Genomic DNA, 56727 nt, shown 5'->3' with positions numbered 1-56727 from the left:
CTCGCCCGCGGGCGGTCTGGACGCCATGCACAACGAGGACCTCGCGGACGTGGTCGGCCAGGAGGCGCTCGCGCTCCACAAGGCCGAGTCCGAGGCCGAGTTCAAGCCCGCCGACCCGCAGGCGCGGGGCGTCGGCCAGGTCATCGACCTGACCGCGCACGACGAGACGGAGCAGATCAACCTCGGCGGCCTGCGCAGCGCCGCGTCCTGAACACGCGGCGATCCTGAGCCGGGGGACGGTCGGTGGTCGGGTGCAGCGCCGTAGTGGCTGGTCGCGCCCACGCGGCGGCAGCCGCATATCAAATACGGCCTCGCGCCCCTAAAAACAGGGCGCTGCGGTGAGCGCCCCTTCAGGGGCGCGGGGAACTGCGCGACCAGCCCCCACCCACCCGCACCCGACCACCGACCGGGCCAGCCGTCACGCCATCCAGCGGTCCGGTCGCGCGGTCCGGCGCCCCGTCCGTGACCGCTCGGCCTGCTCCCGCAGCAGCGACGCGGCCTCCCCGGCGCCCCGCAGACGGGCCGTCACGGTCTTGTCGGCTCCCGTGTCCACATGAACGTCCGCGAGCCGCCACAGCCGCCCCCAGGGCCCCTGCGACAGCCGTACGCTCTGGACCTTGGCGTGCGGGACGAGCGCGAGGCGCCGGCGCAGCAGCCCGTGCCGCGCCGCGAACACCGAGTCCGTGACCGCGAGCCCGTACCCGCGCCACCACAGCGGCACGCACCACCGGGCCCGCCCCGGCGGCCGCAGCAGCTCACCGGGGACGGTCACGCCGGACAGCACCTGCGCGACGACCGACTCGGCGACCGCGCGCGGGGCGACCGGCACCAGCACGGAGTTCGCCGACCCGGCCACGTCCAGCTCCACCCGCACCCAGCGCAGCGGCCGCCACATCAGCGGCTCCACGATCCGCACGGTCTGCACCCGGCCCGGCGGCACCGTCTCGTGCGTGCGGTCGAGCAGCCCGTGGTCGATGCGCAGCCCGTCCGGGGACTCCCCGACCGTCCAGTCGTACTCCCCGACGAACCGCCCCACGCTGGTCGTGGCCGCCGCTCCGAGCAGCGGCACGGCGGTGGCGAGGACCGTCCACACGCTGTGGGTGGTCAGCCAGAGGAACGGCGGGGCGACGAGGGCGGCGGCCAGCGAGCCCCAGGTGGCGCCCGTCAGCAGGATCGAGATCGCGAGCTTGCCCGGGGGCACGCGCATCAGCTCGTGCGCCGGTGCCTCGCCGACCTCGCGCGCCGTCTCGGGCGCGAACCCGGCGGCGCGCGCGAGCAGCTCCGCGCGGAGCCGACGCGCCTCGCCCTGGCCCAGGAAGGCCAGTTCGTCCTTCTTGTCGGTGCCGACGACGTCTATGCGCAGCTTGGCGACGCCCGCCACGCGCGCGAGGAGCGGCTGGGTGACGTCGACGGCCTGGATCCGCTCCAGCCGGATGTGCGCGGTGCGCCGGAACAACAGGCCGGTACGTATCCGAAGCTCGCTGTCGGTCACCGCGAAGTAGGTGAACCACCAGGTCAGGAAGCCGTAGAGGGCCCCCGCCGTGACCAGGACGGCGAGCCCGGCCAGGACCATGGTCGTGGTCAGCTTCGTCAGCTGCTCCTGCGCCTGGTTCGGGTCGTGCACCGCCCAGCCGGTGAGCACCGCGACCGGCGCCCACGCCCGCCGGAACGGCGTCACCGGGTGCAGCCGCCGCTCACCCACGGCCTTGCCCGCGCGTATGGCGCCCTCGACGCCCGGCGCGGTCACAGCCCCGCCGATCGGGCCTCGCCGAGCTCGGTGAGGCGGTCGCGCAGCCGTTCCGCCTCGGCCGGGTCGAGCCCGGGGATCGTCGCGTCGGTGGCCGCGGCCGCGGTGTGCAGCTGCACGCTGGCGAGCCTGAAATACCGCTCGACGGGCCCCGAGGTCACCTCCACCAGCTGCATCCGCCCGTACGGCACCACGGTCTCCTCACGCCACAGCACCCCGCGGCTGATCAGCAGGTCGTCGGCGCGCTCGGCGTACCGCCAGGAGCGCCAGTTGCGGCCCAGCAGCACCCAGCCCCAGGCCAGCAAGGCCAGCGGCAGCAGCGCGAAGGCCGCCCAGACCGGGCCCGCGAGCAGGCCCAGCAACAGTCCCAAGGCCAGGGCGAGCAGCCCCAGCCACACCACCAGCAGCAGCCGGCGCATCCGCAACAGCCCCGGCGGCAGCCCCGTCCACTCCGGCTCGGTCCCCGTCGTCTCGGCGCCGGCCGCGCTCCCCGTCTCCATAGGGCCAGCGTACGTAGGGGAGACTGGGTCCATGACGCCTACGACGGAGACCACGGTCGGGATCGGCGGCGCCGCGGAGAGCACCGACATGGTGCTCAACATCGGCCCCCAGCACCCCTCCACGCACGGCGTGCTGCGGTTGAAGCTCGTGCTGGACGGTGAGCGGATCGTCTCCGCGGAGCCGGTGATCGGCTATATGCACCGCGGCGCGGAGAAGCTCTTCGAAGCGCGCGACTACCGGCAGATCATCATGCTCGCCAACCGCCACGACTGGCTGTCGGCCTTCTCGAACGAGCTGGGCGTGGTCCTCGCCGTCGAGCGCATGCTGGGCATGGAGGTACCCGTCCGCGCGGTGTGGACGCGCACCCTGCTCGCCGAGCTGAACCGGGTCCTCAACCACCTGATGTTCCTCGGCTCCTACCCGCTGGAGCTGGGCGGGATCACCCCGGTCTTCTACGCGTTCCGCGAGCGCGAGGTGCTGCAGAACGTCATGGAGGAGGTCTCCGGCGGACGCATGCACTACATGTTCAACCGCGTCGGCGGCCTCAAGGAGGACCTGCCGGCCGGCTGGACCGCGCGCGCGCGTGGAGCCGTGTCCGCCGTGCGCTCCCGCATGGACGTCTTCGACGACCTGGTCCTCGGCAACGAGATCTTCCGCGGCCGCACCCGGGGCGTGGGCGCCCTCGCGCCGGAGGCCGTGCACGCGTACGGCGTGAGCGGGCCCATCGCACGCGCCTCGGGAGTCGACTTCGACCTGCGCCGCGACGAGCCCTACCTGGCCTACTCCGAGCTCCAGGACACCCTCAGGGTGGTCACCCGGACCGAGGGCGACTGCCTGGCCCGCTTCGAGTGCCTCCTGGAGCAGACACACATCGCCCTGGACCTGGCCGACGCCTGCCTGGACCGGCTCGCCGACCTGCCGCCGGGACCGATCAACCAGCGGCTCCCCAAGGTCCTCAAGGCGCCCGAGGGCCACACCTACGCCTGGACCGAGAACCCCCTCGGCATCAACGGCTACTACCTCGTCAGCAAGGGCGAGAAGACCCCGTACCGGCTGAAGCTGCGCTCGGCGTCCTACAACAACATCCAGGCCCTGACCGAACTGCTGCCGGGGACGCTGGTGGCGGACATGGTCGCGATCCTCGGGTCGATGTTCTTCGTGGTGGGGGACATCGACAAGTAGGACCGAGGACCGGCCGGCCGCGCCCAGCGGGTCCGCCCGGCGGGGCTGGAGCAGCGGGGCTAGAGCAGCGGGTTCTCGATGCCCACCGGCTGGAGCAGCCAGCCGAAGTCGCCGAGGCCGCCGGGGGCGATGAGTTCGGCGGACTCGCCGGCGATCGACAGGGCTCGCACATAGGCGGTGGGGTGCGTGGAGGCGAGCGTGAGCGGGGGGCGTGCGCCGATCAGGCCCAGGGCGCGCAGGGCGTCGCGTTGCGTGCAGAGGAGCGCCTCGGGAAGCCTCAGCGCCGGGTCGAGCGCCGCGCAGGCGTCCAGTGCGACGTGCGCCGTGATGTCGCACGACCCGTCCGGCACGGGCGCCGTCCCGCGCCCCTCCCGGAAGCCGGTGAGCGTCCCGAACGGGGGGCGCGCGGCCACGGTGTGCGCGTAGTCCACGGCCACCGCGAGCCCTCTCTGGAGGCTGGTGACGGCGGTCGCCCACGCCTGGTCACGGGGCAGCCCGATCTCCGCGCGCAGCCCCGGCTCGGCACCCAGCGGCCACCACCGGGCGAGCCACTCCGCCTCCGCACCCGACACCGTCCGCCCCAGCACTTCAGTGCCGTCGCGCCGGACCAGCACCAGCCGGGACACCCCGGCCGCGTCCACCTCGGCGACCTCCACCGGCACGTTGTCCAGCCATTCGTTGGCGAAGACCAGGCCGCTGACCGTGCGCGGGAGTTCGGTCAGCCAGGTGATCCGGTCGGGCAGGCCCGGCGGGCGGTCGGCGAGATCGACGGCGTACGCACGCACGCGTGGAGCCACGTCGGCGGGCAGGGCCGTGAGCACGCCGGTGACCAGCTCGCCCCGGCCGGCGCCCATGTCGACGAAGTCCAGCGTCCCGGGACGGCCCAGGGCCTCGTCGACCCGGCACAGCAGCTCGGCCACGGCCTCTGCGAACAGCGGCGAGGCGTGCACCGACGTACGGAAGTGCCCGGCCGGGCCCTCCGGGCGGCGGTAGAAGCCGCCGGGGCCGTACAGGGCCGCCTCGGTGGCCGCCCGCCAGCCACGGGCGTCCTCGGCCGTCTCTCGCGTCGCCTCATCCGTCACCGGGCCAGACTAGGCGCACAGGTGATCACCTTCTCCACCTTGCGGAGTACGCGTGCGGAACAGGGATCGGCCCTCCGGTTGACCCCTGCACCTATCACGCTTCCCTACTCTGGGTTACGTGCAGCGCCTCTATGACTTCCTCCGCAGGCACCCGACATGGGTCGACAGCTTCTGGGCCGTCGTCCTGCTCGGGATCTCCGGCGCGAGCATCTGGAAGCTCGGCGGCGACCAGGGGCACCACGGACCCAGGGCCGCCATGCTCGCCGTGTCCGTCGTGATGAGCGTCGTCGTCGCGCTGCGCCGCCGATTCCCGGAGCCGATGCTGCTGCTGGCCGCGGCCACCGGCCTGGCCCAGCTGGTGCTGGACGTGGAGACGACCGTCGCCAACTTCGCCATGCTGGTGATCGTCTGCGCGAACGCCGCCGTCGGCACGCGCTGGGCGTCCCGGTTCGGCCTCTACGCCGGGCTGTGCGCGGCGCCCCTGGCGCAGATCAGGTGGCCGCAGCAGGAGGCGAGTTTCCCGGGGCAGGTCGCGATCGTGCTGTTCCAGACGGTGCCGTTCGTGCTCGCCTGGGTGCTCGGCGACTCCATGCGCACCCGCCGCGCCTACTTCGCGCAGCTGGAGGAGCGTGCCGCCCGGCTGGAGAAGGAGCGCGAGGCGCAGGCCAAGGTCGCGGTCGCCGCCGAGCGCGCCCGGATCGCACGCGAGCTGCACGACGTGGTCGCGCACAACGTGTCCGTGATGGTGGTCCAGGCCGACGGCGCCGCCTATGTCCTCGACGCCGCCCCCGACCAGGCGAAGAAGGCACTGGAGACGATCTCCTCCACCGGCCGCCAGGCCCTCGCCGAGATGCGCCGCCTGCTGGGCGTGCTGCGCACCGGTGAGCACAAGGAGGTCGGCGAGTACGTCCCGCAGCCCGACGTCGAGCAGATCGACGACCTCGTCGAGCAGTGCCGAAGCTCCGGCCTGCCCGTCGACTTCAAGGTCGAGGGCACCCCGCGCCCGCTGCCCAGCGGCGTCGAGCTCACGGCGTACCGGATCGTGCAGGAGGCGCTGACCAACACCCGCAAGCACGGCGGCCCCAACACGGGCGCCAGCGTGCGGCTGGTCTACTTCGACGACGGACTCGGCCTGCTGGTCGAGGACGACGGCAAGGGCGCCCCGCACGAGATGTACGAGGACGGCGGCGCCGACGGCCAGGGCCACGGCCTGATCGGCATGCGTGAACGGGTCGGCATGGTGGGCGGCACCCTCGACGCGGGCCCCCGCCCTGGCGGAGGATTCCGCATCAGTGCCCTGCTGCCGCTCAAACCGGCGCACTGACACGGACGCGCGCCCCCGGTTGACACCTGTCACGCCCCCCCGGAAAGACCCCAGAAGACCCGGAAATTCCGGAAATCCAGAAAACCTGGAACATCCGGAAAAGACGGACGAACGGAAACGGAAGAGGACCCGATGACGATCCGCGTGATGCTCGTCGACGACCAGGTGCTGCTGCGCACCGGGTTCCGGATGGTGCTCGCGGCCCAGCCGGACATGGAGGTCGTCGCGGAGGCGGGCGACGGCGTCGAGGCCATCCAGGTGCTGAAGGCCACCGCCGTGGACGTCGTCCTGATGGACGTGCGCATGCCCAAGCTGGACGGAGTGGAGGCCACCCGCCGCATCTGCGCGGAGCCCGACGCGCCCAAGGTGCTCATCCTGACCACCTTCGACCTCGACGAGTACGCCTTCTCGGGGCTGAAGGCGGGCGCCTCCGGCTTCATGCTCAAGGACGTGCCCCCGGGTGAGCTGCTGGCCGCCATCCGGTCCGTGCACAGCGGCGACGCCGTCGTCGCGCCCTCCACCACCCGGCGCCTCCTCGACCGCTTCGCGCCGATGCTGCCCTCCGCCGGCAAGGAGCCCCGGCAACAGGAACTGGACCGGCTCACCGAACGGGAACGCGAGGTGATGGTGCTGGTCGCGCAGGGCCTGTCGAACGGCGAGATCGCGAGCCGGCTGGTGCTGTCCGAGGCGACCGTGAAGACCCACGTGGGCCGCATCCTGACCAAGCTCGGGCTCCGCGACCGCGTGCAGGTGGTCGTGCTGGCCTACGAGACCGGGCTGGTGCGGGCGGGCGGCGGACTCGGCTGACGTGGGCCTGGCAGCGCTCCGAAGGGGCGCGGGGCTGTGTCGATATGCGGCTCCGCCGCGATGGGGGTCCCCCGGGTTCGAGCGAAGCCGAGAACTCGGGGGAGCGACCAGCCACGACGGCGCCGCGGACGACCGACGACCCGGCGCGCCCCTTCCCGCGTGCGCTCAGCGGAGTATCCCCTCCAGGAAGTCGCTGCCGAGCCGCGCGACGACCGTGACGTCCAGCTGGTGCAGCACGTAACGCCCGCGGCGGCGCGTCGTGACCAGGCCGGCCTTCTTGAGCACGCCCAGGTGCCGGGAGACCTCCGGCGCCGACAGGCCGTGCACCTGCGCCAGCTCGCTGGTGGTGTACGCGCTGCGCGCCAGGTGCCGGCACAGCCGCATCCGGACGGGGTGGGACAGCGCCGCCATCCGCAGCGTCAGCTCCTCCACGGACGCGGGCGAGGAGAGCTCCGGCGAGCCGACCGGGTAGTGCAGCACCGGCTGCCAGCCGTAGCGGTGCAGCACCATCAGATGCGGCCGGCCCAGGCTGGTGGGCACCAGCAGCAGGCCGTCGGCCGCCACGCGCGCGTGGCCGTCGGTGAGCTTGTCCACGGTGATCCGCGCGCCCGTCCCGTCGAGCGTCACGGCGGGGGAGACCGCCGCCAGTGCCTCGGCCAGCCCCTTGCGGCGCAGCAGCTCCGTCTTGTGCCGGGCGTCCGCCGCCAGTTGGTGGCGCAGCCGTGACCAGGCCTCGTCGAAGAACGCCTCGGCGCAGTCCGTCAGGAACCGGCGCAGCCAGGCACGCACGCTCGGCGGATCGTCGAGCAGCCGCCGGGCGAACCGGACCTGCCGCGGACCCCGCGAGGCGGCCACCTCCAGCGCCCGCCGACCCGCGGCGGGGTCCGACAGCAGAGCCGGTGCCTCGATGCCGTACGACAGCGCGCACGTGAACTCCAGCGCCGCGTCCACGAACTGTTCGTCCGACAGCTGGTCCAGCTGGTCCAGCTCCTCGGCGAGCGTGCCGCCCGGGACGGCGCCCGGCACGGCCGCGTACGGCAGGAACAGGTCCGAGAACGTCGACCGCCACAGGAAGTCCGCCTCGCACATCCGGTCGGCCAGATGCGGCTCCATACGGGCGGTCACGCCGGTCGCCCAGCCTTGGAGGCCGGGGTGGTGCCCCGGCTCGGACAGCGCGTGCAGCGCCATGCCGAGCTCGGCCAGTGGCGAGGGCACGACGGCGACGCGCTCCGGCCGCAGCCCGGCTATGTCGATACGTACGCTCATATGCCCATCGTGCACGTTGCCACGGCATGGGTGGGCCGGGCGCCTATCGGGGTGCCAGGTGAGGTTCGGCGGCGGGTGCGGGCAGGGGGTGGTTGCTCGCGCCCACGCGGCGGCAGCCGCATGTCAAACACAGCCCCGCGCCCCTATCGGGGCGCTCCAGGCAACCGTGTCACGAAGTCCGCCACCGCTGTCCGCACGTCCTCCGCCTTCCAGTCCAGGCCCTCGGCCGTCACCGTCACCTCGGTCATGGACAGGCCCGGGCCCTTCGTCTCCCAGAAGCCCACGAAGAGGTAGGTGCCGGTCTCCTCGGCCTGGCGTACCGCCGCCTCCAGCAGCACGTCGGCGTCGTACGGCAGCCAGAGCTGGAACTGGTGGGTGTGCGGTTCCTCGGGGTGGACGCGGGTCCACGCAAGCCCTGCCTCGGCGAAGCCCTCGCGCAGGGCCGCGGCCACCACGCGCGCGTGCCGTACGTAGTCCGGGAGGCGGGGGAGTTCGCGCTCCAGGCCGATCAGGGCCGCGAGCGCCGTCGGGAACTGCTGGAAGATCATGCCGCCGTAGCGGTGACGCCAGGTCTTCGCCTCCTCGACCAGGGACTTCGGGCCGGCCAGCGCGGCGCCGCCGAAGCCGTCGAGGGACTTGTAGAACGACACGTAGACGCTGTCCGCCAGGTCCGCGACCTCGGACAGGGAGTGCCCGAGGTGGACGGTGGACTCCCACAGGCGCGCACCGTCGAAGTGCACCACCGCGTCGCGCTCCCGCGCCGCCTCGACCAGTTCCGTGAGCTCCTCCCAGGAGGGCAGGACGAAACCGGCGTCCCTGAGGGGCAGCTCCAGCATCAGCGCCCCGAAGGGCTCCGCGAAGTCGCGTATCTCCTGGGCGGTGGGGAGCCGCGGCTCGCCGGTGACCCGCACGGTGCGCAGGCCGGCCACCTCGCGGAAGGCGTCGCGTTCGTGCACCTCGGGGTGGGCGAGGGCGTGCAGGGCGACCGTGGGGTTGCCGGTGCGGGCCGCCCAGCAGCGCAGGGCGACCTGCTGGGCCATCGTGCCGGTCGGGAAGAACGCGGCCGCCTCCGTGCCCAGCAGGGCCGCGACCCGCCGCTCCAGGGCTTCGACGACGCCGTTGCCGTAGAGGTCCGACGGTTCGTCCAGGTCGTACACCTCGGGGGCCGCCTCCTGGAGCCGCGCGAGCCGTTCGCCGAGCGGGGCCCGCAGACCCGTGCGCGCGAGGACGCGGGTGGCCCGCCGGTAGGCGGCGGCGCGCCGCTCCCGCATCTGTTCTTCCGCCGACAGGGGTTCCTTCGGCTCTTCGTCCGGGGCCGCGTCCTGGGTCGTCACCGTATCGCTCATGCCGTGGATGATGCCGTGGCGCGTCGACCGGGTGCCTCGCATTTTCCGTGCCACCGGTGTGACGGGTCACCCACAGCCTGTGGACAACCGATCGGCGCCGGACCGGATAGCGTTAACATGACGAGAAATCGTCCGGTACCCAGAGCGGACTGGAACGGGAAGGCCACCCTCGCGTGAGTACAGTCCAACAGCCAGACCTAGGTGACCGCCCCGCGCGGCTCACCGTCGGTGTCGTCGGCGCCGGCCGGGTGGGCCCCGCGCTGGCCGCGTCGCTGCAGCTCGCCGGGCACCGCCCGGTGGCCGTCTCCGGAGTCTCCGACGCCTCCCGGCGGCGCGCCGAGGCGATGCTGCCCGGCGTCCCGCTGGTAACCCCCGCCGAGGTTCTCCGGCGCGCCGACCTGGTCCTGCTGACCGTCCCCGACGACGCCCTGCCCGGCCTGGTCACCGGCCTCGCCGAGACCGGCGCCGTACGGCCCGGCCAGCTCCTCGTGCACACCTCCGGCCGGTACGGCGCGCAGGTCCTGGACCCGGCCCTGCGCGCGGGCGGGCTGCCGCTGGCCCTGCACCCGGCGATGACCTTCACCGGGACGCCGGTGGACGTGCAGCGGCTGGCGGGCTGCTCGTTCGGGGTGACCGCGCCCGAGGAGCTGCGGCTGGCCGCCGAGGCCCTGGTCATCGAGATGGGCGGCGAGCCGGAGTGGATCTCCGAGGAGAACCGCCCGCTCTACCACGCGGCCCTCGCCCTCGGCGCCAACCACCTGGTCACCCTGGTCGCCCAGTCCATGGAGCTGCTGCGCACCGCCGGCGTCGAGGCCCCCGACCGGATGCTCGGCCCGCTGCTCGGCGCCGCCCTGGACAACGCCCTGCGCTCCGGTGACGCCGCGCTGACCGGCCCGGTCGCGCGCGGGGACGCCGGCACCGTCGCCGCGCACGTCACGGAGCTGCGCAGGCACGCCCCGCAGGCCGTCGACGGCTACCTGGCGATGGCCCGCGCGACGGCCGACCGGGCGCTCGCGCACGGCCTGCTGAAGCCGGAGCTCGCCGAGGACCTGCTCGGCGTCCTCGCCACCGGGACGCACACGCCGCAGAACGGGGAAGACCGATGAGCCGCCGTCCCTTCGAACTCGCCCCCACCGTCGACGACCTCAGGTACGTGCAGGACCACTTCGCGGACTCGGGCCGCACCGCGGTCGTCATGACCATGGGCGCCCTGCACGAAGGGCACGCCACGCTGATCAGGGCGGCCCGCGAGCACGTCGGCGGCAAGGGCTTCGTGATCGTCACCGTCTTCGTGAACCCCCTGCAGTTCGGGCAGGGCGAGGACCTCGACCGCTACCCGCGCACCCTGGACGCCGACCTGAAGATCGCGGAACAGGCGGGCGCGGACGCCGTGTTCGCCCCTTCGGCCGACGAGGTCTACCCGGGCGGGCAGCCCCAGGTGCGGGTCACCGCGGGGCCGATGGGCACGCTCCTGGAGGGCGCCTCCCGCCCCGGGCACTTCGACGGCGTCCTCACCGTCGTCGCCAAGCTGCTGCACCTCACCCGCCCCGACGTGGCCCTGTTCGGGCAGAAGGACGCCCAGCAGCTGGCCGTGATCCGGCGCATGGTGCGCGACCTGAACTTCGGCATCGAGATCGTCGGCGTACCGACCGTGCGCGAGTCCGACGGGCTCGCGCTGTCCAGCCGCAACCGCTACCTGTCGGCCGACGAACGGCGCACGGCGCTCACACTGTCCCGCGCCCTGTTCGCCGGCCGCGACCGGCACGCGGCGCAGGAGGCGCTGCGTGCGCGGGCGCTCGAGGTGCCGTCCACGCGGGCGCGCGCCGAGGCGCTCAGCGCCATAGGCGAATCCCGCGCGGCCGCCGACGCGCACGCCGTCGCCAAGGCCGTGCCGAACGCCGCCGCGGCGGTCCGCGCGGCCGCCCGCCAGGTCCTGGACGAGGCGGTCCACTACGACCCGCCGCTCGAACTGGACTACCTCGCCCTGGTCGACCCGTCCGACTTCACCGAGATCGACGACGACTTCACCGGAGAGGCCGTCCTCGCCGTCGCCGCCCGGGTCGGGACGACCCGGCTGATCGACAACCTTCCTCTCACCTTCGGAAACCTCGGAGCCGCCTCGTGACCAGCACAGGCACCAGCACAGGCACCAGCACCGGCATACGACTGCACGCGCCCGCCCCGGGGTGGAGCATCTCGGCGGACGTGGTCGTCGTCGGGTCGGGGGTGGCCGGCCTCACCGCGGCCCTGCGCTGCCAGGCCGCCGGGCTGACCACGGTCGTCGTCACCAAGGCCCGCCTGGACGACGGCTCCACGCGCTGGGCGCAGGGGGGCATCGCCGCGGCCCTCGGCGACGGCGACACCCCGGAACAGCACCTCGCGGACACCCTGGTGGCCGGCGCCGGTCTCTGCGACGAGGACGCCGTACGGATCCTGGTCACCGAGGGCCCCGGCGCGGTACGGCGGCTCATCGACACCGGCGCGATCTTCGACGAGTCCTCCGAGGGCGGCCTCGACCTCACCCGGGAGGGCGGCCACCACCGGCGCCGGATCGCGCACGCGGGCGGCGACGCCACCGGCGCCGAGGTCTCCCGGGCCCTGGTGGAAGCGGTACGCGCGCGTGGGCTGCGCGCCATCGAGAACGCGCTCGTCCTGGACCTGCTGACCGACGCCGAGGGCCGTACGGCCGGTGTCACCCTGCACGTCATGGGCGAGGGCCAGCACGACGGCGTGGGCGCCGTGCACGCCCCCGCGGTCGTCCTCGCGACCGGCGGCATGGGCCAGGTGTTCTCCGCGACCACCAACCCGTCGGTGTCGACCGGCGACGGCGTGGCGCTGGCCCTGCGCGCCGGCGCGGAGGTCAGCGACCTCGAATTCGTGCAGTTCCACCCGACCGTGCTCTTCCTCGGCCCGGACGCCGAGGGCCAGCAGCCGCTGGTCTCCGAGGCGGTGCGCGGCGAGGGCGCCCACCTGGTCGACGCCGACGGCGTGCGCTTCATGGTGGGACAGCACGAGCTCGCCGAACTGGCACCCCGGGACATCGTCGCCAAGGGCATCATGCGGCGCATGCAGGAGCAGGACGCCGAGCACATGTACCTCGACGCCCGGCACTTCGGCGCCGACATGTGGGAGCACCGCTTCCCGACCATCCTGGCCGCCTGCCGCGCCAACGGCATCGACCCGGTCACCGAGCCCATCCCGATAGCACCCGCCGCCCACTACGCCTCCGGGGGCGTACGCACCGACGCGCGGGGGCGCACGACCGTCCCCGGGCTCTACGCGTGCGGCGAGGTCGCGTGCACCGGCGTGCACGGCGCGAACCGGCTCGCCTCCAACTCCCTGCTCGAAGGCCTCGTCTACGCCGAGAGCATCGCCGCCGACATCACGGCGGCCCGCGCGGAACACGGCCTCCACGCGCGCGTGCCCGCCCCGGTCCCGCACCCCGAGAAGCCCGCGCACCCGCTGCTCGCCCCCGAGGACCGCTTCGCCATCCAGCGGATCATGACCGAGGGCGCCGGCGTACTGCGTTCCGAGGAGTCCCTCGCCAGGGCCGCCGGACAGCTCCAGCGGCTGCACGCGGACGCCCGCGACGCCCTGGACGAGAACGGCAAGACCGCCGAGCCCGGCGTCGACACCTGGGAGGCCACCAACCTCCTGTGCGTCGCGCGCGTGCTCGTCGAGGCGGCCCGCCGCCGCGAGGAGACCCGCGGCTGCCACTGGCGCGAGGACCACGCCGACCGGGACGACGCCCGGTGGGGGCGCCACATCGTCGTACGGCTGAATCCGGACCGCACGCTGGCGGTAGGCACCACCGACACCGCAGACTTCCCCCCTACCCGGCCCCACCAGCCACACCAGGAGCAGTGACAGACGTGAGCACCAACGACCTTCCCCTCGCCGACGGCGGCGGCTGCGGCGACGGCTGTGCCTGTGGCGCCGAGGGCGACGAGGAGTACCTGGAGTGCGGGCTCGACCCCGCGCTCGCCGAGCTGCTGGCCGCCGCCGGACTCGACCCCATCGAGGTCGAGGACATCGCCAACGTGGCCATCCAGGAGGACCTGGACAACGGCGTGGACGTGACGACCGTCGCGACGATCCCCGAGGAGGCCGTGGCGACCGGTGACTTCGTCGCGCGCGAGGCCGGTGTCGTCGCGGGCCTCAGGGTCGCCGAGGCCGTGGTCTCCGTGGTCTGCACCGACGAGTTCGAGGTCGAGCGGCACGTCGAGGACGGCGACCGGGTCGAGGCCGGGCAGCGGCTGCTGTCGATCACCACCCGCACCCGCGACCTGCTCACCGCCGAGCGCAGCGCGCTCAACATCCTGAACCGCCTCTCCGGCATCGCGACCGCCACGCGCGCGTGGGCGGACGAACTGGAGGGCACGGCCACGCGCGTGCGGGACACCCGGAAGACCACCCCGGGACTGCGCTCCCTGGAGAAGTTCGCGGTGCGCAGCGGCGGGGGCGTCAACCACCGCATGTCGCTCTCCGACGCGGCCCTGGTCAAGGACAACCACGTGGTCGCCGCCGGCGGCGTCGCCCAGGCCTTCAAGGCCGTCCGCGAGGCCTTCCCGGAGCTGGCGATCGAGGTCGAGGTCGACACCCTGCACCAGCTGCGCGAGGTCGTCGACGCGGGCGCCGACCTGATCCTGCTGGACAACTTCACGCCGATGGAGTGCGAGGAGGCCGTCGCGATCGTCGGCGGGCGCGCGCTTCTGGAGGCGTCCGGACGGCTTACGCTGGAGAACGCGCGGGCGTACGCCGACACGGGCGTGGACTTCCTGGCCGTCGGTGCCCTCACCCACTCCTCGCCGATCCTGGACATCGGCCTGGACCTGCGCGAGGCGGAGTGACCCCATGCTCCTCACGATCGACGTCGGCAACACCCACACCGTCCTCGGGCTCTTCGACGGCGAGGACATCGTCGAACACTGGCGCATCTCCACGGACGCGCGCCGTACCGCCGACGAGCTGGCGGTGCTCCTCCAAGGCCTGATGGGCATGCACCCGCTGCTCGGCGACGAGCTCGGCGACGGCATCGACGGGATCGCGATCTGCGCGACCGTGCCGTCCGTGCTGCACGAGCTGCGCGAGGTGACGCGGCGGTACTACGGCGATGTGCCGGCGGTGCTGGTGGAGCCCGGAGTGAAGACCGGGGTGCCGATCCTCACCGACAACCCCAAGGAGGTCGGCGCCGACCGGATCATCAACGCGGTCGCCGCCGTCGAGCTGTACGGCGGTCCCGCGATCGTCGTCGACTTCGGTACGGCCACGACCTTCGACGCGGTGTCCGCGCGCGGGGAGTACGTCGGGGGTGTGATCGCGCCCGGTATCGAGATCTCCGTGGAGGCGCTCGGCGTCAAGGGCGCGCAGCTGCGGAAGATCGAGGTGGCGCGGCCGCGGAGTGTGATCGGGAAGAACACGGTGGAGGCCATGCAGGCGGGCATCGTGTACGGGTTCGCCGGGCAGGTCGACGGGGTGGTCGGGCGGATGGCGCGGGAGCTGGCGGATGATCCGGACGATGTGACGGTGATCGCGACGGGTGGGCTGGCGCCGATGGTGCTCGGGGAGTCGTCGGTGATCGACGAGCACGAGCCGTGGCTGACGCTGGTGGGGCTGCGGCTGGTGTACGAGCGGAACGTGTCGCGGATGTGAGCGGCCGGTGGGGGCGGGCGTGGGGTTCTCGCCCCCGCCGCCCCTATCCGTCCCGTCCTCCAGGGGGTGGGCCCCCTTCGACCGCCCGTTTCGGGGGCTGCCGCCCCCGGCCCCCCGCTTCGGCCTGAACGGCCTCGTCCTCAAACGCCGGACGGGCTGAAGGGGGGTGCGGACCGGTTCTCGTCTTCGGACGCCAGGAGGGCTGGAGGGTGGGGGTGCGGACCGGTTCTCGTCCTTGGACGCCGGGTGGGCTGGTGGGGGTGCGGACCGGCTGTCGTCTTCGGACGCCGGACGGGCTGGAGGGGGGTGCGGACCGGCTCTCGTCCTTGGACGCCGGGTGGGCTGGGTTGTGGTGTCGGCGGCGGCCAGGTGGGTGGCCCTGTCGCGCCACACCCGTGCGCTATGTCGAGTTTGTCTGATTTACGCGTATCTTCGGACCATGCCCACGCCATACGGATCCCGCGGCGGCATGGCGTTCGGTGCGGAGGAGCTGTGTGTGCTCCGCCGTGCTCTCGCCCTCGCCCTTCACCCCGGTCCCGTCTCCGCCGAGGACGTCAAGGACTGTCATCGGCTCGCCGAGTCGCTCGACGAGGCGATCGGCGAGGGGGCCCGGCTTCGTGCCTTCCTGGTGGCCGATCTGGCCCGGTACCGCGCCGCCCTGCCGGGGACCGTCGCCGGTTACCTCGCCCTCCTGGAGGAGGCGCTGGGTGCCGGGTACCGGCCCACCCGGGACGACCTCGCCGCGCTGCGGGCGCTGCGCGGGAACGCGGGCGCCGCCGCGCTGCTCGACCGCTGCCAGGACCTCGCCGAGCGCGATGTGCGGGCCCGGCTCGCCCAGGGGGCCCGCAAGGTACCGGCACCCGCCGTTCCGGCCTCCAGGGTCCGCCTGACGGCCCTGCCGGGCGGCGTGGCCAAGGAGCCGGAGAAGAAGCCCAGGGAGAAGCCCGCCGAACGGCCCGCACCGCAGCCCGCGGCTCCCGAGCCCGACGCGCCGAAGCGGCCCATTCCCACTCCGGGTGAGGTCTTTCCCCGCCGCCGGCCCGCCTCGCCGCCGGCCGGGCCTCCGCAGCAGCTCGCCGCCGGCTGACCGGTCGTCGCGCCGCCGGCTGACCGGTCGTCGGGGGCGGTTCGCCCACCCCGCCCCTTTCGCCCGTTCCTCCGTGGCTACTCTGGACGCATGGACTACGTCTCCGCGCTGCTGCCTCCGGTCGTCATGGCCGTCTTCTTCATCGGTCTGGTCCGGGTGATCGTGAAGACCCAGGGCGGGGCCGCCAAGGCCAAGGAGGACGCCGCCGTCGACGCGGCCTTCGAGCGCGCGGAGAGCGCCCGCCGCACCGCCGTCTCCAAGGCCGACGGCGTCTGAACCGGGCCGCACCCTCCTCGGGCCGCCCTCCCGGGCCGCCGTCTCCTGGCGTACGACTCGCCGCGCGTCCCCCGACGCACCCGCGCTTTCCGAGTCGTGCGCCCTTTTTGTTCGCCTTTGCTGGCGAAAGTGCACGTCCGGCACGTCATTGGCGGGATCTCCCACTATTGTTCTGAGCTGTGCCTCGCCCATTGGGAGAACTCGAAGACGCGGTCATGACGCGGGTGTGGAAGTGGAACCGCCCGGTGACCGTTCGAGAAGTCCTGGAAGACCTTCAGCAGGAACGGTCGATCGCCTACACCACGGTGATGACCGTTTTGGACAATCTCCATCAGAAGGGCTGGGTCCGGCGGGAGGCCGAAGGACGCGCCTATCGATATGAGGCCGTCTCCACCCGGGCCGCCTACGCCGCCGCCCTGATGAACGACGCCTGGTCGCAGAGTGACAACCCGGCCGCCGCACTCGTCGCCTTCTTCGGGATGATGAGCGACGAACAGCGACAGGCTCTGCGGGACGCCGTGCGCATCGTGCAGGGTCCGGATAGCCGGGAACGGCGGGAAGAGAGGGAAGACCGGGAAGCTCCGCAAGAGGAGAACCCCGGCTCCGTGGCGGACACCGGCGGGCGATAGCGTCCGCTCATGTCAGCGATGCGCCCCGAAGTCACCGCAAAAGCCATCACCGTCCGGCGGGCCCGGACCAGCGATGTCCCGGCGGTGCGCCGCCTCCTCGACGCGTACGTTCGCGACCGCATCCTGCTCGACAAAGCCATGGTGACGCTTTACGAGGACATCCAGGAGTTCTGGGTCGCGGAACGCGACGACAACGCCGAGGTGGTCGGCTGCGGCGCACTGCACGTGATGTGGGAAGACCTCGCGGAAGTACGCACTCTCGCGGTGAACCGGAGCCTCAAGGGAGCCGGTGTCGGTCATCAGTTGCTGGAGAAGTTGCTGGAGACCGCGCGTTGGCTTGGTGTTCGCCGCGTTTTCTGTCTGACCTTCGAAGTCGAGTTCTTCGGGAAGCACGGCTTCGTGGAGATCGGCGAGACGCCCGTCGACACCGATGTCTACGCGGAGCTGCTGCGTTCCTATGACGAGGGTGTCGCGGAGTTCCTCGGACTCGAACGAGTGAAACCGAACACCTTGGGCAACAGCCGGATGCTTCTGCATCTGTGATCGCCGCGAGGGATCGCGGTGGACAAGGGCCGACAAGGGTCGACAAGGGTCATCGAGGCGGAGAAGGGCAGGAGATCGGCCCGCTATTCCGGGCGACCTGCCTTGCCCCGGTTCCCTATGTCCGAAACGCGCATGTTTCCGGGCGGGAGGGGGCCCTCGGTCTCTCCCAGGGGTTTGTGTTTTTCCCGCAAAAGCGGTTTGCTTTCCGACGTAGTGCAGTACTGCATATAACAGGGGGCGGCGAAACGGCGGACGCCGCAGACCCCCGGCCCTGAAGTTATCGATGAAAGGAAATCCGGTGGCACAGAAGGTTCAGGTCCTTCTTGTCGACGACCTCGACGGCGGCGAGGCGGACGAGACCGTGACGTTCGCGTTGGACGGCAAGACGTACGAGATCGATCTCACGACCGCCAATGCGGACAAGCTGCGCGGTCTTCTCGACGCCTATGTCAAGGGCGGCCGGCGTACCGGCGGCCGTGCTGCGGGCGGACGTGGAAAGGCCCGGGCGGCTTCCGGCGGCAGCCAGGACACCGCGCAGATTCGCGCGTGGGCCAAGGAGAACGGTTACGAGGTCAACGACCGCGGCCGTGTTCCCGCGACGATTCGCCAGGCCTACGAGGACGCCAACGCCTGACAGCCCTCCGGCCCGCGGCCCACGTGCCGCAGCCGGATGCGGTGGCACTCCGTGGCCACCGTGTTCACCAGCCGTACGAGATCGGGGGCGCCTCCAACGCCCCCCATGGCCGACAGCGTCGGCAGCGAGGCCTCGACCTCGCACCCCGACTCGGGGGGCCGCAACCATACGGCGGCCCCCTGCACGGGCCTGCCCGGCCCCTCGGCGGATCCGGAAGGCGGCCGGACCCCGGTGACCGCAGGCTCGGGCCGTGCCGGAGCGTCCATCACGCCCCCGGCGCCCAGCGCCCGCAGATCGAGATCGAGGGCGGGCGCGCCCCACTCCAGCCAGTCCAGCAGCCCCGGCAGCTCCTCCGCGCTGCCCGCGGCCACCAGCAGCCGCATCCGACCGCCCTGAAGGGCCACCGGAGAGCCCGGCGCCAGGTGCCCGAGCGCCCGTACGCCCGCCCGCGCCGGCACCTCCAGCACGTCGAAACGCCCGCCCGTGACCAGCCGTAGCGGCTCTCCGGGCGCCGCGGGCACCGTTGCCCATCCCAGATCGTTCTCGTACCAGTGCCGGAGCCGGGCCTGCGGCCGGCCGTCCGGCCCGGCGGCCCGGCCGGTGCCCTGACCGGAACCAGAACCGGAACCGGGGTCAGGACCGGGGCCGGGGCCGCACTCGGAACCGGAATCGAACGGACGACGGGGGTGAGGGACCGTGGAAGCCGCCGGAGGCGCTGTGCCAGCCATGCCGGGTGCAACCGTCCCGACTCCACCAGAGTTACGCTGGGTGTGCGGTCGACTGCACAGGGTGCCGGAAAAGGGGTCGGGCGGGGGTCCGGAGAGACGCAAGGTTGTTCGCCCGTAGCGGAGGGACCGGGGGCTCACGGCATGGACTGTCAGTAGCAGCGGGTAAGACATCCCTAGTGGGAGGGGGCGACACGCAGGCGAGGCCGTCTCACGTTCGCCATCGGCGTACTGACGGAAGGGGTAACTGCCTGGCCTGCGGGAACATCGTCTCGCACCATCGGGTTGGAGCATATGTCGGCGTTCGGGGTCAGGAGGCCATCGACGGTGTCGGCAGTTGGAATGAGCGGTCCCCGCTTGCGGGACTAAGCTGCGGAAGGACAGGGAGGGGAAGTTCCCCCCACTGCCTGACCGCTCTGAGGAGCGATTAACGATGTTCGAGAGGTTCACCGACCGCGCGCGGCGGGTTGTCGTCCTGGCTCAGGAAGAAGCCCGGATGCTCAACCACAACTACATCGGCACCGAGCACATCCTCCTGGGCCTGATCCACGAGGGTGAGGGTGTCGCCGCCAAGGCCCTTGAGAGCCTCGGGATTTCGCTCGAGGCGGTCCGCCAGCAGGTGGAGGAGATCATCGGGCAGGGGCAGCAGGCCCCGTCCGGGCACATCCCCTTCACCCCCCGTGCCAAGAAGGTCCTGGAGCTGTCGCTCCGCGAGGCCCTTCAGCTGGGCCACAACTACATCGGCACGGAGCACATCCTGCTCGGCCTGATCCGTGAGGGCGAGGGCGTCGCCGCCCAGGTCCTGGTCAAGCTGGGCGCTGATCTCAACCGGGTGCGGCAGCAGGTCATCCAGCTGCTCTCCGGTTACCAGGGCAAGGAGACCGCCACCGCCGGCGGCCCTGCCGAGGGCACCCCCTCGACGTCCCTGGTCCTCGACCAGTTCGGCCGGAACCTCACCCAGGCCGCTCGTGAGTCCAAGCTCGACCCGGTCATCGGGCGCGAGAAGGAGATCGAGCGGGTCATGCAGGTGCTGTCCCGCCGTACCAAGAACAACCCGGTCCTGATCGGTGAGCCCGGCGTCGGCAAGACCGCCGTCGTCGAGGGCCTCGCCCAGGCCATCGTCAAGGGCGAGGTGCCCGAGACCCTCAAGGACAAGCACCTCTACACCCTGGACCTCGGCGCCCTGGTCGCCGGCTCCCGCTACCGCGGTGACTTCGAGGAGCGCCTGAAGAAGGTGCTCAAGGAGATCCGCACCCGCGGCGACATCATCCTGTTCATCGACGAGCTGCACACGCTGGTCGGTGCGGGTGCCGCCGAGGGCGCCATCGACGCGGCTTCGATCCTGAAGCCGATGCTGGCCCGCGGTGAGCTGCAGACCATCGGTGCCACCACCTTGGACGAGTACCGCAAGCACCTGGAGAAGGACGCGGCCCTGGAGCGCCGCTTCCAGCCCATCCAGGTCGCCGAGCCGTCCCTGCCGCACACGATCGAGATCCTCAAGGGTCTGCGTGACCGGTACGAGGCCCACCACCGGGTCTCCATCACGGACGAGGCGCTGGTCCAGGCCGCCACCCTGGCCGACCGCTACATCTCCGACCGCTTCCTGCCGGACAAGGCGATCGACCTGATCGACGAGGCCGGTTCCCGGATGCGCATCCGCCGGATGACCGCTCCGCCGGACCTGCGCGAGTTCGACGAGAAGATCGCCGCCGTCCGCCGGGACAAGGAGTCCGCGATCGACTCGCAGGACTTCGAGAAGGCCGCCTCCCTCCGCGACAAGGAGAAGCAGCTCCTGGCCGCCAAGGCCAAGCGGGAGAAGGAGTGGAAGGCCGGCGACATGGACGTCGTCGCCGAGGTCGACGGCGAGCTGATCGCCGAGGTGCTGGCCACGGCCACGGGCATCCCGGTCTTCAAGCTCACCGAGGAGGAGTCCTCGCGTCTGCTGCGCATGGAGGACGAGCTCCACAAGCGGGTCATCGGCCAGGTCGACGCCGTCAAGGCGCTGTCGAAGGCGATCCGCCGTACGCGTGCCGGTCTGAAGGACCCGAAGCGCCCCGGTGGCTCGTTCATCTTCGCCGGCCCGTCCGGTGTCGGTAAGACCGAGCTGTCCAAGGCCCTCGCCGAGTTCCTCTTCGGTGACGAGGACGCGCTGATCTCCCTCGACATGTCGGAGTTCAGCGAGAAGCACACGGTGTCGCGTCTCTTCGGTTCGCCCCCCGGCTACGTGGGCTACGAAGAGGGCGGCCAGCTGACCGAGAAGGTCCGCCGCAAGCCGTTCTCCGTCGTCCTCTTCGACGAGGTGGAGAAGGCCCACCCGGACATCTTCAACAGCCTGCTCCAGATCCTGGAGGACGGTCGCCTGACCGACTCCCAGGGCCGGGTCGTGGACTTCAAGAACACGGTCATCATCATGACGACCAACCTCGGCACCCGGGACATCTCCAAGGGCTTCAACCTGGGCTTCGCGGCCACGGGTGACACGAAGTCCAACTACGAGCGCATGAAGAACAAGGTCCAGGACGAGCTCAAGCAGCACTTCCGGCCCGAGTTCCTCAACCGCGTCGACGACGTGGTCGTCTTCCCGCAGCTCACGCAGGAGGACATCCTGCGGATCGTCGACCTGATGGTCGGCAAGGTGGACGAGCGCCTCAAGGACCGGGACATGGGCATCGAGCTCTCCCAGTCCGCCAAGGAGCTGCTGTCCAAGAAGGGCTACGACCCGGTGCTGGGCGCGCGGCCGCTGCGTCGCACGATCCAGCGCGAGATCGAGGACACGCTCTCGGAGAAGATCCTCTTCGGCGAGCTGCGCCCCGGTCACATCGTGGTCGTCGACACGGAGGGCGAGGGCGACACCGCGACCTTCACCTTCCGCGGCGAGGAGAAGTCGGCGCTGCCCGACGTCCCGCCGATCGAGCAGGCGGCCGGCGGAGCCGGACCGAACCTGAGCAAGGAGGCGTAAGCCTCACGGCCGCGAGGCCGTGGGCCCGAGGCCGAACGAAGAGGGGCCGGTGCTTTCGAGCACCGGCCCCTTTTCAGCGTTTCACCAGGCTGACGTCCGCTCCGGGAAAGCGGTCGGAAAAGCGCTCCGGGGGGAAGACGTGCCCCGGCATGTTCTGCAGGATCACGGCGCGCACCGCAGGCAGCCGGCGGGCCAGGACGGAGAAGTCCTCGGTGCCGAGCAGCCCGGGGACGCGCAGCACCTCGATCCCGGAGAGCTCCGGCATGCGATCGACGGAGAGCGGCAGCTCCCGCAGGATCCGCGCGTTCAGATGCAGGGTCCGCAGCCCGGGCAGTCCGGCCACCGCCTGCCAGTCGGCTGCCGTCAGCTCCGTGGTCAGCGGTCCGAGGCTGAGCTCCGTGAGGCTGGTCCAGTGCGCCAGGCCGCGCAGTCCGGTGCGGTTCGTGCTGTTCCGGCCGAGGAAGAGGAACTCCAGTGCCGCGTCGACGGGCAGCACCTCGCCGAGGCTGTCGCCCGGGAGCTCCTGTTCCACGGTGAGCCGGACGAGCGAGCCCAGCGACCTCAGGCCCGTGACGTCGCCGATCTGTCCGCAGACCAGCTCGGCGAGCGGAAGCTTCGCGAGCCGCTCCAGGCCGTGCGCCGCCGGACAGCGGGCCAGCATCAGCTCGTGCAGGGACCCGAAGGGCGAAAGATCGCCCAGGTCGGTGAGGAGCGGGTTGTCCCGCAGGTCGAGCAGGGTCACCGCCCCGGGCTCGCGGACCGCGTCCAGGATCTGTCCGGCCGAGTGCCTGCCCAGGAACGCGAGACCGTGCCAAGGCCGCATCCCGGTCAGAGCGGCACGCTGCCCGGCGGACTCACAGGTGAGATAGAGGCCTGTGCGAGGCAGCTCGTCCAGCACCTCCGACGCGTAGGCCGTGGTGTCGAAGCGGCTCCAGGTCCCGACCAGTTGCCGACGCACCTTGAGGTCCCGGTGGTCGCGGAACCGGCGCAGCACTCCGAGGGCTCCCTCCGGTTCCTCGGTGCCGAGCAGGGAGGCGGTGACGGTGACGCTCCGCGCCTCCTCCGCCGTCAGCCCCCCGGGCCCCGGCAGCAGCTCCAGCACCAGAGGCCCGGCCTCCGCGAGCGCCTTCGCGTCGTCCGTGGTCCGCGGCGGGATCAGCTCCTCCGCCCGCCGCTCCACCTCCGCCCGCACGCCGGCGTCCAGCGCCACCGCATGCTCCAGGCAGGCCAGCGCCAGCAGGGTCAGCCGGGGCGTTCGAGCCGCGAGCAACTGCCTTAGCAGCGATGCCCGTTCCCCGGGCCGCGCATGGGCTACGGCCATGCGGATCACGTCCTCCCACTGCGTGTCGTCCGCATGGTCGGCGAGGACGTTCAGGTGGCCTTCCTCCACCGCGTACCGGGCACCCAGATAGTCCTGGAAGGTTCGGTGGACGAAGTCCAGGACCCCGTCGGCGGGTTGGCGGATCAGGCCGCTGCGGAGGAGCAGGGTGCGCAGGACCGTCGCCGCGTCCGACTGGCCGCGTGGCAGTGCGATGGACGGCAGACTGCGGTCCACGATCGTTTCGGCGGTCTCCAAGTCCATCTCCGTACGGTTGCTCAACACGAGCGCGTAGGCGAGCCGTTGCAGCAGCTCTAGCTGTGCCTCCTCGCCCAGCTCCACCTCGTCCACGGATCCCATACCCCGCTCCCGGTCCCGGCGGGCGAGCAGCATCGCCAGGGCGGCGTCGTACAACTCCTTGCGGCCGGTGGGGAGGTAGCCCCGGCGTTCCCGGTGCAGGGCGCAGATCAGGCCGCACACCAGGGGGTTGGTGGCGAGGCGGGCCAGGTCGCGTTTGGTGCGCAGGGAGTCGAGGAGCGGGCCCTCGAACTGCGGGGCATCGGCCGCCGTGTGCCAGCGGTGGACGAAGGTCGCCACGTCAGGGCGGCGCATGGGGGCGAGGGTCAGTTCGCGGAAGCCCTCCGTGGCGAGCCAGTCGGGGCGGACCGCGGTGGGGCGGGAGGTCACTAGCCAGCGGTTGCCGGGAAAGGCGTGGATGAGGGAGAGGAGCCAGTCGCGGGTGCGGTGGCGGTCGGCAGCGGGGATCTCGTCCAGGCCGTCGACGAGGATCAGGCCGCGGCCCGCAGCCAGGACGCGTTCCGTCCAGCCTTCGGGTGCGGACAGCGGGCAGCTCACCGCGGTCAGGAAGGCGGCGGGGGCGGGGAAGGGGGCGGCGCCGCGGATCAGGGTGCGCAGCGGGAGGACGTAGGGGATGTGCGCGCCCTCACGCGCCGCCGTCACCGCCAGCCACTGGACCAGAGTCGTCTTGCCGGAGCCCGCGTCGCCGCGCAGCAGGACGCGGTCGCGGGTGAGGAGGGCCTCCTCGGCCGGGAGCTGGACGGTGACCGGGGCCTGGCCGGAGCGGTCCCCGGGGAGGGTGCCGTCGTCGGTGGCCGTCGCCTCCAGGCTCAGGTACGCGACCTCCAGCGGCCAGCGGTCGGGGGAGTCCCGCAGGTCGATGCCGTAGATGGTGATGTGGTTGTGGCGTTCGGTGACGTAGGAGCGGTAGCGGCGCTCGAAGGCGGTGTCGTGGGCGTCCGGGCGTGGCACGCGGGCGATCAACTCGTCGATCCTGGCGATCAGTTCGGCCTGCGCACGGACCTGTTCGACCAGGGTGCGGGCCACGAAGGTGGAGCGGCGGGTGAAGAACTCCAGGATCTGGAGGCAGGCCCACTCGGTCGCGGAGTCGAGGAAGTAGCAGGCGTCGGACGAGAGCCCGTCGGGCGCCGGTGCCCTGTGGCTCAGCTTCCCGGCCAGTTCGCGGTGGCCCAGCCGTACGGCCTGGACGTCGTCCATGTCCAGATCGCCGAGGGCGAGCAGTCTGCGGGAGAGGGCGCCGGCGACGGCGATCTGTTCCCCGGTGCGGAAGGGCGGTTCGCCGGGTGACTCGACCGCTTGCCGGACGAGGTGCTCCGCGAGCCTGCGCACGTCCTTCTCGACCAGCACACGCTTCTCGCCCCTGAACGACACCAGGTCCTTCAGCCGCACCGGCCTGTCCACCAGCCCCGCGCCCGGCCCGTCCGCCACGAACAGCTTCTTCAGCAGCGGGCCCATCAAGCTCGACGCCAGTTTCCCGCCCAGTACCGCCGGCTCCATCCGCCACCCCCGTGTGTCTGCGCGAACGGATGGAGCCTAGCGGCGGATTACGACAACTGGCCGTTGTAGTCCGGCAGCTTGAACGTCTTGTCGGCGTGGCCGCCCGAGAGGTCGGTGGCGTTGTTGCCGATGTTCGCGATGATGTCGTAGCCCTTGTTCTCGATGTCGACGCGCTGGGCGGTCTTGTAGGCGGCGACGTCCTTGAACAGGTCGAGGAAGCCGCGGACGTAGAGGCCGGATACCTGGTAGCCGTCGTATTCGAGGTTGTACTCGGTCGGCAGGTAGATGATCCCGGGGCGGGCCGTGACGAAGAACAGGGAGACGCCGTGCTCCTGGGCGTACTTGGCGACGTTCAGGACCGGCTTGTTGGCCGGCTGGGGGTAGCTGAAGCCGAAGTCGGTCTCCAGCGTGGTGTTGTCGATGTCGAAGACGATCGCCTGCTTCTCGCCCGGCTCGGCGGCGGCGATGCGCTCCTTCAGGTAGGGCAGGGCCTGGTCCATCACGGACTGGCAGTCCTGCTGCCAGGTGGCGTAGTCGACCGCGGTGGAGCTGCTGCTCGCCGTCGCGGCCTGGGCCGGCGCGGCCATCCCGGCGAGCGCGGCCACGGAGACGGCTGTGACGGATATGCGGCGGGTCCAGGTGCCTGTGGTCATCGGTGGGGGTGTCCTCTCACGTCCGGCTGTGTCAGGGGCATGGTGAGTGGGGGAGGTGGCGTGAGGGGAACCGTAGGGTTACTGGGGAGTAGGTGGCTAGAGGCGTGCGTCCCCCAATGTGCGGACGGAAGGGGTTGGGCGAGTGCCTGCCCGGTCGGATCCATGCCGACGCGCCCTCGTGGCCGCGCCTAATGCGGCTCGGCGTGGCACCCGTCACATTTCGGTGGCTGTGGATCTCGGTCTCCGGTGACATAGCGCACGGGCGAAATGTCTGTTACTAGCCGGGATAGTGGACTTGCGGTGAGGGTGAAGGGGGCTTTTTGCCTCATCGGTCGCATGCGGCGCGATTGTCGGGAATGGTGTGTCCGGCCAGAGGGGCTCTGTCAAGAAACGGTCAATTCTGGGCATTATTACTAAGGGGCCTCGTAGGCGGCGGGGTTTGAGAGGGGCCCGGCCTTCGGGTTACCAAGAGATGCCCCGTTCGGCGGCCGCCCCCGTGGGCCGGTGTCGGAGGGGGGTCCTGTCGTCTACCCCACGAGGTTCCGATGTCCCTGCGCGCCGCTTTCCGTGCCCCCCGTACGTCCTCGCTCCGCAAGCGGGCCGCCGTTCTGGCCGCCGGTGTCGGAGTCGCGGCCGTGGTGGGGTCGGGAGTCGCGTCGGCCGCCACCTCCGGTGCCGCCGCCTGGGTCGACCCGGTGAAGAAGTACACGCTCTCCGCGACCTTCAACCAGGCCGGCGGCATGTGGACCGCCAGGCACAGCGGTCAGGACTTCGCGGTGCCGAGCGGTACCGAGGTCGTCGCAGCGCACGGCGGCACCGTCGTCAAGGCCGGCGGCAACGGCGCCGGTGACGGTGCCGCGTACGGCAACGCCATCGTCGTCAAGCACGGCAACGGCCAGTACTCGCAGTACGCCCACCTGTCCCGGATAGACGTCAGGGTCGGCCAGATCGTCAAGACCGGTCAGCACATCGCCCGCTCCGGCAACACCGGCAACTCCTCCGGCCCGCACCTGCACTTCGAGATCCGTACGACCCCGAACTACGGCTCTGCGGTCGACCCCGTCGCCTTCCTGCGCGCCAAGGGCCTGACCGTCTGACCCGCTACGCCCGCCTGACCCTTCAGGACGGGTGTGAGCCCCGGTGGGCCTGGGTCACCAGGTCCACGGCGACCTCCAGGACCGCCTCGCGCTTCTGCTGGGGGTCGCCCTCGACGTCCTGCATCACGAACATGCCGGCGTGCAGGGTGAAGAGCGCGCTGATGCAGCGGATCTGGTCGGTCAGCGCCGCGTCCGGGTCGATGATGATGTTCCGCAGGCCGCGCATCCGGTCCTTGAAGGAGTCGCCGATCCGCAGCTCCCGGACCGTCGCCTGGTTCTCCTGCATGAACCGGAACAGCGGTTCGGCGTCGGCGAGCGCCTTGTGGTACCGCCGTACGATCTCCTGCTTGGTCTCCAGGGTGTGCGGCTGGCCCTTGCCCCACTCGATCAGGTCCCCGATCGGTCGCGTCAGGTCCTCGAAGACGCTGACCAGGATCTCTTCCTTGGTCTTGAAGTGGTAGTACAGGGCCGCCTTGGTCACGTCGAGGCGCTCGGCGATCTCCCGCAGGGAGGTCTTCTCGTAGCCCTGCTCGGCGAAGAGTTCGAGCGCCACGTCCTGGATGCGCTGGCGGGTGTTCCCGCGGCGCTGGTGCTTGGTGCCGTCCATGGTGACGCTCATCCTCTAACTCCTCGTGCTCCCGCGAAAACTTGCTTGCCGCCCGGCTAGTAAACTTACTTGACGCCCGGCTAGCAACGGGTCTAACTTCCGAGTGTACTGAACTAGCCGGGCGGCAAGTAAGTAGCTGTCGCCAGGGGGAGTGGGAGAGATGGCGGACACCCAGGCGGCCAGCACCGGCCAGGAGACACCAGAGGCCCCAGAGGCACCGCAAGCGGCCGAGCAGCCGCAAGCACGGCCGGAGAAAGAGCCGAAGAGCGTACGGGTCGTGGTCCTCGCGCTCATGATCGCGATGATGCTCGCGATGCTCGACAACATGATCGTGGGCACGGCGATGCCGACGATCGTGGGCGAGCTGGGCGGTCTGGAGCATCTGTCGTGGGTCGTGACCGCGTACACCCTCGCGACCGCGGCCGCGACCCCGCTCTGGGGCAAGCTCGGTGACATGTACGGGCGCAAGGGCGCCTTCATGACCTCCATAGTCATCTTCCTGATCGGCTCCGCGCTCAGCGGCATGGCCCAGGACATGGGCCAGCTGATCGGGTTCCGGGCCGTCCAGGGACTCGGCGCCGGCGGTCTGATGGTCGGCGTCATGGCGATCATCGGTGACCTCGTGCCGCCCCGCGAGCGCGGCAAGTACCAGGGCATGATGGCCGGCGTCATGGCGCTCGCCATGATCGGCGGTCCGCTGGTCGGCGGCACCATCACCGACAACTGGGGCTGGCGCTGGGCGTTCTACATCAACCTGCCGCTCGGCGTGGTCGCGCTGGCCGCCATCAGCGCCGTACTGCACCTGCCGAAGAAGCGGAACAAGACGCGCATCGACTACCTCGGCGCCGGTCTGCTGACCCTCGGCATCACCTCGATCGTGCTGGTCACCACCTGGGGCGGCTCCGAGTACGCCTGGACGTCCGCGCGGATCATGGAACTGATCGGCATCGGCGTCGCCGCCCTGATCGGCTTCGTCTTCTGGCAGACCAAGGCCGCCGAGCCGGTCCTGCCGCTGCACATCTTCCGCAGCCGCAACTTCACCCTGATGTCGATCATCGGCTTCATCGTGGGCTTCGTGATGTTCGGCGCCACGCTGTTCCTGCCGCTCTACCAGCAGTCCGTGCAGGGCGCGTCCGCGACCAACTCCGGTCTGCTGCTGCTCCCGATGCTCGGCGCGATGCTGGTGACCTCGATGGTCGCCGGGCGGGTCACCACCAGCACGGGCCGCTACAAGATCTTCCCCCTCGCGGGCGGTGTGCTGCTGACCGTCGGGCTGTACCTGCTGTCCACGATGGACACGGACACCACCCGGTTCACCTCCGGTGTGTACATGGCCGTCGTCGGCCTCGGCATGGGCTGCCTGATGCAGATCACCATGCTGGTCGCGCAGAACAGCGTGGAGATGAAGGACATGGGCGTCGCGTCCTCGTCCACCACCCTGTTCCGCACCCTCGGCTCGTCCTTCGGCGTCGCCATCATGGGCGCGATCTTCAACAACCGGGTCAAGGACGTCATGGCCGAGCGGGCCGGCTCGCTCGGCTCCAAGATCACCGAGCAGTCGGCGCAGCTGGATGCGAAGAGCCTGGCGAAGCTGCCGACCGCGGCGCGCGAGGCGTACCAGCACGCGGTGTCGGCCGGCACCCACTCGGCGTTCCTGCTCGGTGCCGTGATCGCCGTGCTGGTGCTGGTGGCGGCGGTCTTCGTGAAGGAGGTCCCGCTGAAGGGCGGGCCGCAGAAGGCGGACGAGGCGGCGCCGCTGCCGGTGGTCGAGGCCGTCTGAGCGAGGTCCGGGTGGCCGGGGCGGGCTGAGCAGGGTCCCGGCGGCCGAGGTCGGCCGAACGGCGTGCGGGTGGTTCCGGGGCTACGGCCCCCGGAGCCACCCGCTGCGCCGTTCCGGGCCGAGAATTGACGGCGTGGACAAACTGCGGCAGCTACGCCTCGCCAAGGACGCCATGGACCGGGACTGGGCCGACCCGGCCCTCGATCTCGACGCGGTCGCCGCGCACGCCGGGTACTCGCGGTACCACTTCCTCCGCGCCTTCAAGGAGGCGTACGGCGAGACCCCCGGCCAGTACCTGACGCACCGCAGGATCGAGCGGGCGGAGGAGATGCTCCGCGGCGCGGACCTCACCGTCACCGAGATCTGTCATCTGGTCGGCTTCAGCAGCCTCGGCACCTTCTCGGCGAAGTTCAAGGCCCGTACCGGGCTCAGCCCCACCGAGTACCGGACCGAGCACGTCGGCCGCGGCGCCTCCCTCATCCCCGGCTGCTACGCCCTCCTGTGGGCCGGCGGGTTCCCGAGCAGAAGCGCAACTTCCGAGAAGCGCGGCTCGGACCCGGCTGCCTACCGTGACGGACAGGAACACGGACAGGAACAGCGACCGTCCGGCGGCAGCGGCCGGACAGGCAGGAGGGCGGAGCCATGATCCAGGGCCTGGCCATCACCACCGTATGGACCTTCGACCAGCAGCGCACCAAGGCCTTCTTCACCGAGAAGCTCGGCTTCGAGCTGCGCGACGACATCGCGATGGGCGACATGCGCTGGGTCACCGTCGGCGCCAAGGACCAGCCCGGTGTCGAACTCGCCCTGATGCGCCTGGACGGGCCGGGTCTCGACCCCGAGTCCGCCGAGGCGCTGCGCAAGCTGGTCGCCAAGGGGGTCATGGGGGCCGGCGCGTTCCGTACGGACGACTGCCGCGGCGACTACGAGACCTTCCGGGCGCGGGGCGTCGAGTTCGTCCAGGAGCCCAAGGAACGGCCGTACGGCATCGAGGCGATCTTCCGGGACGACAACGGCAACTGGTACTCGCTGACCGAGCGCAGCGAAGAGCTCGACTTCTCCAAGGAGTTCTGAGCATGCCGACGGCCGCCGAGACCGGGCCCGACCACACCGCCGTCCGTACCGCCCTGTGGCGGGCGCTGCACCTGCACGCCGATCCGCCGCCGTACGTCATCGAGGACGAGGTCGGGCTGCGGCTGGCCGAGCCCGAGGCGGACGCGGACGCGGCTGCGGACACCGGGGACGGCTGGCGGGCCCGGCCGGACATGGACGTCGACGCCACCCGGCGGACCCGGGCGTCCATCGTGGCCCGGGCCCGGTTCGTAGAGGACCTGGTGGTGGCGGAGGCCGGGCGCGGGGTGGACCAGTACCTCGTCCTCGGCGCCGGGCTCGACACCTTCGCGCAGCGCCGGGCCGCCGACGCGGTGGCCGCCGGGCTCCGGGTGTTCGAGGCCGACCGGGCCGCAGCCGTGGCCTGGAAGCGGCGGCGGCTGACCGAGCTGGGATACGGCGTGCCCGACTGGCTCACGCTGGTGCCGGTGGACTTCGAGGGGGACTGGTGGGGGCAACTGGTCGCCGCCGGGTTCGATCCGCGCCGTCCGGCCGTGGTGGCGTCCGCCGGGGTCACGATGTACCTCACCGAGGACGCCATCGCCGCCACCCTCCGGCACATCGCGCGGCTCGCCCCCGGGTCGAAGCTGGTCACGACGTTCCTGCGGCCCATCGAGGACGTCGAGCCGGACCAGCAGGAGCAGCTGCGGGCGGCCCAGCGGGGCGCGCGGGCCTCCGGCACGCCCTTCCTGAGCTTCTACGCACCCGAGCGGATGGCGGCCCTCGCCCGCGAGGCCGGTTTCCGGGACACCCGGCACGTCCCGGCCGACGAACTCACCGACCGCTACTTCGCCGGCCGCACCGACGGCCTGCGCCCCTCCCGCGGCGAGGAACTCCTCGTGGCCACCACCTGAGGGGAGGCCGACGAGGAGCCGACGGGGAGGGGCCGACGGGCAGGGGACGACGGGGAGGGATCGACTGGGAGGGGCCGAACGGGCAGGGGCCGACGGGTGGGGATCGACGGGGGAGGGGCTGCCGTCGCTCGGAGACAGGTGGCCGCTTCTCAGCGGTTTCCCGACTGGGCCGGGCCCGGCAGCATCGGGTAGCTGCCGGTGGCCGTCGGCGCGTGCTCCGGGAGCCACAGCACGGCCACCGCACCCTCCGCCGGGATGTGTTCGGGTGAGCCCGCCGGGCGGACGTTGCGGAAGGTCAGGCGGGCGCCCAGGACGCGTGCCTGGCCCGCCGCGATGGTCAGGCCCAGACCGTGGCCCTGGCCCGCGCGGTCCTCGCTGCCGGTGCGGAAGCGGCTCGGGCCCTCGGCGAGGAGTTTCTCGGGGAAGCCGGGGCCGTGGTCGCGGACCCGGATGACCCGGCCCTCGACGGTCACCTGGACGGGCGGCTTGCCGTGCCGGGCCGCGTTGGCGAGCAGGTTGAACAGCACCCGCTCCAGCCGGCGCGGATCGGTGGTGACCTCCGACTCGTGCACCACCCGCACCTCGATCTCCGGGTCCTTCGCGGCCACCCGCCGGGTGACGAACTCGCCCAGCATGATGTCCTGCAGCTCGGCCCGCTCGGAGGCACTGTCGAGACGGGCCACCTCCAGCACGTCCTCGACGAGGGTGCGCATCGCCTTCGCCCGGTCCAGGACCAGTTCCGTCGGCCGGCCGGGCGGCAGCAGCTCGGCCGCCGTGAGCAGGCCGGTCACCGGCGTACGCAACTCGTGCGCGATGTCGGCCGTCACCCTCCGCTCGGCCTCAAGGCGTTGCTGCAACGCGTCCGCCATGGCGTCCACCGCGCGCGCCAGGTCGTCGGTCTCGTCCCGTACGACCCCGCCGATCGCCTCCCGCACCCGCACGTCCGGCTCGCCCTGGGCGACCTGGTTGGCCGCGGCCGCCGCCTTGCGCAGCCGCCGCGAGAGCTGTCCGCCGATCAGCACGCCGAGCGCGCTGCCGCCGAGGACGACCGCGATGGAGCCGATGACGAGGGCCTGGTCGAGGTCCTTCAGCACATTGCTGCTGCGGTTCGCGAAGGTGCTGTGCAGGGACAGCACGCGTCCGTCCTTGGCCTGCACCGCCGCCCAGATGTCCGGGGCGCCGGTGCCGTGGTCGATGACGTCGGTCGCCCGGCGGCCCGCGTCGACCCGCTCGCGCAGGGCCGGCGGCAGCCGGGGATCGTCGACCTTGACGTCCGGGAAGTTCGCCCTCCCGTACAGCTCGTAGTTGCGCTGCGCGATCTGCAGCCGCTCGTTGGCCAGGTCGCGCGCGTTGTCCAGCATCGAGACCCGGGCGGCGTTGTGCACCACCAGGCTCAGCGCGATCGCGACCAGTGCGCCGACCAGCGCGATCGCCGCGCTCAGCTTCCATCTGAGTCCGGTGCGCAGTCCCGGACCCCGGTACCGGTTGAAGAACCCCCGCATGACCGCCTCGCTCAGGCCTTCAACTTGTAGCCGAAACCACGGACCGTCTCGATCCGGTCCTGGCCGATCTTGGTGCGCAGCCGCTGCACATGCACGTCGACGACCCGGGTGTCCCCGCCCCATCCGTAGTCCCAGACGCGTTCGAGCAGCTTGTCGCGGGAGAGTACCGTCCCCGGTGCCGAGGAGAACTCCAGGAGCAGCCGCATCTCGGTGGGCGTCAGCGCGACCGGCTGCCCGGCCCGGCGCACCTCCATGCCCTCGGTGTCGATCTCCAGGTCGCCGAAGGCGAGCATGCCGCCGGAGACCGGAGCCGCGTCCTCGTGCGGCTTCTCGCCGCCGCTCGCGTGCCCGAAGCGGCGCAGCACCGCCCGGATCCGGGCGACCAGTACGGCGCCGTCGAACGGCTTGGTGACGTAGTCGTCGGCGCCCGCCTCCAGGCCCAGCACCACGTCGATCGAGTCGGCGCGCGCCGACAGCATGATCACCGGGACCGTCGACTCGTCACGGATGCGCCGGCACAGACTCACCCCGTCCAGGCCCGGCACCATCACGTCCAGCAGGGCGATGTCGGGCCGGTCGGCGCGGAAGGCCTCAAGGCCCGACAGGCCGTCGGGCATGGCGGTGACCGCGAAGCCGTCCCGCTCCAGGGCGAGCTGGGTGGCCTCGCGGATGACGTCGTCGTCCTCGACGAAGAGGACGTGGGTCTGGTCTGCCATCCCGGCTCTCTCGGTAGTCGGTGGGGTGGGGTGGGGTCGGTGGGTGCAGCGGGCTGAGCGGTTCAGCGGGTTCAGCGGGTTCAGCGGGTCGAGTGGTTCAGCGGGTTCAGTTGCCGGGGGAGGGCTCCGGCGTGGCGTCGTCGCCGCTGCCGGCCGCGTTGCCGTAGTCGGTGTGGTGGAAGTCCTCCTGGACGAAGCGTCCCGCGGCCCAGCTGTATGTGATCACGTTCTCGCCGGAGGGGCTCGACACGGGGTCGCCCTTCTCGTACACCTGCTTGGTCACGCTCAGGTCGCCCCGGTCTATCTCCGCGTACACCGGGGACTCCTCGGCCTTGAAGACGTTCTTGTACGCGCCGCTCTCCTTGCGGTACACGTACGCCCCGACCCCGACCGCGTCCCCGCAGGTCAGCACGTTGACGACGATGTCCTCGACCGGGTCCCCGGTCAGGTCGCCGTACGTCACGTCGACGGGGTACTCGTCGCCCGAGCACGGCTTCAGGTCCCGCTTCACCGTGGCCGAGACCACCGGGTCGGATTTCACCAGGGCGACCGCGTCGACCTTCTCGTACGTCTGCGACGGGTTGGGCGAGGGGGCCTTGGCGGCCGGGGCGTTCCCGACCGAGTCGGCGTGTGCCGGGCCCTCGTCACGGGCTCCGGTGCCACCGGTGCCGCAGGCCGCGGCGAAAAGGGCGAGGGCGGCGAGCACGGCCGTCGCCGTGATCACCGCCTGTGCACTCGCCGGGCCCCTTTTGGGCCCCGTGCCGGTCAGGCCGCGCAACGCTCCCGCTCCTCACGCTCCAGCGCGCGTGCGTCGAGATCGCGTGACTCCAGCTCCTCGCGGAGCCGGGCGAGCGCCCGGTGCAGCGTGCTCTTGACCGTTCCGGCCGACATGCCGAGGGCGGCGGCCGTCTCCTCCGTGGACATCTGCTCCCAGTGTCGCAGCACCACGACGCTGCGCTGCTTCGGAGCCAGAACCTTCATGATGTCCATGAGCAGAGCGCGGTCCGCGTGCTGCTCGGTGGAGTCCTCCACGCAGGCGTCGGGCAGCTGCTCGGTCGGGACCTCCTCCAGCTTCCGGGCCCGCCACCACTCGGTCCGTGTGTTGATCATGACCCGGCGCAGGTAGGCGTCGGCGAGCTTCTTGTCCTCGATGGTCTCCCACCGGCCGTACGTCCGTACCAGCGCCGTCTGCAGCAGGTCCTGGGCGTCCGTCGGGTCCGGGACCAACCGGCGGGCGCTGCGCAGCAGCGCGTCCTGCCGAGTGCGGACGTACTCCTCGAATTCGAGCACCTCGCCCTGCGCCATGATCAACCGCCTCCCGATCCCCGTTTTCCCCGGCCCTGTGCCTGAGTTCCCGCCGTCCCGCGGTCCTGGCGGGCACAGAAACGAAGCTACGGACCCGTTGTCACGGGCCTGTGCGGAGCAGCCTGCGGGTAGCAATCGGCTGTCCGTCGGTTGTGTAACGGAAGTAGGTGCGGGGTAAGCGGGTGCGGGTTTATGCCCGGCTATGCGGTGAATTGCGGTGCGGATGAGGCCGTAACAGAGCCCCTTCCGCTGTGATGTGGCTGTACGTCAGCCCAGTGGAAGCCGGTACAGGCCGCCCGCGAGCGGCTCCACCAGTCCGTCGGAGACCAGCCCGTCCAGCGCGCGCGCCCGCTGCACCGGCTCGTGCCACACCCGGTCGAGCGCCGTCTGCGGCACGGGGGTGTGCGCCTCGCGCAGGACGGCGAGCAGCTTGCCGCGCACCTGGCGGTCGGTACCGGCGTACGTCTGCCCGCGCCGCGGCGGCCCCTCGTGCTCCGGCTTGCCGGCCAGCCGCCAGGCGCACTCCCCGGCGATCGGGCACCGCTGGCACATCTCGTTCTTCGCCGTGCACACCAGCGCGCCCAGTTCCATCGAGGCGGCGGCCCAGCGGGCGGCGGTCCCCTCGTCCTCGGGCAGCAGTTCGCGGGCGAGCCTGCGCTCGGCGGCGGTGGTGGCGTTCGGCGGGTACTGCACGCCGGTCACGGCCCGCGCGAACACCCGCCGCACATTGGTGTCGAGCACGGCGTGCCGCTGCCCGTAGGCGAAGGAGGCGACGGCAGCGGCGGTGTACTCACCGATGCCCGGCAGCGCGAGCAGCTGCGAGTGATCCGTCGGTACGTCACCGCCGTGGCGTTCCGTTATGGCGACGGCCGCGCCGTGCAGCCGCAGGGCGCGGCGCGGGTAGCCGAGCCGGCCCCAGGCGCGGACCGCCTCGCCGGGCGCCTCCTCGGCGAGGTCGGCGGGGCGCGGCCAGCGGGCCAGCCACTGCTCGTACACGGGCCGCACCCGGCTCACCGGGGTCTGCTGCAGCATGAACTCGCTGACCATCACCCCCCACGGGCCCGCCTCCGGGCGGCGCCAGGGGAGGTCACGGGCGTGGGCGTCGAACCAGGCGATCACGGGGGTGTGGAGCTTCTCAGTCATGGCCCTCCCGATCCTGCCACGTCCGGCCACGGCTGGGGTGGACGTGGTCCGCGGCGGGGCCGGGGTTGACGCCTCTCGTGACACCCCTCGTAACACCTCTTGTAACACCTCTTGTGGCGACTCGCGGCGGCTCGCGGTGAAGAGGGGCCGTGCCGACGGGAGTTGCCGAAATGATGATCCGGAAAAGTTGAGGTTTGGGCGGCGGGTGGGGCGAGGAAGTGCACGGATCTCTCGTACAGTTTGCGCCGTGGGATCTCTGCGCAATCCGGTCGGGCCGCTTCCCTCCTCCATCTACTGGCGACGGAGGGTCTTCATGCTGTCGACACTCGTCGTGCTGGCGCTGCTGATCGCATGGATCGTGACGTCGAACGGCGGGGGCGGCAAGAAGAACGCCGGCGGGTCGGACGGCAAGAATCCCGTGTCCACGATCACGCCGGGGCCGTCCGGCAGCGGGCCGGCGATCAGCCAGGCACCGGGCGGACGGGACGGGTCGAGCGGGGGCGGTTCCGGTTCGAGCTCCGGTTCCGGTTCCGGCGGCGGGAGTTCGGCAGGTACGGGCGGTGCCTCGCCCTCCGGTTCCGGCGGTTCGCCGGGCTCCTCGGGTTCGTCGTCCGGCTCGGGTGACGACGTCACATCGGGTTCCGGCGGTACGGTCGCCTCGCTGCCGGGGTCTTCCGCACTGCCCAACTGCACTGCCGGATCCGTGGCGTTGGGCCTGAAGAGCCTGCGCAACTCGTACTCGCCGGAGCAGACGCCGACCTTCGAACTCACCGCGAAGAACACGTCGTCCAGCGACTGCAAGATCGACCTCGGTCCGAAGAGCGCGGTGTTGACCATCACGCAGGCCAGCTCGGACGACAGCTACTGGTCGTCGGCGGACTGCCCGAAGGCGGCGGGGAGCCGGTGGTACCGGGTGCCGGCCGGGAGCAGCATCACGTACACCCTGAAGTGGGACCGGAAGCCGAGCGCCGCACAGTGTGCGACGCCTCCGGCGGGGTCGGCCGGGGCGGGCACGTACCTGCTGCAGGTACAGGCCCCGGGGTACGCGAAGGCACAGGCGTCTTTCGTGCTGGCGGCGGACTAGCGCCCCGCAAGGGGCGCGGGGAACTGCGCGATCAGCCCCCACCGGCCCGCGGTCGAGTGGCTGGCGCGCGGGGGGTTTCACTTACCGGCGCTGGCAGGGTGCCGCTGCGCCCACCCGTGCCGCCCCAGCGGCACGACTGCCCGCAGCTGAGTGGCTGAAGCGTCGCCTACACATACCGCTCAAGAATCGAGGACTCCGCCAGTCGCGACAGGCCCTCGCGGACGCTTCGAGCGCGAGCCTCGCCCACCCCGTCCACGGTCTGCAGGTCATCGACGCTCGCAGCGAGCAGCTTCTGCAGGCCCCCGAAGTGCTCCACCAGCCGGTCGATGATCGCCCCCGGCAGCCGCGGCACCTTCGCCAGCAGCCTGAAGCCGCGCGGCGACACCGCCGAGTCCAGCGCCTCCGGCGAACCCGTGTACCCCAACGCCCGTGCCACCGTCGGCAGTTCCAGCAGCTCCGCGTGGCTCAGGGCGTCCAGCTCGGAGAGCGCCTCGTCGACCGTGCGGGACCGCTTCGCCGTCGGCTCGGGCACGTAGTCCCGCACCACCAGCTCGCGTTCGGGCTCCACCCCGGCGATCAGTTCGTCCAGCTGAAGGGCGAGAAGCCGCCCGTCGGTGCCCAGTTCGACCACGTACTCGGCGATCTCCGTGGCGATCCGGCGGACCATCTCAAGACGCTGGGCGACGGCGGACACATCCCGGACCGTCACCAGGTCCTCGATCTCCAGCGCCGACAACGTTCCCGCGACCTCGTCCAGGCGGAGCTTGTACCGCTCCAGCGTGGCCAGCGCCTGGTTCGCGCGGGAGAGGATCGCCGCCGAGTCCTCCAGGACGCGGCGCTGACCGTCGACGTACAGCGCGATCAGCCGCATCGACTGGGAGACCGAGACCACCGGGAACCCGACCTGCTTGGAGATACGGTCCGCCGTGCGGTGCCGGGTACCCGTCTCCTCCGTGGGGATCGTCGCGTCGGGTACGAACTGCACGCCCGCCCGCAGGATCTTCGACAGGTCGGAGGAGACCACGATGCCGCCGTCGAGTTTGCACAGCTCCCGCAGCCGGGTCGCCGTGAACTCGACATCCAGTACGAAACCGCCCGTGCACATCGTCTCGACCGTCTTGTCGGAGCCGAGGACGATGAGCCCGCCCGTGTTGCCGCGGAGGACCCGCTCCAGGCCGTCCCGCATGGACGTGCCCGGCGCCACGGCGCTCAGCGAGGCGCGCATCAGGCCATCGGCACCGGCACCCCCACCGTACTTTCCGGGAGCTCCTGCCCGGTCGTTGGCTGCCACTGCACTCCTCCGGTCGCAGGTTCTGAGGCGCTGCCGTCCCCGCACTCGGTTCGTACGGACGGGCGAGACCAGGGCAAAGTCTACCGGCGCTCTTCGGCCTCCCGTGGGGCCTCTCGGCTACGGGAGCGCGGCAGCACCCGCAGGGCGTCCCCCATGTCGGCGACTTCCAGGACCTTCATGCCCGCCGGGATCTTGCCGGGATCGGCCGGCACGAGCGCGTGCGTGAAGCCGAGCCGGTGCGCCTCCGCGAGCCTGCGCTGGACGCCGGTGACCCGTCTGACCTCGCCCGCGAGGCCGACCTCGCCGATGGCGACCAGGTTCTTCGGGAGCGGGGTGTCGCTGGCCGCGGAGGCCAGGGCGAGGGCGATGGCCAGGTCGGCGGCGGGCTCGGAGAGCTTCACCCCGCCGACGGTCGCGGAGTAGATGTCCCGTTTCCCGAGCGCGCTGATGCGCCCGCGCTGCTCCAGCACCGCCAGCATCATGGACACCCGGGAGGTCTCCAGGCCGGAGGTGGTCCGGCGCGGGGAGGGGATCTGCGAGTCCACCGTCAGTGCCTGGACCTCGGCGACCAGCGGGCGGCGGCCCTCCAGGGTGACGGTCAGGCAGGTGCCCGGGACCGGTTCGGCGCGGCGGGTGAGGAAAAGGCCGCTCGGGTCGGCGAGGCCCGTGATGCCCTCGTCGTGCAGTTCGAAGCAGCCGACCTCGTCCGTGGTGCCGTAGCGGTTCTTGACGCCCCGGACCAGGCGGAGGCGGGCATGCCGGTCGCCCTCGAAGTGCAGGACGACGTCCACGAGGTGTTCGAGGAGCCGCGGTCCCGCGATCGCGCCGTCCTTGGTGACATGGCCCACGAGGAGGGTCGACATGCCGCGCTCCTTGGACGCGCGGATGAGCGCCCCGGCCACCTCGCGGACCTGTGCCATGCCGCCCGGGGCGCCGTCGATCTCGGGGGAGGCGACCGTCTGGACGGAGTCCAGGATCAGCAGCGACGGCTTCACCGCGTCCAAGTGGCCGAGGACGGCGGCCAGATCGGTCTCGGCGGCGAGATAGAGGTGGTCGTCGATGGCGCCGATGCGGTCGGCGCGCAGCCGGACCTGGCTCGCCGACTCCTCGCCGGTGACATAGAGCGTGCGGTGCTCGTCGCTGGCCGACTTGGCCGCCACGTCGAGCAGGAGGGTGGACTTGCCGACGCCGGGCTCGCCGGCGAGCAGCACCACCGCGCCGGGGACCAGGCCGCCGCCGAGGACCCGGTCCAGCTCCGGGACGCCGGAGGTGCGGGCGGTGGCCTGACGGCCGTCGACCTGGCCGATCGGCACCGCGGAGGTGGTGACCCGGCCGGGCGCCGTCGTACGCACCGCGGGCGTGCCGTACTCCTCGATCGTCCCCCACGCCTGGCACTCGGCGCACCGGCCGAGCCACTTGGCCGTCTGCCAGCCGCACTCGGTGCAGCGGTACGACGGACGGTCCTTCGAGGTCTTGGTACGGGCAGCCATGCGGAAACCGTAGCCCCCGCCACTGACAGTGGGTCCACGGTGGCCCGCGTGACAGGTGTGGGTGGACCGGTCCCGGCCACCCCGCGGCGGGTACGAGCCACGGAAGAACAGGTTCCTGTCCCCTTATGAGTAATCGTTTCACCCGTACGGATTAAAAGAGCTCAAGCCGCCAGAAGGGGTCATACGGCGCCGCCTACGGTCGCACGGGTGATGAGCATCAGTCCGGAAACCTCGCCCCGCATGACAGGCGCACACCGGGCGCACCGGGAGGCGCGCACGGCGCGTGACCGCGCGGAGGCGCGTGCGCTGGCGCAGCGGCCGTCGGCGCGTTACGAGCCGTACCTGGACGGGCTGTTCACCTACTGCCTCTCGGTGCTGTGCGACCACGACGCGGCCACCACCGCGCTCGGGGACGTCCTCGCCCTCGCCGAGCGGCGCGGCCAGCGCGTCCCGGAGGCCGCCGGCGACCGCAGGGCCTGGCTGTACGCACTGGCCCGCTGGGCCTGTCTGCGCGGGCTCGCCCAGGCCAAGCAGAAACGTCAGGCCACCCATGCGGCAGGCCGGCACATCGCCCCCGACCCGGTGGTCGCCGCCGACGCCCAGGAGCAGCGGCGCGGCGAACTCGCCCTGCTCGCCTGGCCCGAGGCCGCCGGCACCACCCCCGAGCAGCGGGAGGCGCTCGAACTCGCGGTACGCCACCACCTCGCCGTCCACGAGGTCGCCGCCGTCCTAGGCATGGACCTGGCCGGCGCCCGGGAACTGCTCGCCTCCGCCGCCTGCGAGGTCGAACGCACCCGCGCGGCCCTCGCCGTCGTGGAGACCGGCGGCTGCCCGAGCGTGTCCCACCTCACCGGCGACAGCCAGCTGGTCCTCAGCAGCGCCCTGCGCCGGGAACTGGTCCGGCACGTCGACGACTGCCCGCGCTGCCGCCGTACCGCCGAACGTGCGACCCCCGGCCGGTGGCCCGGCGCGATGACCACGCCCGCCGAGCTGCCCGTCCTGGAGGCGCCCCGGGCGGCCCTGCACATGGCCATGGCGCACCAGCCACGCGCGCGTGGCGCCGCCGCCCCGCGCTTCGACCGGCGCGGCTTCCCGATGGACCCCAAGGACCGCGCGGCCCGCCGCGACCGGATCCGCGCGCGTGCCGTCACGACGACCGTCGTCGCCACGGTGGTGGCCGCGCCGGTGCTGGCCCTGTGGGCCGCGTACCGGGGCTCGCCGGCGGGGGAGGGCCACGAGGGGCCGTCCGCGACCGCGCGCGAGACCGCCGGCCCCGACGCGCTCGACGGCGACTCGGGCGGGGGCTACGAGAACGCCGGCAACGCCAGCACCAGACCCGGGCCGCGCATCGGCAAGGACGGCAAGGCCGACGTGTCGGTGGAGGTGATCAGCGTCACCGGAGCCGACCGGACGAAGGTCGGCGTGGGGCACCTCGCGGTGACGGCCGCGAACGACGGCGACACCACGCTGATCACGCTCGCGGCGTCCGGGGACGCTGCGGTGCGGTGGTCGGTGTCCACCCCGGCGGGCTGGCTGTACTTCTCCCGGCCGTCGGGAACGCTCCGGCCGGGCGAGTCGATCACGATCAAGGTGTACGTCGATCAGCTGCGGGAGCCGGCCGGGTACTGGAGCGCACGGGTGGCGGTGGCGCCGGCGGGGGCGGTGGTGTCGATCGACGGGTACGGGACGGCTCCGCCGACGCGCCGCGGACCGAAGCCGCCCCCTGCGGGGAGGCCGACGCCGACACCGACGGCATCCGACCCGACGCAGCCGTCGCCGCCGGTCGGCGATCCACCGACGTCGAGCGACCCGACGCCGACGCCCACGGAGTCGGACACCGCCGGTCCGACGGGGCCGCCTTCCCCGACGGAGCCCGACAGCGAGAGTCCGCCACCGACTTCGTGAGTACCGTCACCGGCCGTCCTCTCTCCGCCGTCCGTTCCCTCCGCCGGTCTCTTGCTTCCGCCGGTCTCTTGCTTCCGCCGGTCCCTTGCCTCTGCCGGTCTCTTGCTTCCGCTGGTCTCTTGCTTCTGCCGGTCTCTTGCTTGCGCCGGTCTCTTGCCTCTGCCGGTTTCCTGCTTGCGCCGGTCTCTTGCCTCTGCCGGTCTCCTCTTTCCGCCGCGGCGGTGCTCGGCCACGACGGTGGAGTTCGGCGGTGCCGGGCCGGGCGCCAAGCGCCGTCGCGGGTGCGGTGCGGTGCGGTGGCGGTTGCGGCGCCGTTGTGGCTGGTCGCGCCCACGCGGCGGAGCCGCATATCGAATACAGCCCCGCGCCCCTTTCGGGACGCTGCAGTGGGCGCTACTCGACCGGATCCGCCGGATGCGGGGCCAGCAGGGGCAGCTGGGAAGCGAGGCGGGCCTCGCACAGCTCTGTGAGGCGGTCGTAGCCCGCCTTGCCCATCAGTTCGGTCAGTTCCGCACGGTAGGAGACGTAGACCGGGTCGCCCGCGCCGTGGGCCGAGGTCGCCGAGGTGCACCACCAGTGCAGGTCGTGGCCGCCCGGGCCCCAGCCCCTGCGGTCGTACTCGCCGATCGAGATCTGCAGGACGCGCGTGTCGTCGGGACGGTCGATCCAGTCGTACGTGCGGCGGATCGGGAGCTGCCAGCAGACGTCCGGCTTGGTCTCCAGCGGCTCGCGGCCCTCCCGCAGCGCCAGGATGTGCAGCGAGCAGCCGGCGCCGGCGGCGAAACCGGGGCGGTTCTGGAAGATGCAGGAGCCGTTGTACGGGCGGGTCTGGCGGGAGCCCTCGTCGTCCTCCGAGACCCAGCCGTGCTCGGTGCCCTCGGCGTGGTTCTGCCAGATGTCCGGTGTGAGCCGCGCCACATGATCGGCGACCCGCTTCTCGTCGTCCTCGTCGGAGAAGTGCGCGCCCAGCGTGCAGCAGCCGTCGTCCGCGCGGCCCGCCTGGATGCCCTGACAGCCGCTGCCGAAGATGCAGTTCCAGCGGGAGGTCAGCCAGGTCAGATCACAGCGGAAGACCTGCTCGTCGTCGGCCGGATCAGGGAATTCCACCCAGGCGCGCGCGAAGTCGAGGCCCTTCTCGTCCGCGGCCAGGGCCTTCTTCGACAGCGTCGACGCCCTGGCCGGCTTCGGTGGCTTCACCTGCGAAGAACCGTCGGCGGATTTGGCGCCCTTGTGGTCCTTCGTCTTTTTCGTCTTTGGCACCCGTCCAGGGTAAGTCGCCGAAGGCGGCTCCGGGGACTGCTCAGGGCCCGCGGTCTGCAGTGTTCCGTAGAGTTCCGTACATGAGACTCGGTGTCCTCGACGTGGGATCTAACACGGTGCATCTGCTGGTGGTGGATGCGCACCCCGGCGCGCGCCCGCTGCCGGCGCATTCGCACAAGGCGGAGTTGCGCCTTGCCGAACTCCTCGACGGCAACGGGGCGATCGGCCCCGACGGGGTCGAGAAACTGGTCGCCGTCGTCAAGGACGCCCTTCAGGCCGCGGAGGACAAGGGCGTCGAGGACCTGCTGCCGTTCGCCACCTCCGCGGTGCGCGAGGCCAGCAACGCCGATGACGTCCTCGCGCGCGTGAAGGCCGAGACCGGTGTCGAGCTCCAGGTCCTCAGCGGCGCCGAGGAGGCCCGGCTGACCTTCCTCGCGGTCCGCCGCTGGTTCGGCTGGTCTGCCGGAAAGCTGCTGGTCCTGGACATCGGCGGCGGCTCCCTGGAGATCGCGTACGGCATCGACGAGGAGCCCGACACGGCCGTCTCGCTGCCGCTCGGCGCCGGCCGGCTCACCGCGGGCTGGCTCCCCGGCGACCCGCCCACCTCCGACGACATACGGGCGCTGCGTCGCCATGTACGCGCCGAGATCGCCCGGACGGTCGGCGAGTTCAGCCGCTTCGGCGCCCCCGACCACGTGGTCGCCACCTCCAAGACCTTCAAGCAACTCGCCCGCATCGCCGGCGCGGCCCGCTCCGCCGACGGCCTCTACGTCCAGCGCGAACTCAAGCGGGGCTCCCTGGAGACCTGGGTCCCGAGGCTGGGGGCCATGACCACGGCCCAGCGCTCCGCGCTCCCGGGGGTGTCGGAGGGCCGGTCGGGCCAGCTGGTGGCGGGTGCGCTGGTGGCGGAGGCCGCGATGGACCTCTTCGAGGTGGAGAACCTGGAGGTGTGCCCGTGGGCGTTGAGGGAAGGCGTGATCCTGCGGCGACTTGACCACATGGGTTCGGCGTAAGCGCGTGGGTTCGGCGTAAGCGCGCCGAAAGGGGCGCGGGGCCGCATCCCATGTGCGGCTACCGCCGCGTGGGCGCGAGCAGCCGCAACGGCGCGGCAGCCGCGCATGGTGATGGTCACAACGGCGAACAGGCGCCCCATGCCCACTCACCCCCACCCCGTAACCTGTCCCTCGTGGCAAACCCAAGGGACGTCGTCCGCATCCCGGATGCGAAGGTCGCGCTCTCCACGGCCTCCGTCTACCCGGAGTCGACGGCGACGGCCTTCGAGATCGCCGCGCGCCTCGGTTACGACGGTGTCGAGGTCATGGTGTGGACCGACCCGGTCAGCCAGGACATCGAGGCCCTGCGCCGACTGAGCGACTACCACCGTGTCCCTATCCTCGCCGTTCACGCGCCCTGTCTGCTGATCACCCAGCGGGTCTGGTCCACGGACCCCTGGGTGAAGCTCCAGCGGGCCCGGGCCGCCGCCGAGAAGCTGGGCGCGAGCACGGTCGTCGTGCACCCCCCGTTCCGCTGGCAGCGCCAGTACGCCCGCGACTTCGTCGAGGGGATCTGGCGCATGGCGAACGAGACGGACGTGCGGTTCGCGGTGGAGAACATGTACCCCTGGCGGTATCGCGACCGCGAGATGCTGGCGTACGCCCCCGACTGGGACGTCACCAAGGACGACTACCGGCACTTCACGATCGACCTCAGCCATGCCGCGACGTCCCGCGTCGACGCCCTCGCCATGGTCGACCGCATGAGCGACCGGCTCGGCCATGTCCACCTCGCCGACGGCCGCGGCTCCGCCAAGGACGAGCACCTGGTGCCCGGCCGCGGCACCCAGCCCTGCGCCGAGCTGCTGGAGCGGCTCGCGGTCACCGGCTTCGACGGGCATGTCGTCATCGAGGTCAACACCCGGCGCGCGATGTCCGGCGCGGAGCGCGAGGCCGACCTCGCGGAGGCCCTGGCCTTCACCCGGCTGCACCTGGCCTCGGCGGTGCAGGTGCCCCGCCGATGACCGGGGCCGAAAACGGTGGTACCGGCGCGCGCCGCCGCGGCCGCCCGCCGCGTACCGAGTCGGCCGACACCCGGGACCGTATCCTCGTCACCGCTCGCGAGGAGTTCTCCGAACACGGCTACGAGAAGACATCCGTACGCGCCATCGCCAAGGCCGCCGGGGTCGACTCCGCCCTGGTCCACCACTACTTCGGCACCAAGGAACAGGTCTTCGAGGCCGCCATCTCGGTCGCCTTCGCCCCCGCGCTCAACGCGCCCGTCGCCATCGCCGACGGCCCGCTGGACGGCGTCGGCGAGCGGCTGACCCGGTTCATCTTCGGTATCTGGGAGAACCCCACCACCCGTACGCCCCTCCTCGCGATCCTCCGCTCAGCCGTCACCAACGACACGGCCGCCGCCGTCTTCCGCCGCCTGATCGCCTCCCAGCTGCTGCGCCGTCTCGCGGAGCAGCTGGACCTCCCCGACGCGGAGCTGCGCGCCGAGCTGGCGGCGGCACAGCTGGTGGGCTGCGCGATGCTCCGCTATGTGATCAAGGTGGAGCCGCTGGCGTCGGCGGATCTGGAGCAGATCGTGGCGCGGGTCGCGCCGGTGGTGCAGGGGCATCTGACCGGGCCGTGAGCCCTCGCGGTGCGGGGCATCTGACCGGGCCGTGAGCCCTCGCGGTGCGGGGCATCCGACCGGGCCGCGAACCCCGGCCGTGCGAGACGCGCGTCCCGCATTCCGGACACCTCGTCCCGAGGCCTGAACAACGGGCGTACGCTCGACAGCAGCCCTATCTGTCTGAAGGAGCGAGCGACGATGCCCGAGCTGAGGTCCCGCACAGTCACCCACGGCCGCAACATGGCGGGCGCCCGCGCCCTTATGCGCGCCTCCGGTGTACCCGGTGCGGACATCGGCCGCAAGCCGATCATCGCCGTCGCGAACTCGTTCACGGAGTTCGTGCCGGGCCACACCCATCTCCAGCCGGTCGGCCGGATCGTCTCCGAGGCGATCAAGGAGGCGGGCGGCATCCCGCGCGAGTTCAACACGATCGCCGTCGACGACGGCATCGCGATGGGCCACGGCGGCATGCTGTACTCCCTCCCCTCCCGCGACCTGATCGCGGACTCGGTCGAGTACATGGTCGAGGCACACTGCGCCGACGCCCTGGTCTGCATCTCCAACTGCGACAAGATCACCCCCGGCATGCTCATGGCCGCCCTGCGCCTGAACATCCCGACGGTCTTCGTCTCCGGCGGCCCCATGGAGGCCGGCCGCGCCACCCTCGTGGACGGCACGGTCCGCACCCTCGACCTGATCGACGCGATGGTCGACGCCGCGAACGAGAACGTCTCGGACGAGGACGTCCTCCGGATCGAGGAGAACGCCTGTCCGACCTGCGGCTCCTGCTCCGGCATGTTCACCGCCAACTCGATGAACTGCCTGACGGAGGCGATCGGCCTCTCCCTCCCCGGCAACGGCTCGGTCCTGGCCACCCACACGGCCCGCAAGCAGCTCTACGTCGACGCGGCCCGCACCGTCATGGACCTCACCCGCCGCTACTACGAGCAGGACGACGAGACGGTCCTGCCGCTCAACATCGCGACGTTCGCCGCGTTCGAGAACGCGATGGCCCTGGACATCGCGATGGGCGGCTCCACCAACACGATCCTGCACCTGCTGGCCGCCGCCCAGGAGGCGGGCGTCACCTTCGGCCTCCCGGAGATCGACGCGGTCTCCCGCCGGGTCCCCTGCCTGGCCAAGGTCGCCCCGAACGTCGCCAAGACCCGCACGTACTACATGGAGGACGTGCACCGCGCCGGCGGCATCCCCGCCCTCCTCGGCGAGCTGCACCGCGGCGGTCTCCTCAACGAGGACGTCCACTCCGTCCACAGCCCCTCCCTCGCGGACTGGCTGAAGACCTGGGACGTGCGCGGCGGCTCCCCGTCCCCCGAGGCCGTCGAGCTGTGGCACGCGGCCCCGGGCTGCGTCCGCTCCGCCGAGGCCTTCTCCCAGTCCGAGCGCTGGGAGGCCCTGGACGAGGACGCGGCGGAGGGCTGCATCCGCGGCGTCGAGCACGCGTACTCCAAGGACGGCGGCCTCGCGGTCCTCAAGGGCAACCTCGCCGTCGACGGCTGCGTGGTGAAGACGGCCGGCGTCGACGAGTCGATCTGGACCTTCGAGGGCCCCGCGGTCGTCTGCGAGTCGCAGGAGGAGGCCGTGGAAAAGATCCTCAACAAGCAGGTGACGGACGGCGACGTCGTCGTCATCCGCTACGAGGGTCCCAAGGGCGGCCCCGGCATGCAGGAGATGCTCTACCCGACGTCCTTCCTCAAGGGCCGCGGCCTCGGCAAGTCCTGCGCGCTGATCACCGACGGCCGCTTCTCCGGCGGCACGTCCGGCCTCTCCATCGGCCACGCCTCCCCGGAGGCGGCCTCCGGCGGCACCATCGCCCTCGTCGAGGACGGCGACCGCATCCGCATCGACATCCCGGGCCGCACGATCGAACTTCTCGTCGACGAGGCCGAGCTGACCCGCCGCGAGCAGGCCCTGAACGGCCTGTACGCCCCGAAGAACCGCGACCGCAAGGTCTCGGCCGCCCTGCGCGCCTACGCCGCGATGGCCACCAGCGCCGACAAGGGCGCGGTGCGCGACGTGTCGAAGCTGGGCTGAGCCGCCGTAAGCCACGAAGGGGCCGCCTCCCGCACAGGGGGCGGCCCCTTCACCTTCGTCCGTCGTCATCCGTCCCCCCCGTCATCACCAGCCGGCGGGATCCTCCGCATCCACGGCGAAGACGGTGCCGTCGGGGGCGGCGGCGTAGAGGTGGCCGTCGAGGAGCAGGGGGGCGGGTACCGAGGTGGTGACTCCGCCCGAGGACGTTCCGAAGCGGGACGAGGTCTGTCCGGCGGCCACTCCGCTGCGTGCGTCCACGGCCATGAGCCGGCCGTCGGCAGCCGAGAAGTACACGTGCCGGTCGTCGGCGACGGGTGCCGAGCCCCGGCTCACCGAGGTCTCCGAATGCCACATGCGCTTGCCCGCCGTCATGTCGACGGCGTCCAGCGAGCCGGTGGCGGCCAGCACGTAGACCACGCCGTCGTGCACCCCGGCCTGCGCGTCCGCACGAGGTACGGGCAGCTCGACCCGGCGGGTGGCCCCGGACTCCGGCGTGTAGCGGACCACGGCATCGGTGTCGCCGTACACCGGATCGGCGGCCAGCAGGAAGACCGTCCCGTCCTCGGTGCCGACCGCTTTCAGCAGTCCCTGCAACCGCGTGTCCTCCCGCACGTCTCCGGTGGCCGGATCCAGGACGGTGACCTCAGTGCTGGTTCCGTCTGCGGACGTACTGGTCACGAACGCCGACGACGGATCCGCGGGGAAGAAGTCGATCCGCGCCGTGCCGTGAGCCCCTGTCGACCGGCTCCACCTGGTGGCGCCGGTCGCGCTGTCCACCCCGGTGACCGTGCCGTCCGCGCGCGTGAGCAGGAGCATGTCGCCTGCGTACTTCATCCCCTTGTTCTCGGGCAGTTCCCGCTGCCAGCGGCTCCTGCCCGAGTCCGGGTCGAGCGCCGTCACGTACCGGGCCTCGTCCGTGACGAGCTGGACGAGCCCGCCGGAGAGGACGGGGGGCCGGTTCCAGTGGGCGTTCGCGACGGAGTGCCGCCAGAGCACGGCACCCGTCACCGGGTCCAGGGCGAACGCCACCGATGCCTCCGCGCAGAACAACACCCCCTCGCCGGTGGCGCATTGGGGAGTGGTCGCGCCCTTGGTGACGGGCTTCGCCTGCCAGGCGGAGAAGGCGGCGGCCGTCGTCCTCGGGCTGCTCACCCGCGGCTGCGGGGTGCTCCCGCCGACCCACTCGACCAAGGCCGCGACCGCGCCGAGCGCGAGGACGACGGCACCCGTGGCCAAGGCGACTCGCCTGCCGAGCCGTCGTCCGCGGGCCTGCGGCGGCTCCTCCTCCTTCGGCTCCTCGCCCTTCGGCGGCTCCGACTCCGTTGCCACGCCGATGTCGTCACCGACTGCGGCACCGGCCGTGGCCCGCTGTGCCGGTATGAACGCCTGCGTGTCGTACGACGCCGACAACGACCGCAGCTCCCGCATCAGTTCGTCGGGCGTAGGCCGGTCCTCGGGCTCCTTGGCGAGGCAGCGCAGCACCAGCGGAGCGAGCTCCTCCGGCATGCCAGTGAGGTCGGGCTCGTCATGTACGACCTGGTAGGCGACGACGTAGGGACTGTCGGAGTCGAACGGCCCCCGCCCGGTCGCCGCGTGCACCAGCACCGACCCGAGCGCGAAGATGTCGGCGGCGGGCCCCACTTCACGCGGCCGCCGGAACTGCTCCGGCGCCATGAACGGCGGCGTACCGATCAACTTTCCGGTCTCGGTCCGCAGTTCGCTGTCTTTCGGCCGGGAAATGCCGAAGTCGATGACCTTGGGACCGTCCTCGGCGAGGAGCACATTGCTCGGCTTGAGATCCCGATGCACCACGCCGACCCTGTGAATGTCGCGCAGCGCCTCCGCCAGCCCGGCCATCAGCCGGCGCAACTGCGCAGAAGGCATCGGCCCGTTCCGCTTCACATGCTCGGCGAGGGTCGGGCCGGGGATGAAGAGGGTGGCCATCCAGGGCCGGGCGGCCTCGGGATCGGCGTCCACGACGGGTGCGGTGAAGGCGCCGCTGACCTTGCGCGCGGCGGCCACCTCCTGCCGGAAACGGCCCCGGAACTCACGGTCCTTGGCGTATTCCGCATGCACGACCTTCACCGCGAGCTTCAGCCCCGAGGTGCTGCGGGCCAGATGCACCACGCCCATGCCACCGGAGCCCAGGCAGGACTCCAGGCGGTAGTGCCCGGCGTACTCGGGAAGTTCCGCTTCCGCGCCCGCTCCGGTGTTGCGCTGTGGCGTCAAGGGACCACCCCCGTGCTTTTTCCGCGGAGCGCGACGCACGGAGCCTAGTCGATGACGCGTACGAGACAGAGGCGGCTTGCTAGCCTCCGCGTGCGAGTTACGTACATGTGTTTCGTGGCTCGAATGCGGGGAATCAACGGGACTCCATGGCACTCATGGGTCCAGTGGGGGGAGCACTACATGTCTGTCGATCACGCGCAGCAAGCCGGGAGCGGCGGCGAGGAAGAGGCCGTCACGACGCTGGCGGCAGCCACCAGCGTTCGTTATTACTCGGTGGCCCCGGGCGTCCGTCTGAACGTCCGCAGTGGCCCGGGCACCAGCTACGACATCACCCGGACCCTCCCTGAGGGCGCCAAGGTCCCGATCTACTGCCAGACGCCGGGTACCTCGGTGTCCGGCTACTACGGCACGTCGAACATCTGGGACAACATCAGCAACGGCGAGTTCGTGTCAGACGCCTACGTCAACACGGGCAGCGACGGCTACGTGGCCGACCGCTGCTCCTGACCGGTCCAGGAGGACTGGGATGACACCCTTAAGACGCGCTTCCGTCCTTCTCGCAGGCTCCGCCGGAGCCTTCCTCATGGTTCTGGGGTCGGCCTCGGTCGCCGCCGCCGTATCGACGTACTCGGTCGCCCCGGGCGTCCGCCTGAACGTCCGCAGCGGCCCGGGCACCAGCTACGACATCACCCGGACCCTCCCCGAGAACACCAAGGTCCCGATCTTCTGCCAGACCCCGGGTACGACGGTGTCCGGCTACTACGGCACGTCGAACATCTGGGACAACATCGACAACGGCGAGTACGTCTCGGACACCTACGTCAACACGGGCAGTGACGGCTACGTGGCCGACCGCTGCGCCTGACCCCGTACACCAACCCCGACCCGGAGCCCGCGGCCCCCGGCGCCATAATCGTCCCGTGAGCGACGAACCAGGTACCCCGGACACCCCCGCGGGCTCCACCGGCGGACCCCGCCCCGAGCCCCTCCGCTTCTTCGGCACGACCTGGGTGAACCACGACGACGGCTACACCGTCCGTCGGATCGGCGTGGCCGTGGGCTCCCTCGCCGCCGCTGTCGCCTCCTGCCTGGTCCTCCGCCTCGCCTACGAGGGCGTCCAGCTGGCCGACACCGGTGCCTTCGTGTCCGTCCTGGTCGTCGCGATGTTCGCCATCTGCAGCGCCCTGGCCTTCCGCAACACCTGGGAGTCCTTCGGCAAGCGCCCCGACCCCGAACGCCAGGCCTCCCTGCGCGGCCTCCTCGCCATCGGCTTCGTCGGCTCGCTCCTCGCCTACTTCTTCCGCTCCCTCATCGAGGCCCCGGGCGAGAAGCTCCACCGAGCCGAGTACGACACCGCCCTCCAGCAGCACGAACACCGCACCACCCGCCGCTCGGGCAACCCGTCGAAGAAGAAGCGGAAGCGATAGGGCCGACGGGCAGGCCGCGCCGGTCGCGGAGGAGAAGCGCAGGCGTTGTCGCCGACGCGCCGGTCGCACACAGGAAGCGCAGGCACAGGAGCCGGGCCGACCGCTGGTTGTAGGCGTAGGCGTAGGGGACGGGCACGGGGACCGAGGCCGCCCGCGGCCGACCATGGCATCCGGCCCACCCCTCCCGGAAATCTCTGTAATCTCTGTCGCCCCCGCCACGCCCCCCGGGACCATGGCCGCATGACCACAGGCCAGTCGCAGTCGTATCCCCGGAACGTGACCCCGACCTCGACCCCCGCTCCCTCCCACGCCGCCCGCGCCCGCTCCTTCGACGCCGCGGCGGCCCAGTACGCCGCGAACCGCCCCTCCTACCCGCCCGCCCTGCTCGACGCCGTCGAGGAGGAGGCCGGCCGCTCCCTCACGGGCGCCCGGGTGGTCGACGTCGGCGCGGGCACCGGCATCGCGACCGCCCTCCTGCACGCGCGCGGCGCCGACGTGGTCGCGGTGGAGCCGGGGGAGGGCATGGCAGCGCAGTTCCACACCACCCTCCCCGACGTCCCGATCGTCCGCGGCAACGGCAACGCCCTCCCGCTCGCCGCCGCCACCGCCGACTTCCTCACCTACGCCCAGGCCTGGCACTGGACCGACCCGGCCCGCTCCGTGCCGGAGGCGCTGCGCGTGCTGCGTCCCGGCGGGGCGCTGGCGCTGTGGTGGAACACCGACGCGCTCGACGTCGACTGGATCGCCGACTACGCCGACCGCATCAGCCGGTTCTTCGGCATCGACGCCAGGGCGGAGCAGAGCAAGTCCGCCGACCGCACCGACCTCGCCGACCCCAGCGGCCGCCTCCGCTTCGCCCGCCGCGAGGTCCGCTGGAGCCGCCGCGTCCCGGTCGACACCCACCTCGCCAACATCGGCAGCCACTCCGCGTTCCTCGTCACCCCCGAGGCCCGCCGCACCGCCTTCCTCGCCGAGGAACGCGCCCACCTCCTGAAGACCTTCCCCGACGGCATCGTCGAGGAGACGTACGACGTTCTGCTGCTCGTCGCCCTCAACACCTGAGCGTCGCCCGCCGGCGCCCGCCTGCGAGCACCGGCCCGCGGCAGTGACTCGGCCGCGGGCCGGTGGGGGCTGGCCGCGCAGTTCCCCGCGCCCCTTACGGGGCGCCTCCCAGCCGCGGCTCACATAGCCGCGGGCGTTCGTGTCAGTTCATTCAGCCGCGGGCAGTCGTGCCTCCCCCAGTGCCTTAAGGACCTGGGAGGTGCCCCCAGGGCGGCACGGGTGGGCGCAGCGGCACCCCGCGAGCGCCGGGTAAGCGTCCCCACCCCCCGCCTCCGCCCCCTCATATCCCCTCCCCTTGACGGCCAACCCCCTCGCCAGCATTATTCATCACATGATGAATTCCTCGCCGGAGCCGCCCCAGGCCCCCGGCAACTCCGCCCTGCCCCCCACCGTCCAAGCCGCCGGACTCACCGCGGTCCGCGGCCCCCGCACGGTCCTCCGCGGCCTCGACTTCACCGTCCCGCGCGGTCAGATCACCGGCCTGCTCGGCCCCTCCGGATGCGGCAAGTCCACCCTGATGCGCTCCATCGTCGGCACCCAGGCCAAGGTCACCGGCACCCTGAACGTCCTCGGCCGCCCCGCCGGTCACCCCTCCCTGCGCACCCGCATCGGCTACGTCACCCAAGCCGCCTCCGTCTACGACGACCTGACCATCCGCCAGAACCTCGACTACTTCGGCTCGGTCCTCGACCCCACCCGCCCCACCTCCGACCGCCGCGCCGACGTCGACCGCGTCCTCGGCGAAGTCGACCTCGCCAGCCACGCCGACGCCCTCGCCGGCAACCTCTCCGGCGGCCAGCGCAACCGCGTCTCCCTCGCCGTCGCCCTGCTCGGCAGCCCCGAACTCCTCGTCCTCGACGAACCCACCGTCGGCCTGGACCCCGTCCTGCGCCGCGACCTCTGGAACCTCTTCCACTCCATCGCCGCCACCCGCGGCGCCACCCTCCTCATCTCCTCCCACGTCATGGACGAGGCCGAGCGCTGCCACCGCCTCCTCCTCATGCGCGAGGGCGAGATCCTCGCCGACGACACCCCCGAAGCCCTGCGCACCCGCACCGGCTCCGACACCGTCGAGGCCGCCTTCCTCCACCTCGTCGACGAAGCCGCAGCCAACTCCCGCACGAAGGAAACGGCACGATGACCACTCAGACCGCGACCACCACCGCCGACACCATTCCGGTCGGCGCCCTCAACCTCTCCCGCACCACCGCCACCGCCGCCCGCGTCCTGCGGCAGCTCCGCCACGACCCCCGCACCATCGCGCTGCTGATCCTCATCCCCTGCCTGATGCTGGTGTTGCTCCGCTACGTCTTCGACGGCAGCCCGCGGACCTTCGACAACATCGGCGCCTCACTCCTCGGCATCTTCCCGCTCATCACGATGTTCCTGGTGACCTCCATCGCCACCCTCCGCGAACGCACCTCCGGCACCCTCGAACGCCTCCTCGCCATGCCCCTCGGCAAAGCCGACCTCATCGCCGGCTACGCCCTTGCCTTCGGCATCCTCGCGATCATCCAGTCGGCCCTCGCCACCGGCCTGGCCGTCTGGCTCCTGGGCCTCGACGTCACCGGATCCCCCTGGCTCCTGCTCCTGGTCGCCCTGCTCGACGCCCTGCTCGGCACGGCCCTCGGTCTCTTCGTATCGGCCTTCGCGGCCTCGGAATTCCAGGCGGTCCAGTTCATGCCCGCGGTGATCTTCCCCCAACTCCTCCTCTGCGGCCTGTTCACCCCCCGCTCCGAGATGCACCCCGCCCTCGAAGCCATCTCCGACGTCCTCCCCATGTCCTATGCCGTCGACGGCATGAACGAGGTCCTCCACCACACCGACATGACTGCCACCTTCGTCAGGGACGTCCTGATCGTCGCCGGCTGCGCCCTGCTGGTCCTGACCCTCGGAGCGGCCACCCTGCGGCGACGGACGGCCTAGCCACCACCGACGTCCACCACCGATGCCCAACGCCGAAGTCCGGCCAGCGGACAAACGACCCCCGCCCCGACCCCCGGTGCCAGACTGAACCGCATGAGTCAGAAAGTCGCAGTCCTCGGCACCGGCAAGATCGGCGAAGCCCTGCTCAGCGGAATGATCCGCGCCGGCTGGGCCCCCGCCGACCTCCTGGTCACCGCCCGCCGCCCCGAACGCGCCGAAGAACTCCGCACCCGCCACGGAGTCACCCCGGTCACCAACCCCGAGGCCGCGAAGACCGCCGACACCCTGATCCTCACGGTCAAGCCGCAGGACATGGGCGCCCTCCTCGACGAACTCGCCCCGCACATCCCCGCCGACCGCCTCATCATCAGCGGCGCGGCGGGCATCCCCACCTCCTTCTTCGAGGAACGCCTCGCCCCCGGCACCCCGGTCGTCCGTGTCATGACGAACACCCCAGCCCTCGTCGACGAGGCGATGTCCGTCATCTCCGCCGGCAGCCACGCCACCGCCGCCCACCTCGCGCACGCCGAGGAGATCTTCGGCGCCGTCGGCAAGACCCTCCGCGTCCCCGAGTCCCAGCAGGACGCCTGCACCGCCCTCTCCGGCTCGGGCCCGGCGTACTTCTTCTACCTGGTCGAGGCCATGACCGACGCCGGCATCCTGCTCGGCCTGCCCCGCGACAAGGCCCACGACCTCATCGTCCAGTCCGCGATCGGCGCTGCCGTGATGCTCCGCGACAGCGGCGAACACCCCGTCAAGCTCCGCGAGAACGTCACCTCGCCAGCGGGCACCACCATCAACGCCATCCGCGAACTGGAGAACCACGGCGTCCGCGCCGCCCTCATCGCCGCCCTCGAAGCCGCCCGCGACCGCAGCCGCGAACTGGCCTCCGGCAAGAAGGACTGAGGAGCCGAGGAGCCGAAGAGCCAAGGACCCCGGGGCGGTGGCTCACCGCCCCGCCGGCCCCCGCGCCTACCGCGCCGAGTTCAACGCGGGCTCCGCCGTCACCGACCCCGAGCCCGATCCCAGGCCCGAGAAGGCGCCGGGCGGCAACAGCCCGATCGCCCGATAGGCCGTATCGACGATCGGCCGGGCGATCGCCCGAGCCTTCTCCGCTCCATGCCGCAGCACCTCCTCCACATATCCCGGATCGGCACACAACTCCTTGTGCCTGGCCTGCACGGGCCTGAGCGCCTCCAGTACCGCCTCCGCGGTGGCCTGCTTCAGAGCGCCGTACGAATCGTGAACGGTTGCCAGTGACTCAGGGTTCCCACCCGTGCACGCAGCGAGAAACTCCAGCAGATTCGCGATCCCGGGCCGCTCCTCCCGGTCGTACACGACCTCCTGCCCGCTGTCGGTCACGGCCCGCATGACCTTCTTCCGGATCACGTCCGGCTCGTCGAGCAGATAGACGATCCCGGGTCCGGAGTCGTCGCTCTTCCCCATCTTCGACATCGGATCCTGCAGATTCATCACCCGCGCCGCCACCGCCGGCACGGTCGCCTTCGGCACCACGAACGTGTGCCCATACCGCTGGTTGAACCGCACCGCCAGATCCCGCGTCAGCTCCACGTGCTGCGACTGATCGTCCCCGACCGGCACCTCGTCCGCCCCGTACGCCAGGATGTCCGCCGCCATCAGCGCCGGATACGTCAGCAAGGACAACCGCACACCCCGCCCACGCGCCCCCTCGCTCGCGGCCTTCTCCTTGTACTGGATCATCCGCCGCATCTCACCGTCGGTCGCCACGCACTCCATGACGTACGACAGCCGGGTGTGCTCGTCGACATGGCTCTGCACGAACACTGTGCACAGATCGGGATCCAGCCCCGCGGCCAGCAGCAGCGTCGCCGCCTGTCGGGTGAGCCTGCGCAGCCGGGCCGGATCGTGGTCCACGGTCATCCCGTGCAGATCGACGACGCAGAACAGGGCGTCGGCCTGGTGCTGGTCCACGGCGGCCCACTGCCGCATCGCTCCCAGGTAGTTCCCCAGTGTCAGGTGCCCGGTCGGCTTGATCCCGCTGAAGACCCGTGTCATTCCCTCTCCACCTCCTGGTCGAGACCGCCGTCCCCGGCGGCCGACCCTCAGAGGTTCCGGAGGGAGATACGCGAACGGCCGCCGAAGCGGCGGCCGTTGAATACGTACGTGAGCGCGGCCGCCGTCAGGCGGGCCACCACTGCTGGGTACACGTACGCGTAGTCATGCCGTCCACCATACGCCCCGGGGGCGCCGTCCCACCGCGAGTTGACACGCCCCAACCGGGTACGTAGTGTTCTCCGAGTTGTCCGACGTGAGCGCCGACCTCGGTCGGTCCCCGGGCAGCCATTCCGCAAGTACCAACCAGCAATCGGCGACATGTCGTCGGGGCTTCGGTGTGCGTATTTACGTAATGAGGAATCCACGTTCGAAAGGACGCGGCCCCCGATTAGCTCGGAGGCCGGGAATCCGCTAAAGTCTCACTCGTCGGAACGGCCCAGCGGCCGGGAAGACAACTCCCGCTGACTGGGAATCAGACGCCGAAAGGATCTGATAGAGTCGGAACCGCCGGAAAGGGAAACGCGAGAGCGAGAACCTGGAAAGCACCGAGGAAATCGGATCGAGAAAAGATCTGATAGAGTCGGAAACGCAAGACCGAAGGGAAGCCCGGAGGAAAGCCCGAGAGGGTGAGTACAAAGGAAGCGACCGTTCCTTGAGAACTCAACAGCGTGCCAAAAGTCAACGCCAG

At 71.5% G+C, this 56727-nt stretch carries 53 protein-coding genes (1 of these 53 only partly in view); 33 read left to right on the top strand and 20 right to left on the bottom strand.

Annotated elements, in window-relative coordinates; genetic code table 11:
• On the top strand, positions 1-211 hold the final stretch of the coding sequence (locus ACFWPS_RS31765; RefSeq protein WP_383711183.1) for a hypothetical protein. Its footprint begins 947 nt before the window's first position; the window shows 211 of its 1158 coding nt (coding positions 948-1158); its start codon lies beyond the left edge, outside the window; its stop codon occupies positions 209-211.
• Positions 212-418: 207 nt separating this feature from the next.
• Here the strand turns inward: ACFWPS_RS31765 and ACFWPS_RS31760 are convergent, their stop codons facing one another.
• Together ACFWPS_RS31760 and ACFWPS_RS31755 are read right to left on the bottom strand one after the other, a co-directional pair.
• Positions 419-1747 carry a PH domain-containing protein gene (locus tag ACFWPS_RS31760; RefSeq protein WP_383711181.1) on the bottom strand — a complete coding sequence of 443 codons (1329 nt, stop codon included), beginning with the start codon at positions 1745-1747 and terminating at the stop codon, positions 419-421.
• Positions 1744-2247: a PH domain-containing protein gene (locus ACFWPS_RS31755; protein WP_383711178.1), complete on the bottom strand. Its 504-nt coding sequence runs from the start codon at positions 2245-2247 to the stop codon at positions 1744-1746. Before ACFWPS_RS31755 ends, ACFWPS_RS31760 begins: the two co-directional genes overlap by 4 nt.
• Positions 2248-2278: 31 nt before the next feature.
• Between ACFWPS_RS31755 and ACFWPS_RS31750 the strand changes: the two genes are divergently transcribed.
• On the top strand, positions 2279-3430 hold the full coding sequence (locus ACFWPS_RS31750) for an NADH-quinone oxidoreductase subunit D (protein ID WP_383711175.1): 1152 nt from the start codon (positions 2279-2281) through the stop codon (positions 3428-3430).
• A gap of 59 nt (positions 3431-3489) precedes the next feature.
• On the opposite strand, the gene ACFWPS_RS31745 is transcribed toward ACFWPS_RS31750, so the two are convergent.
• A complete protein-coding gene (locus ACFWPS_RS31745; RefSeq protein ID WP_383711172.1) occupies positions 3490-4512 on the bottom strand; it encodes an SAM-dependent methyltransferase in 1023 nt (340 codons plus the stop codon).
• Between the two features lie 118 nt (positions 4513-4630).
• Between ACFWPS_RS31745 and ACFWPS_RS31740 the strand changes: the two genes are divergently transcribed.
• Together ACFWPS_RS31740 and ACFWPS_RS31735 are read left to right on the top strand one after the other, a co-directional pair.
• On the top strand, positions 4631-5836 hold the full coding sequence (locus ACFWPS_RS31740) for a sensor histidine kinase (protein WP_383711170.1): 1206 nt from the start codon (positions 4631-4633) through the stop codon (positions 5834-5836).
• A 132-nt stretch (positions 5837-5968) separates the two neighbouring features.
• Entirely contained in the window at positions 5969-6643 is a 675-nt protein-coding gene (locus ACFWPS_RS31735) for a response regulator (protein ID WP_383711167.1), read from the top strand.
• 165 nt (positions 6644-6808) lie between these two features.
• Here ACFWPS_RS31735 and ACFWPS_RS31730 read toward each other — a convergent pair whose 3' ends face one another.
• A complete protein-coding gene (locus ACFWPS_RS31730; protein WP_383711165.1) occupies positions 6809-7909 on the bottom strand; it encodes a DUF5937 family protein in 1101 nt (366 codons plus the stop codon).
• Positions 7910-8052: 143 nt separating this feature from the next.
• Positions 8053-9255 (bottom strand): threonine aldolase family protein, encoded by a 1203-nt coding sequence (locus ACFWPS_RS31725; RefSeq protein WP_383711162.1) that lies wholly within the window; start codon positions 9253-9255, stop codon positions 8053-8055.
• Positions 9256-9428: 173 nt separating this feature from the next.
• Here ACFWPS_RS31725 and ACFWPS_RS31720 point away from each other — a divergent pair, with 173 nt between their 5' ends.
• The 10 genes from ACFWPS_RS31720 (at position 9429) to ACFWPS_RS31675 (ending at position 18076) form a co-directional block, all read left to right on the top strand.
• Entirely contained in the window at positions 9429-10361 is a 933-nt protein-coding gene (locus tag ACFWPS_RS31720; protein WP_383711160.1) for a Rossmann-like and DUF2520 domain-containing protein, read from the top strand.
• Entirely contained in the window at positions 10358-11380 is a 1023-nt protein-coding gene (panC, locus tag ACFWPS_RS31715; protein ID WP_383711159.1) for a pantoate--beta-alanine ligase, read from the top strand. Before ACFWPS_RS31720 ends, panC begins: the two co-directional genes overlap by 4 nt.
• Positions 11377-13122, top strand: coding sequence for an L-aspartate oxidase (locus ACFWPS_RS31710; protein WP_383711156.1), 1746 nt, complete (start codon positions 11377-11379; stop codon positions 13120-13122). Before panC ends, ACFWPS_RS31710 begins: the two co-directional genes overlap by 4 nt.
• Before the next feature lie 5 nt (positions 13123-13127).
• Positions 13128-14105: a carboxylating nicotinate-nucleotide diphosphorylase gene (gene nadC, locus ACFWPS_RS31705; protein ID WP_383711153.1), complete on the top strand. Its 978-nt coding sequence runs from the start codon at positions 13128-13130 to the stop codon at positions 14103-14105.
• A gap of 4 nt (positions 14106-14109) precedes the next feature.
• The gene (locus tag ACFWPS_RS31700) at positions 14110-14907 is read left to right on the top strand and encodes a type III pantothenate kinase (protein WP_189263137.1); all 798 of its coding nucleotides are present in this window, start codon (positions 14110-14112) and stop codon (positions 14905-14907) included.
• A gap of 469 nt (positions 14908-15376) precedes the next feature.
• Positions 15377-15994, top strand: a complete 618-nt coding sequence (locus ACFWPS_RS31695; protein WP_383711235.1) for a hypothetical protein — start codon at positions 15377-15379, stop codon at positions 15992-15994.
• Between the two features lie 90 nt (positions 15995-16084).
• The gene (locus ACFWPS_RS31690; protein WP_383711151.1) at positions 16085-16270 is read left to right on the top strand and encodes a hypothetical protein; all 186 of its coding nucleotides are present in this window, start codon (positions 16085-16087) and stop codon (positions 16268-16270) included.
• 215 nt (positions 16271-16485) lie between these two features.
• Positions 16486-16899 (top strand): BlaI/MecI/CopY family transcriptional regulator, encoded by a 414-nt coding sequence (locus ACFWPS_RS31685; protein ID WP_383711148.1) that lies wholly within the window; start codon positions 16486-16488, stop codon positions 16897-16899.
• A gap of 9 nt (positions 16900-16908) precedes the next feature.
• Complete coding sequence (locus ACFWPS_RS31680) at positions 16909-17442, top strand: amino-acid N-acetyltransferase (protein ID WP_383711146.1); 534 nt, start codon at positions 16909-16911, stop codon at positions 17440-17442.
• A 298-nt stretch (positions 17443-17740) separates the two neighbouring features.
• Positions 17741-18076, top strand: coding sequence for an Lsr2 family protein (locus ACFWPS_RS31675; RefSeq protein WP_361285906.1), 336 nt, complete (start codon positions 17741-17743; stop codon positions 18074-18076).
• Here ACFWPS_RS31675 and ACFWPS_RS31670 read toward each other — a convergent pair.
• Positions 18055-18804 (bottom strand): SCO3374 family protein, encoded by a 750-nt coding sequence (locus tag ACFWPS_RS31670; RefSeq protein ID WP_383711142.1) that lies wholly within the window; start codon positions 18802-18804, stop codon positions 18055-18057. The two genes, ACFWPS_RS31675 and ACFWPS_RS31670, sit on opposite strands and share 22 nt — an antisense overlap.
• A 430-nt stretch (positions 18805-19234) precedes the next feature.
• Between ACFWPS_RS31670 and ACFWPS_RS31665 the strand changes: the two genes are divergently transcribed.
• Entirely contained in the window at positions 19235-21760 is a 2526-nt protein-coding gene (locus ACFWPS_RS31665; RefSeq protein WP_189263131.1) for an ATP-dependent Clp protease ATP-binding subunit, read from the top strand.
• A 73-nt stretch (positions 21761-21833) separates the two neighbouring features.
• On the opposite strand, the gene ACFWPS_RS31660 is transcribed toward ACFWPS_RS31665, so the two are convergent.
• Both ACFWPS_RS31660 and ACFWPS_RS31655 read right to left on the bottom strand, forming a co-directional pair.
• Complete coding sequence (locus ACFWPS_RS31660; RefSeq protein WP_383711139.1) at positions 21834-24893, bottom strand: NACHT domain-containing protein; 3060 nt, start codon at positions 24891-24893, stop codon at positions 21834-21836.
• 47 nt (positions 24894-24940) lie between these two features.
• Positions 24941-25546 carry an HAD family acid phosphatase gene (locus ACFWPS_RS31655; protein WP_383711136.1) on the bottom strand — a complete coding sequence of 202 codons (606 nt, stop codon included), beginning with the start codon at positions 25544-25546 and terminating at the stop codon, positions 24941-24943.
• A 545-nt stretch (positions 25547-26091) separates the two neighbouring features.
• Here ACFWPS_RS31655 and ACFWPS_RS31650 point away from each other — a divergent pair.
• Positions 26092-26643, top strand: coding sequence for a M23 family metallopeptidase (locus ACFWPS_RS31650; protein ID WP_383711135.1), 552 nt, complete (start codon positions 26092-26094; stop codon positions 26641-26643).
• 22 nt (positions 26644-26665) lie between these two features.
• Here the strand turns inward: ACFWPS_RS31650 and ACFWPS_RS31645 are convergent, their stop codons facing one another.
• The gene (locus tag ACFWPS_RS31645) at positions 26666-27262 is read right to left on the bottom strand and encodes a TetR/AcrR family transcriptional regulator (RefSeq protein WP_383711132.1); all 597 of its coding nucleotides are present in this window, start codon (positions 27260-27262) and stop codon (positions 26666-26668) included.
• Between the two features lie 148 nt (positions 27263-27410).
• Here ACFWPS_RS31645 and ACFWPS_RS31640 point away from each other — a divergent pair, with 148 nt between their 5' ends.
• The 4 genes from ACFWPS_RS31640 to ACFWPS_RS31625 all read left to right on the top strand — a co-directional run bounded on the left by ACFWPS_RS31640 (position 27411) and on the right by ACFWPS_RS31625 (position 30994).
• Entirely contained in the window at positions 27411-29030 is a 1620-nt protein-coding gene (locus tag ACFWPS_RS31640) for an MDR family MFS transporter (RefSeq protein ID WP_383711130.1), read from the top strand.
• A gap of 172 nt (positions 29031-29202) precedes the next feature.
• Positions 29203-29676, top strand: coding sequence for a helix-turn-helix transcriptional regulator (locus ACFWPS_RS31635; RefSeq protein WP_383711234.1), 474 nt, complete (start codon positions 29203-29205; stop codon positions 29674-29676).
• Positions 29673-30104, top strand: coding sequence for a VOC family protein (locus tag ACFWPS_RS31630; RefSeq protein ID WP_383711127.1), 432 nt, complete (start codon positions 29673-29675; stop codon positions 30102-30104). Before ACFWPS_RS31635 ends, ACFWPS_RS31630 begins: the two co-directional genes overlap by 4 nt.
• Positions 30105-30106: 2 nt before the next feature.
• Positions 30107-30994 (top strand): class I SAM-dependent methyltransferase, encoded by an 888-nt coding sequence (locus ACFWPS_RS31625; RefSeq protein ID WP_383711125.1) that lies wholly within the window; start codon positions 30107-30109, stop codon positions 30992-30994.
• Positions 30995-31143: 149 nt separating this feature from the next.
• On the opposite strand, the gene cseC is transcribed toward ACFWPS_RS31625, so the two are convergent.
• The 5 genes from cseC to ACFWPS_RS31600 all read right to left on the bottom strand — a co-directional run bounded on the left by cseC (position 31144) and on the right by ACFWPS_RS31600 (position 35660).
• Positions 31144-32496 (bottom strand): two-component system sensor histidine kinase CseC, encoded by a 1353-nt coding sequence (cseC, locus tag ACFWPS_RS31620; RefSeq protein WP_383711122.1) that lies wholly within the window; start codon positions 32494-32496, stop codon positions 31144-31146.
• 11 nt (positions 32497-32507) lie between these two features.
• Positions 32508-33212: a two-component system response regulator CseB gene (gene cseB, locus ACFWPS_RS31615; protein ID WP_383711119.1), complete on the bottom strand. Its 705-nt coding sequence runs from the start codon at positions 33210-33212 to the stop codon at positions 32508-32510.
• A 106-nt stretch (positions 33213-33318) separates the two neighbouring features.
• Positions 33319-33990 carry a hypothetical protein gene (locus ACFWPS_RS31610; protein WP_383711116.1) on the bottom strand — a complete coding sequence of 224 codons (672 nt, stop codon included), beginning with the start codon at positions 33988-33990 and terminating at the stop codon, positions 33319-33321.
• Complete coding sequence (locus tag ACFWPS_RS31605) at positions 33978-34517, bottom strand: SigE family RNA polymerase sigma factor (RefSeq protein ID WP_217559609.1); 540 nt, start codon at positions 34515-34517, stop codon at positions 33978-33980. Before ACFWPS_RS31605 ends, ACFWPS_RS31610 begins: the two co-directional genes overlap by 13 nt.
• A 267-nt stretch (positions 34518-34784) precedes the next feature.
• A complete protein-coding gene (locus ACFWPS_RS31600; protein ID WP_383711113.1) occupies positions 34785-35660 on the bottom strand; it encodes an A/G-specific adenine glycosylase in 876 nt (291 codons plus the stop codon).
• 247 nt (positions 35661-35907) lie between these two features.
• On the opposite strand from ACFWPS_RS31600, the gene ACFWPS_RS31595 reads away from it, so the two are divergent.
• Complete coding sequence (locus ACFWPS_RS31595; RefSeq protein WP_383711111.1) at positions 35908-36744, top strand: hypothetical protein; 837 nt, start codon at positions 35908-35910, stop codon at positions 36742-36744.
• Between the two features lie 166 nt (positions 36745-36910).
• Here ACFWPS_RS31595 and disA read toward each other — a convergent pair whose 3' ends face one another.
• Both disA and radA read right to left on the bottom strand, forming a co-directional pair.
• Positions 36911-38035, bottom strand: a complete 1125-nt coding sequence (gene disA, locus ACFWPS_RS31590; RefSeq protein WP_383711108.1) for a DNA integrity scanning diadenylate cyclase DisA — start codon at positions 38033-38035, stop codon at positions 36911-36913.
• Between the two features lie 80 nt (positions 38036-38115).
• Positions 38116-39525, bottom strand: a complete 1410-nt coding sequence (gene radA / locus ACFWPS_RS31585; RefSeq protein ID WP_383711105.1) for a DNA repair protein RadA — start codon at positions 39523-39525, stop codon at positions 38116-38118.
• 210 nt (positions 39526-39735) lie between these two features.
• Here radA and ACFWPS_RS31580 point away from each other — a divergent pair, with 210 nt between their 5' ends.
• Positions 39736-41430, top strand: coding sequence for a hypothetical protein (locus tag ACFWPS_RS31580; protein WP_383711102.1), 1695 nt, complete (start codon positions 39736-39738; stop codon positions 41428-41430).
• 393 nt (positions 41431-41823) lie between these two features.
• Here ACFWPS_RS31580 and ACFWPS_RS31575 read toward each other — a convergent pair whose 3' ends face one another.
• Entirely contained in the window at positions 41824-42690 is an 867-nt protein-coding gene (locus tag ACFWPS_RS31575; protein WP_383711100.1) for a hypothetical protein, read from the bottom strand.
• 80 nt (positions 42691-42770) lie between these two features.
• Here ACFWPS_RS31575 and ACFWPS_RS31570 point away from each other — a divergent pair, with 80 nt between their 5' ends.
• From ACFWPS_RS31570 to ilvD, 4 genes are all read left to right on the top strand, one after another.
• Positions 42771-43703: a Ppx/GppA family phosphatase gene (locus ACFWPS_RS31570; RefSeq protein WP_383711097.1), complete on the top strand. Its 933-nt coding sequence runs from the start codon at positions 42771-42773 to the stop codon at positions 43701-43703.
• Positions 43704-43876: 173 nt separating this feature from the next.
• Entirely contained in the window at positions 43877-44707 is an 831-nt protein-coding gene (locus ACFWPS_RS31565) for a sugar phosphate isomerase/epimerase family protein (RefSeq protein ID WP_383711094.1), read from the top strand.
• A complete protein-coding gene (locus ACFWPS_RS31560) occupies positions 44704-45324 on the top strand; it encodes a TetR family transcriptional regulator (protein WP_383711091.1) in 621 nt (206 codons plus the stop codon). Before ACFWPS_RS31565 ends, ACFWPS_RS31560 begins: the two co-directional genes overlap by 4 nt.
• Before the next feature lie 180 nt (positions 45325-45504).
• On the top strand, positions 45505-47358 hold the full coding sequence (gene ilvD, locus ACFWPS_RS31555; RefSeq protein WP_383711089.1) for a dihydroxy-acid dehydratase: 1854 nt from the start codon (positions 45505-45507) through the stop codon (positions 47356-47358).
• Positions 47359-47442: 84 nt separating this feature from the next.
• Here the strand turns inward: ilvD and ACFWPS_RS31550 are convergent, their stop codons facing one another.
• Positions 47443-49587: a serine/threonine-protein kinase gene (locus ACFWPS_RS31550; RefSeq protein WP_383711086.1), complete on the bottom strand. Its 2145-nt coding sequence runs from the start codon at positions 49585-49587 to the stop codon at positions 47443-47445.
• A 180-nt stretch (positions 49588-49767) separates the two neighbouring features.
• Here ACFWPS_RS31550 and ACFWPS_RS31545 point away from each other — a divergent pair, with 180 nt between their 5' ends.
• The 7 genes from ACFWPS_RS31545 (at position 49768) to proC (ending at position 54908) form a co-directional block, all read left to right on the top strand.
• Positions 49768-50094: an SH3 domain-containing protein gene (locus tag ACFWPS_RS31545; protein WP_383711083.1), complete on the top strand. Its 327-nt coding sequence runs from the start codon at positions 49768-49770 to the stop codon at positions 50092-50094.
• 76 nt (positions 50095-50170) lie between these two features.
• Complete coding sequence (locus ACFWPS_RS31540) at positions 50171-50452, top strand: SH3 domain-containing protein (RefSeq protein WP_383711080.1); 282 nt, start codon at positions 50171-50173, stop codon at positions 50450-50452.
• Positions 50453-50507: 55 nt separating this feature from the next.
• The gene (locus ACFWPS_RS31535) at positions 50508-51014 is read left to right on the top strand and encodes an EamA/RhaT family transporter (RefSeq protein WP_383711077.1); all 507 of its coding nucleotides are present in this window, start codon (positions 50508-50510) and stop codon (positions 51012-51014) included.
• 240 nt (positions 51015-51254) lie between these two features.
• Entirely contained in the window at positions 51255-52076 is an 822-nt protein-coding gene (locus tag ACFWPS_RS31530) for a class I SAM-dependent methyltransferase (protein ID WP_383711074.1), read from the top strand.
• Positions 52077-52407: 331 nt separating this feature from the next.
• Positions 52408-53217 carry an ABC transporter ATP-binding protein gene (locus ACFWPS_RS31525; protein ID WP_383711071.1) on the top strand — a complete coding sequence of 270 codons (810 nt, stop codon included), beginning with the start codon at positions 52408-52410 and terminating at the stop codon, positions 53215-53217.
• Entirely contained in the window at positions 53214-54002 is a 789-nt protein-coding gene (locus ACFWPS_RS31520; RefSeq protein ID WP_383711068.1) for an ABC transporter permease, read from the top strand. The genes ACFWPS_RS31525 and ACFWPS_RS31520 overlap by 4 nt, the downstream gene beginning before the upstream one ends.
• Before the next feature lie 93 nt (positions 54003-54095).
• Positions 54096-54908, top strand: a complete 813-nt coding sequence (gene proC / locus ACFWPS_RS31515; protein WP_383711065.1) for a pyrroline-5-carboxylate reductase — start codon at positions 54096-54098, stop codon at positions 54906-54908.
• Positions 54909-54974: 66 nt separating this feature from the next.
• On the opposite strand, the gene trpS is transcribed toward proC, so the two are convergent.
• Together trpS and ACFWPS_RS31505 are read right to left on the bottom strand one after the other, a co-directional pair.
• Positions 54975-56039, bottom strand: a complete 1065-nt coding sequence (gene trpS, locus ACFWPS_RS31510) for a tryptophan--tRNA ligase (RefSeq protein ID WP_383711062.1) — start codon at positions 56037-56039, stop codon at positions 54975-54977.
• 472 nt (positions 56040-56511) lie between these two features.
• Positions 56512-56727 (bottom strand): hypothetical protein (locus ACFWPS_RS31505; RefSeq protein ID WP_366353477.1); only part of this gene is annotated, 216 nt, incomplete at its 5' end.

The sequence above is a fragment of the Streptomyces sp. NPDC058457 genome (assembly GCF_042720695.1).
Classification (GTDB): Bacteria; Actinomycetota; Actinomycetes; order Streptomycetales; family Streptomycetaceae; genus Streptomyces.
Note: the sequence above shows the minus strand (reverse complement) of the source record. Positions and strands in the feature narration are given on the sequence as shown.

Excerpts from the sequence above, each read along its gene's own strand:
- radA (WP_383711105.1), bottom strand. The coding sequence starts at position 39,525 with ATGGCTGCCCGTACCAAGACCTCGAAGGACCGTCCGTCGTACCGCTGC.
- panC (WP_383711159.1), top strand. The coding sequence starts at position 10,358 with ATGAGCCGCCGTCCCTTCGAACTCGCCCCCACCGTCGACGACCTCAGG.
- ACFWPS_RS31750 (WP_383711175.1), top strand. The coding sequence starts at position 2,279 with ATGACGCCTACGACGGAGACCACGGTCGGGATCGGCGGCGCCGCGGAG.
- ACFWPS_RS31655 (WP_383711136.1), bottom strand. The coding sequence starts at position 25,546 with ATGACCACAGGCACCTGGACCCGCCGCATATCCGTCACAGCCGTCTCC.
- ACFWPS_RS31730 (WP_383711165.1), bottom strand. The coding sequence starts at position 7,909 with ATGAGCGTACGTATCGACATAGCCGGGCTGCGGCCGGAGCGCGTCGCC.
- ilvD (WP_383711089.1), top strand. The coding sequence starts at position 45,505 with ATGCCCGAGCTGAGGTCCCGCACAGTCACCCACGGCCGCAACATGGCG.
- cseC (WP_383711122.1), bottom strand. The coding sequence starts at position 32,496 with ATGCGGGGGTTCTTCAACCGGTACCGGGGTCCGGGACTGCGCACCGGA.
- ACFWPS_RS31635 (WP_383711234.1), top strand. The coding sequence starts at position 29,203 with ATGGACCGGGACTGGGCCGACCCGGCCCTCGATCTCGACGCGGTCGCC.
- ACFWPS_RS31540 (WP_383711080.1), top strand. The coding sequence starts at position 50,171 with ATGGTTCTGGGGTCGGCCTCGGTCGCCGCCGCCGTATCGACGTACTCG.
- ACFWPS_RS31670 (WP_383711142.1), bottom strand. The coding sequence starts at position 18,804 with ATGGCTGGCACAGCGCCTCCGGCGGCTTCCACGGTCCCTCACCCCCGT.
- cseB (WP_383711119.1), bottom strand. The coding sequence starts at position 33,212 with ATGGCAGACCAGACCCACGTCCTCTTCGTCGAGGACGACGACGTCATC.
- ACFWPS_RS31680 (WP_383711146.1), top strand. The coding sequence starts at position 16,909 with ATGTCAGCGATGCGCCCCGAAGTCACCGCAAAAGCCATCACCGTCCGG.
- ACFWPS_RS31735 (WP_383711167.1), top strand. The coding sequence starts at position 5,969 with ATGACGATCCGCGTGATGCTCGTCGACGACCAGGTGCTGCTGCGCACC.
- ACFWPS_RS31560 (WP_383711091.1), top strand. The coding sequence starts at position 44,704 with ATGACCGGGGCCGAAAACGGTGGTACCGGCGCGCGCCGCCGCGGCCGC.
- proC (WP_383711065.1), top strand. The coding sequence starts at position 54,096 with ATGAGTCAGAAAGTCGCAGTCCTCGGCACCGGCAAGATCGGCGAAGCC.
- ACFWPS_RS31650 (WP_383711135.1), top strand. The coding sequence starts at position 26,092 with ATGTCCCTGCGCGCCGCTTTCCGTGCCCCCCGTACGTCCTCGCTCCGC.
- ACFWPS_RS31580 (WP_383711102.1), top strand. The coding sequence starts at position 39,736 with ATGAGCATCAGTCCGGAAACCTCGCCCCGCATGACAGGCGCACACCGG.
- ACFWPS_RS31685 (WP_383711148.1), top strand. The coding sequence starts at position 16,486 with ATGACGCGGGTGTGGAAGTGGAACCGCCCGGTGACCGTTCGAGAAGTC.
- ACFWPS_RS31545 (WP_383711083.1), top strand. The coding sequence starts at position 49,768 with ATGTCTGTCGATCACGCGCAGCAAGCCGGGAGCGGCGGCGAGGAAGAG.
- ACFWPS_RS31600 (WP_383711113.1), bottom strand. The coding sequence starts at position 35,660 with ATGACTGAGAAGCTCCACACCCCCGTGATCGCCTGGTTCGACGCCCAC.
- ACFWPS_RS31645 (WP_383711132.1), bottom strand. The coding sequence starts at position 27,262 with ATGAGCGTCACCATGGACGGCACCAAGCACCAGCGCCGCGGGAACACC.
- ACFWPS_RS31625 (WP_383711125.1), top strand. The coding sequence starts at position 30,107 with ATGCCGACGGCCGCCGAGACCGGGCCCGACCACACCGCCGTCCGTACC.
- ACFWPS_RS31725 (WP_383711162.1), bottom strand. The coding sequence starts at position 9,255 with ATGAGCGATACGGTGACGACCCAGGACGCGGCCCCGGACGAAGAGCCG.
- ACFWPS_RS31570 (WP_383711097.1), top strand. The coding sequence starts at position 42,771 with ATGAGACTCGGTGTCCTCGACGTGGGATCTAACACGGTGCATCTGCTG.
- ACFWPS_RS31530 (WP_383711074.1), top strand. The coding sequence starts at position 51,255 with ATGACCACAGGCCAGTCGCAGTCGTATCCCCGGAACGTGACCCCGACC.
- ACFWPS_RS31695 (WP_383711235.1), top strand. The coding sequence starts at position 15,377 with ATGGCGTTCGGTGCGGAGGAGCTGTGTGTGCTCCGCCGTGCTCTCGCC.
- ACFWPS_RS31630 (WP_383711127.1), top strand. The coding sequence starts at position 29,673 with ATGATCCAGGGCCTGGCCATCACCACCGTATGGACCTTCGACCAGCAG.
- ACFWPS_RS31520 (WP_383711068.1), top strand. The coding sequence starts at position 53,214 with ATGACCACTCAGACCGCGACCACCACCGCCGACACCATTCCGGTCGGC.
- ACFWPS_RS31665 (WP_189263131.1), top strand. The coding sequence starts at position 19,235 with ATGTTCGAGAGGTTCACCGACCGCGCGCGGCGGGTTGTCGTCCTGGCT.
- ACFWPS_RS31605 (WP_217559609.1), bottom strand. The coding sequence starts at position 34,517 with ATGGCGCAGGGCGAGGTGCTCGAATTCGAGGAGTACGTCCGCACTCGG.
- ACFWPS_RS31755 (WP_383711178.1), bottom strand. The coding sequence starts at position 2,247 with ATGGAGACGGGGAGCGCGGCCGGCGCCGAGACGACGGGGACCGAGCCG.
- ACFWPS_RS31640 (WP_383711130.1), top strand. The coding sequence starts at position 27,411 with ATGGCGGACACCCAGGCGGCCAGCACCGGCCAGGAGACACCAGAGGCC.
- ACFWPS_RS31525 (WP_383711071.1), top strand. The coding sequence starts at position 52,408 with ATGATGAATTCCTCGCCGGAGCCGCCCCAGGCCCCCGGCAACTCCGCC.
- ACFWPS_RS31690 (WP_383711151.1), top strand. The coding sequence starts at position 16,085 with ATGGACTACGTCTCCGCGCTGCTGCCTCCGGTCGTCATGGCCGTCTTC.
- ACFWPS_RS31660 (WP_383711139.1), bottom strand. The coding sequence starts at position 24,893 with ATGGAGCCGGCGGTACTGGGCGGGAAACTGGCGTCGAGCTTGATGGGC.
- ACFWPS_RS31700 (WP_189263137.1), top strand. The coding sequence starts at position 14,110 with ATGCTCCTCACGATCGACGTCGGCAACACCCACACCGTCCTCGGGCTC.
- trpS (WP_383711062.1), bottom strand. The coding sequence starts at position 56,039 with ATGACACGGGTCTTCAGCGGGATCAAGCCGACCGGGCACCTGACACTG.